Annotated in this window: 54 protein-coding genes, 1 other RNA gene, 4 pseudogenes and 1 riboswitch (1 of these 60 only partly in view); of the genes and pseudogenes, 31 read left to right on the forward strand and 28 right to left on the reverse strand. The window is 72.6% G+C overall.

What is annotated here, in order from left to right; translation table 11 throughout:
* Positions 1-161: 161 nt before the first annotated feature.
* The 5 genes from AB0F56_RS32970 to AB0F56_RS32990 are packed head-to-tail and all read right to left on the reverse strand — an operon-like array spanning position 162 to position 6,079.
* Positions 162-1,007, reverse strand: coding sequence for an ECF transporter S component (locus tag AB0F56_RS32970; protein WP_362016497.1), 846 nt, complete (start codon positions 1,005-1,007; stop codon positions 162-164).
* The gene (locus AB0F56_RS32975; RefSeq protein ID WP_362016499.1) at positions 1,004-3,046 is read right to left on the reverse strand and encodes an ABC transporter ATP-binding protein; all 2,043 of its coding nucleotides are present in this window, start codon (positions 3,044-3,046) and stop codon (positions 1,004-1,006) included. Before AB0F56_RS32975 ends, AB0F56_RS32970 begins: the two co-directional genes overlap by 4 nt.
* Positions 3,046-4,164 carry an energy-coupling factor transporter transmembrane protein EcfT gene (locus AB0F56_RS32980; RefSeq protein WP_362016501.1) on the reverse strand — a complete coding sequence of 373 codons (1,119 nt, stop codon included), beginning with the start codon at positions 4,162-4,164 and terminating at the stop codon, positions 3,046-3,048. The genes AB0F56_RS32975 and AB0F56_RS32980 overlap by 1 nt, the downstream gene beginning before the upstream one ends.
* Positions 4,161-4,826 (reverse strand): SCO2322 family protein, encoded by a 666-nt coding sequence (locus AB0F56_RS32985; protein WP_362016503.1) that lies wholly within the window; start codon positions 4,824-4,826, stop codon positions 4,161-4,163. The genes AB0F56_RS32980 and AB0F56_RS32985 overlap by 4 nt, the downstream gene beginning before the upstream one ends.
* On the reverse strand, positions 4,823-6,079 hold the full coding sequence (locus AB0F56_RS32990) for a prenyltransferase/squalene oxidase repeat-containing protein (protein WP_362016505.1): 1,257 nt from the start codon (positions 6,077-6,079) through the stop codon (positions 4,823-4,825). The genes AB0F56_RS32985 and AB0F56_RS32990 overlap by 4 nt, the downstream gene beginning before the upstream one ends.
* 97 nt (positions 6,080-6,176) lie before the next feature.
* Positions 6,177-6,268, reverse strand: a riboswitch (cobalamin riboswitch).
* Between the two features lie 256 nt (positions 6,269-6,524).
* Between AB0F56_RS32990 and AB0F56_RS32995 the strand changes: the two genes are divergently transcribed.
* A complete protein-coding gene (locus AB0F56_RS32995) occupies positions 6,525-8,105 on the forward strand; it encodes a serine/threonine-protein kinase (protein WP_362016507.1) in 1,581 nt (526 codons plus the stop codon).
* 21 nt (positions 8,106-8,126) lie between these two features.
* Here AB0F56_RS32995 and AB0F56_RS33000 read toward each other — a convergent pair whose 3' ends face one another.
* Positions 8,127-9,167 carry an MBL fold metallo-hydrolase gene (locus AB0F56_RS33000; protein ID WP_362016509.1) on the reverse strand — a complete coding sequence of 347 codons (1,041 nt, stop codon included), beginning with the start codon at positions 9,165-9,167 and terminating at the stop codon, positions 8,127-8,129.
* 183 nt (positions 9,168-9,350) lie between these two features.
* Positions 9,351-10,367: a teichoic acid biosynthesis protein C gene (locus AB0F56_RS33005; protein WP_362016511.1), complete on the reverse strand. Its 1,017-nt coding sequence runs from the start codon at positions 10,365-10,367 to the stop codon at positions 9,351-9,353.
* A 179-nt stretch (positions 10,368-10,546) separates the two neighbouring features.
* Here AB0F56_RS33005 and AB0F56_RS33010 point away from each other — a divergent pair, with 179 nt between their 5' ends.
* The 4 genes from AB0F56_RS33010 to AB0F56_RS33025 all read left to right on the forward strand — a co-directional run bounded on the left by AB0F56_RS33010 (position 10,547) and on the right by AB0F56_RS33025 (position 13,530).
* Positions 10,547-12,016, forward strand: coding sequence for an aldehyde dehydrogenase (locus AB0F56_RS33010; RefSeq protein ID WP_362016513.1), 1,470 nt, complete (start codon positions 10,547-10,549; stop codon positions 12,014-12,016).
* Positions 12,016-12,249, forward strand: coding sequence for a ferredoxin (locus AB0F56_RS33015; protein ID WP_362016515.1), 234 nt, complete (start codon positions 12,016-12,018; stop codon positions 12,247-12,249). The genes AB0F56_RS33010 and AB0F56_RS33015 overlap by 1 nt, the downstream gene beginning before the upstream one ends.
* 69 nt (positions 12,250-12,318) lie before the next feature.
* Entirely contained in the window at positions 12,319-12,882 is a 564-nt protein-coding gene (locus tag AB0F56_RS33020; RefSeq protein WP_362016517.1) for a hypothetical protein, read from the forward strand.
* Between the two features lie 108 nt (positions 12,883-12,990).
* Positions 12,991-13,530, forward strand: coding sequence for a hypothetical protein (locus AB0F56_RS33025; RefSeq protein WP_362016519.1), 540 nt, complete (start codon positions 12,991-12,993; stop codon positions 13,528-13,530).
* Positions 13,531-13,562: 32 nt separating this feature from the next.
* On the opposite strand, the gene AB0F56_RS33030 is transcribed toward AB0F56_RS33025, so the two are convergent.
* Complete coding sequence (locus AB0F56_RS33030) at positions 13,563-14,228, reverse strand: TetR family transcriptional regulator (protein WP_362016521.1); 666 nt, start codon at positions 14,226-14,228, stop codon at positions 13,563-13,565.
* A gap of 227 nt (positions 14,229-14,455) precedes the next feature.
* On the opposite strand from AB0F56_RS33030, the gene AB0F56_RS33035 reads away from it, so the two are divergent.
* From AB0F56_RS33035 to AB0F56_RS33045, 3 genes are all read left to right on the forward strand, one after another.
* Positions 14,456-15,787 (forward strand): glycosyltransferase family 4 protein, encoded by a 1,332-nt coding sequence (locus AB0F56_RS33035; RefSeq protein WP_362016523.1) that lies wholly within the window; start codon positions 14,456-14,458, stop codon positions 15,785-15,787.
* Positions 15,788-15,860: 73 nt separating this feature from the next.
* A complete protein-coding gene (locus AB0F56_RS33040) occupies positions 15,861-16,616 on the forward strand; it encodes a class I SAM-dependent methyltransferase (RefSeq protein ID WP_362016525.1) in 756 nt (251 codons plus the stop codon).
* Positions 16,613-17,692 carry a prenyltransferase gene (locus AB0F56_RS33045; RefSeq protein WP_362016527.1) on the forward strand — a complete coding sequence of 360 codons (1,080 nt, stop codon included), beginning with the start codon at positions 16,613-16,615 and terminating at the stop codon, positions 17,690-17,692. The genes AB0F56_RS33040 and AB0F56_RS33045 overlap by 4 nt, the downstream gene beginning before the upstream one ends.
* Before the next feature lie 28 nt (positions 17,693-17,720).
* On the opposite strand, the gene AB0F56_RS33050 is transcribed toward AB0F56_RS33045, so the two are convergent.
* Complete coding sequence (locus AB0F56_RS33050; protein WP_362016529.1) at positions 17,721-18,008, reverse strand: hypothetical protein; 288 nt, start codon at positions 18,006-18,008, stop codon at positions 17,721-17,723.
* A 166-nt stretch (positions 18,009-18,174) separates the two neighbouring features.
* Between AB0F56_RS33050 and AB0F56_RS33055 the strand changes: the two genes are divergently transcribed.
* Positions 18,175-18,690 carry a hypothetical protein gene (locus AB0F56_RS33055; protein ID WP_362016531.1) on the forward strand — a complete coding sequence of 172 codons (516 nt, stop codon included), beginning with the start codon at positions 18,175-18,177 and terminating at the stop codon, positions 18,688-18,690.
* 2 nt (positions 18,691-18,692) lie between these two features.
* Here the strand turns inward: AB0F56_RS33055 and AB0F56_RS33060 are convergent, their stop codons facing one another.
* The 3 genes from AB0F56_RS33060 to AB0F56_RS33070 form a co-directional block, all read right to left on the reverse strand.
* Positions 18,693-19,703: an LLM class F420-dependent oxidoreductase gene (locus tag AB0F56_RS33060; RefSeq protein ID WP_362016532.1), complete on the reverse strand. Its 1,011-nt coding sequence runs from the start codon at positions 19,701-19,703 to the stop codon at positions 18,693-18,695.
* Positions 19,704-19,814: 111 nt separating this feature from the next.
* Positions 19,815-20,657 (reverse strand): DUF5336 domain-containing protein, encoded by an 843-nt coding sequence (locus AB0F56_RS33065; protein ID WP_362016534.1) that lies wholly within the window; start codon positions 20,655-20,657, stop codon positions 19,815-19,817.
* Positions 20,658-20,749: 92 nt separating this feature from the next.
* Positions 20,750-21,592, reverse strand: coding sequence for an N-acetylmuramoyl-L-alanine amidase (locus AB0F56_RS33070; RefSeq protein ID WP_362016536.1), 843 nt, complete (start codon positions 21,590-21,592; stop codon positions 20,750-20,752).
* Between the two features lie 226 nt (positions 21,593-21,818).
* On the opposite strand from AB0F56_RS33070, the gene AB0F56_RS33075 reads away from it, so the two are divergent.
* Positions 21,819-23,408, forward strand: coding sequence for a hypothetical protein (locus tag AB0F56_RS33075; RefSeq protein ID WP_362016538.1), 1,590 nt, complete (start codon positions 21,819-21,821; stop codon positions 23,406-23,408).
* An 18-nt stretch (positions 23,409-23,426) separates the two neighbouring features.
* Here AB0F56_RS33075 and AB0F56_RS33080 read toward each other — a convergent pair whose 3' ends face one another.
* Positions 23,427-24,050 carry a class I SAM-dependent methyltransferase gene (locus AB0F56_RS33080; RefSeq protein ID WP_362016540.1) on the reverse strand — a complete coding sequence of 208 codons (624 nt, stop codon included), beginning with the start codon at positions 24,048-24,050 and terminating at the stop codon, positions 23,427-23,429.
* 113 nt (positions 24,051-24,163) lie between these two features.
* Positions 24,164-24,502: a hypothetical protein gene (locus tag AB0F56_RS33085; RefSeq protein ID WP_362016542.1), complete on the reverse strand. Its 339-nt coding sequence runs from the start codon at positions 24,500-24,502 to the stop codon at positions 24,164-24,166.
* Positions 24,503-24,586: 84 nt separating this feature from the next.
* On the opposite strand from AB0F56_RS33085, the gene AB0F56_RS33090 reads away from it, so the two are divergent.
* The 5 genes and pseudogenes from AB0F56_RS33090 to AB0F56_RS33110 form a co-directional block, all read left to right on the forward strand.
* Entirely contained in the window at positions 24,587-25,435 is an 849-nt protein-coding gene (locus AB0F56_RS33090) for a helix-turn-helix transcriptional regulator (protein ID WP_362016544.1), read from the forward strand.
* A complete protein-coding gene (locus AB0F56_RS33095) occupies positions 25,395-25,673 on the forward strand; it encodes a DUF397 domain-containing protein (protein ID WP_362016546.1) in 279 nt (92 codons plus the stop codon). The genes AB0F56_RS33090 and AB0F56_RS33095 overlap by 41 nt, the downstream gene beginning before the upstream one ends.
* A 6-nt stretch (positions 25,674-25,679) precedes the next feature.
* The gene (locus AB0F56_RS33100) at positions 25,680-26,672 is read left to right on the forward strand and encodes an alpha/beta hydrolase (protein ID WP_362016548.1); all 993 of its coding nucleotides are present in this window, start codon (positions 25,680-25,682) and stop codon (positions 26,670-26,672) included.
* 67 nt (positions 26,673-26,739) lie between these two features.
* Positions 26,740-26,838, forward strand: a pseudogene (locus AB0F56_RS33105) (MerR family transcriptional regulator); the annotation flags it as partial.
* A gap of 5 nt (positions 26,839-26,843) precedes the next feature.
* A pseudogene (locus AB0F56_RS33110) lies at positions 26,844-27,212 on the forward strand (hypothetical protein); the annotation flags it as partial.
* On the opposite strand, the gene AB0F56_RS33115 reads toward AB0F56_RS33110, so the two are convergent.
* Positions 27,151-27,945 (reverse strand): hypothetical protein, encoded by a 795-nt coding sequence (locus AB0F56_RS33115; RefSeq protein ID WP_362016550.1) that lies wholly within the window; start codon positions 27,943-27,945, stop codon positions 27,151-27,153. The pseudogene AB0F56_RS33110 and the gene AB0F56_RS33115 overlap by 62 nt on opposite strands.
* Before the next feature lie 125 nt (positions 27,946-28,070).
* On the opposite strand from AB0F56_RS33115, the gene AB0F56_RS33120 reads away from it, so the two are divergent.
* The 3 genes from AB0F56_RS33120 to AB0F56_RS33130 all read left to right on the forward strand — a co-directional run bounded on the left by AB0F56_RS33120 (position 28,071) and on the right by AB0F56_RS33130 (position 33,024).
* Positions 28,071-30,236, forward strand: a complete 2,166-nt coding sequence (locus AB0F56_RS33120; RefSeq protein ID WP_362016552.1) for an acyl-CoA dehydrogenase — start codon at positions 28,071-28,073, stop codon at positions 30,234-30,236.
* Positions 30,237-30,282: 46 nt separating this feature from the next.
* Positions 30,283-31,476, forward strand: coding sequence for a lipid-transfer protein (locus AB0F56_RS33125; protein WP_362016554.1), 1,194 nt, complete (start codon positions 30,283-30,285; stop codon positions 31,474-31,476).
* A 108-nt stretch (positions 31,477-31,584) separates the two neighbouring features.
* Complete coding sequence (locus tag AB0F56_RS33130) at positions 31,585-33,024, forward strand: MFS transporter (RefSeq protein WP_362016556.1); 1,440 nt, start codon at positions 31,585-31,587, stop codon at positions 33,022-33,024.
* 20 nt (positions 33,025-33,044) lie between these two features.
* Here AB0F56_RS33130 and AB0F56_RS33135 read toward each other — a convergent pair whose 3' ends face one another.
* Positions 33,045-33,686 (reverse strand): response regulator transcription factor, encoded by a 642-nt coding sequence (locus tag AB0F56_RS33135; protein ID WP_362016558.1) that lies wholly within the window; start codon positions 33,684-33,686, stop codon positions 33,045-33,047.
* A gap of 282 nt (positions 33,687-33,968) precedes the next feature.
* Here AB0F56_RS33135 and AB0F56_RS33140 point away from each other — a divergent pair, with 282 nt between their 5' ends.
* Positions 33,969-34,307 carry a hypothetical protein gene (locus tag AB0F56_RS33140; RefSeq protein ID WP_362016560.1) on the forward strand — a complete coding sequence of 113 codons (339 nt, stop codon included), beginning with the start codon at positions 33,969-33,971 and terminating at the stop codon, positions 34,305-34,307.
* Here the strand turns inward: AB0F56_RS33140 and AB0F56_RS33145 are convergent.
* Together AB0F56_RS33145 and AB0F56_RS33150 are read right to left on the reverse strand one after the other, a co-directional pair.
* Positions 34,294-35,352: pseudogene (locus AB0F56_RS33145) on the reverse strand (sensor histidine kinase); the annotation flags it as partial. The gene AB0F56_RS33140 and the pseudogene AB0F56_RS33145 overlap by 14 nt on opposite strands.
* Positions 35,352-35,732 (reverse strand): annotated as a pseudogene (locus AB0F56_RS33150) (ATP-binding cassette domain-containing protein); the annotation flags it as partial. The pseudogenes AB0F56_RS33145 and AB0F56_RS33150, both read right to left, overlap by 1 nt.
* Before the next feature lie 421 nt (positions 35,733-36,153).
* Here AB0F56_RS33150 and AB0F56_RS33155 point away from each other — a divergent pair.
* The 3 genes from AB0F56_RS33155 (at position 36,154) to AB0F56_RS33165 (ending at position 39,111) form a co-directional block, all read left to right on the forward strand.
* The gene (locus AB0F56_RS33155) at positions 36,154-37,008 is read left to right on the forward strand and encodes a MaoC/PaaZ C-terminal domain-containing protein (protein ID WP_362016561.1); all 855 of its coding nucleotides are present in this window, start codon (positions 36,154-36,156) and stop codon (positions 37,006-37,008) included.
* A gap of 21 nt (positions 37,009-37,029) precedes the next feature.
* Positions 37,030-38,106 carry a Zn-dependent alcohol dehydrogenase gene (locus AB0F56_RS33160; RefSeq protein WP_362016563.1) on the forward strand — a complete coding sequence of 359 codons (1,077 nt, stop codon included), beginning with the start codon at positions 37,030-37,032 and terminating at the stop codon, positions 38,104-38,106.
* 63 nt (positions 38,107-38,169) lie between these two features.
* Positions 38,170-39,111, forward strand: a complete 942-nt coding sequence (locus AB0F56_RS33165) for a 3-oxoacyl-ACP reductase (RefSeq protein ID WP_362016565.1) — start codon at positions 38,170-38,172, stop codon at positions 39,109-39,111.
* A gap of 117 nt (positions 39,112-39,228) precedes the next feature.
* On the opposite strand, the gene AB0F56_RS33170 is transcribed toward AB0F56_RS33165, so the two are convergent.
* Positions 39,229-39,366 (reverse strand): hypothetical protein, encoded by a 138-nt coding sequence (locus tag AB0F56_RS33170; RefSeq protein ID WP_362016567.1) that lies wholly within the window; start codon positions 39,364-39,366, stop codon positions 39,229-39,231.
* Between the two features lie 35 nt (positions 39,367-39,401).
* A complete protein-coding gene (locus tag AB0F56_RS33175) occupies positions 39,402-40,511 on the reverse strand; it encodes a hypothetical protein (RefSeq protein WP_362016569.1) in 1,110 nt (369 codons plus the stop codon).
* A 258-nt stretch (positions 40,512-40,769) separates the two neighbouring features.
* Between AB0F56_RS33175 and AB0F56_RS33180 the strand changes: the two genes are divergently transcribed.
* The 5 genes from AB0F56_RS33180 to AB0F56_RS33200 all read left to right on the forward strand — a co-directional run bounded on the left by AB0F56_RS33180 (position 40,770) and on the right by AB0F56_RS33200 (position 45,836).
* Positions 40,770-41,822: an iron-siderophore ABC transporter substrate-binding protein gene (locus AB0F56_RS33180; RefSeq protein ID WP_362016571.1), complete on the forward strand. Its 1,053-nt coding sequence runs from the start codon at positions 40,770-40,772 to the stop codon at positions 41,820-41,822.
* Between the two features lie 109 nt (positions 41,823-41,931).
* A complete protein-coding gene (locus tag AB0F56_RS33185) occupies positions 41,932-42,756 on the forward strand; it encodes a Nif3-like dinuclear metal center hexameric protein (RefSeq protein WP_362016573.1) in 825 nt (274 codons plus the stop codon).
* Positions 42,753-43,496, forward strand: coding sequence for a C4-type zinc ribbon domain-containing protein (locus tag AB0F56_RS33190; RefSeq protein ID WP_362016644.1), 744 nt, complete (start codon positions 42,753-42,755; stop codon positions 43,494-43,496). Before AB0F56_RS33185 ends, AB0F56_RS33190 begins: the two co-directional genes overlap by 4 nt.
* Positions 43,496-44,938, forward strand: coding sequence for a bifunctional RNase H/acid phosphatase (locus tag AB0F56_RS33195; protein WP_362016575.1), 1,443 nt, complete (start codon positions 43,496-43,498; stop codon positions 44,936-44,938). Before AB0F56_RS33190 ends, AB0F56_RS33195 begins: the two co-directional genes overlap by 1 nt.
* Positions 44,939-45,002: 64 nt before the next feature.
* Positions 45,003-45,836, forward strand: a complete 834-nt coding sequence (locus AB0F56_RS33200; protein ID WP_362016577.1) for a GNAT family N-acetyltransferase — start codon at positions 45,003-45,005, stop codon at positions 45,834-45,836.
* A 7-nt stretch (positions 45,837-45,843) separates the two neighbouring features.
* Here the strand turns inward: AB0F56_RS33200 and AB0F56_RS33205 are convergent, their stop codons facing one another.
* Together AB0F56_RS33205 and yaaA are read right to left on the reverse strand one after the other, a co-directional pair.
* The gene (locus tag AB0F56_RS33205; RefSeq protein ID WP_362016578.1) at positions 45,844-46,482 is read right to left on the reverse strand and encodes a bifunctional 4-hydroxy-2-oxoglutarate aldolase/2-dehydro-3-deoxy-phosphogluconate aldolase; all 639 of its coding nucleotides are present in this window, start codon (positions 46,480-46,482) and stop codon (positions 45,844-45,846) included.
* An 89-nt stretch (positions 46,483-46,571) separates the two neighbouring features.
* Positions 46,572-47,336, reverse strand: a complete 765-nt coding sequence (yaaA, locus tag AB0F56_RS33210) for a peroxide stress protein YaaA (protein WP_362016580.1) — start codon at positions 47,334-47,336, stop codon at positions 46,572-46,574.
* A gap of 97 nt (positions 47,337-47,433) precedes the next feature.
* Here yaaA and AB0F56_RS33215 point away from each other — a divergent pair, with 97 nt between their 5' ends.
* On the forward strand, positions 47,434-48,882 hold the full coding sequence (locus AB0F56_RS33215; RefSeq protein ID WP_362016582.1) for an RNB domain-containing ribonuclease: 1,449 nt from the start codon (positions 47,434-47,436) through the stop codon (positions 48,880-48,882).
* A gap of 31 nt (positions 48,883-48,913) precedes the next feature.
* Here the strand turns inward: AB0F56_RS33215 and AB0F56_RS33220 are convergent, their stop codons facing one another.
* Positions 48,914-49,723, reverse strand: coding sequence for a hypothetical protein (locus AB0F56_RS33220; RefSeq protein ID WP_362016584.1), 810 nt, complete (start codon positions 49,721-49,723; stop codon positions 48,914-48,916).
* Positions 49,720-50,484, reverse strand: coding sequence for a MerR family transcriptional regulator (locus AB0F56_RS33225; protein ID WP_362016586.1), 765 nt, complete (start codon positions 50,482-50,484; stop codon positions 49,720-49,722). The genes AB0F56_RS33220 and AB0F56_RS33225 overlap by 4 nt, the downstream gene beginning before the upstream one ends.
* 107 nt (positions 50,485-50,591) lie before the next feature.
* Between AB0F56_RS33225 and rnpB the strand changes: the two genes are divergently transcribed.
* An RNA gene (rnpB, locus tag AB0F56_RS33230) (RNase P RNA component class A) lies at positions 50,592-50,992 on the forward strand.
* A 41-nt stretch (positions 50,993-51,033) separates the two neighbouring features.
* Here rnpB and AB0F56_RS33235 read toward each other — a convergent pair.
* Complete coding sequence (locus AB0F56_RS33235; RefSeq protein WP_362016588.1) at positions 51,034-51,216, reverse strand: hypothetical protein; 183 nt, start codon at positions 51,214-51,216, stop codon at positions 51,034-51,036.
* A 96-nt stretch (positions 51,217-51,312) separates the two neighbouring features.
* The gene (locus tag AB0F56_RS33240; protein ID WP_362016590.1) at positions 51,313-51,639 is read right to left on the reverse strand and encodes a MazG-like family protein; all 327 of its coding nucleotides are present in this window, start codon (positions 51,637-51,639) and stop codon (positions 51,313-51,315) included.
* A 111-nt stretch (positions 51,640-51,750) separates the two neighbouring features.
* Here AB0F56_RS33240 and AB0F56_RS33245 point away from each other — a divergent pair, with 111 nt between their 5' ends.
* Positions 51,751-52,074, forward strand: a complete 324-nt coding sequence (locus AB0F56_RS33245; protein WP_362016591.1) for a nuclear transport factor 2 family protein — start codon at positions 51,751-51,753, stop codon at positions 52,072-52,074.
* 77 nt (positions 52,075-52,151) lie between these two features.
* Here AB0F56_RS33245 and AB0F56_RS33250 read toward each other — a convergent pair whose 3' ends face one another.
* The gene (locus AB0F56_RS33250) at positions 52,152-52,907 is read right to left on the reverse strand and encodes an SDR family oxidoreductase (protein WP_362016593.1); all 756 of its coding nucleotides are present in this window, start codon (positions 52,905-52,907) and stop codon (positions 52,152-52,154) included.
* A 135-nt stretch (positions 52,908-53,042) separates the two neighbouring features.
* Here AB0F56_RS33250 and AB0F56_RS33255 point away from each other — a divergent pair, with 135 nt between their 5' ends.
* On the forward strand, positions 53,043-54,704 hold the full coding sequence (locus AB0F56_RS33255; RefSeq protein WP_362016595.1) for an alkaline phosphatase D family protein: 1,662 nt from the start codon (positions 53,043-53,045) through the stop codon (positions 54,702-54,704).
* Here AB0F56_RS33255 and AB0F56_RS33260 read toward each other — a convergent pair.
* Positions 54,691-54,837: the final stretch of a Gfo/Idh/MocA family oxidoreductase gene (locus AB0F56_RS33260; protein WP_362016597.1), read on the reverse strand. Its footprint extends 852 nt past the window's final position; only the last 147 of its 999 coding nucleotides appear in the window; its start codon lies off the right edge, out of view; the stop codon is at positions 54,691-54,693. The genes AB0F56_RS33255 and AB0F56_RS33260 overlap by 14 nt on opposite strands.

The raw sequence follows: 54,837 nt of genomic DNA on the forward strand, positions 1-54,837 counted from the left end.
AGCAGGGCCGAACGGGCGACGCAACGACCCCCGGTACGAAGCGGAGTCGGACCCGCGGCGAAGGTCCGGGGGCGGGGGATGGGACGTTTTCGCAGTTCGACGACGGGTGTGTGGGGATTTAGGAGGGTATGCCCCGTCTCCTATGCCGCCTCGTACGTGACCTAGGTCCTGTGGGGCGCCTCACCCCGGAGGGCCTCTTTCGGGCCGTCGAATGTGACCTGGGCCTCGAAGTTGGCGCGTCGCGTGGCCCGCCGGAGCGCCTTCAGGAGCGTTCCGCCGACGGTGAGGGTGAGGACGACGGTGAGGGAGGCCCGGCCGAGGTCCCAGCCGAGGGAGGTGGCGAGGACGTACGCCAGGAAGCGCACCAGGTTCTCGTTCACCGGGTCCCCGGGCTGGAAGGAGACTCCCGTGCCGAGGCCGCCGACGGTGACCCAGCCGTAGAGATTGGTGACGGTGCCGTACGCGAAGGCCGCCACGAAGCCGTACGCAGACAGCATCAGCAGCTCGCTCCGGCCCCGGATCCCGCGCTCCGCCGCGCCCGGCAGCAGGCCCGCGCCCATGGTGAACCAGCCCATGGCCAGCATCTGGACCGGCATCCAGGGGCCCACACCGCCCGTGAGCAGGGCGGACGCGAACATCGTGACGGCCCCGAGGACGAAGCCGAAGCCCGGCCCGAGGACCCGGCCGCTCAGCACCATCAGGAAGAACATCGGTTCCAGGCCGGCCGTGCCCGCCCCGAGCGGCCGCAGCGCCGCGCCGACGGCCGCGAGCACGCCGAGCATCGCGACGGCCTTCGCGTCCATGCCGGAGTCGGCGATCGTCGCGACCACGACCGCGATGAGGAGGGGGAGGAGGGCGGCGAAGAACCAGGGGGCGTCGGCGGCGTGCGTCGTGACGGCGGAGTCACTGTCGGCGAAGAGGGGCCAGCCGACGGCGATCAGCCCGACGGTGGAGACGAGGGCGAGCGCGGCGACGGAACGGACGCCGAGGCGGATGGGCCGGCTCACAGGGCCTCCCTGACCTGCTCGACCGTGAGCCAGGGCTGCGGGGCGAGGATCTTGGCGACCTGCGGGGAGAAGGCGGGGGATGAGACGACCACCTCCGCCGTCGGGCCGTCCGCGACGACCTCGCCGCCGGCCAGGATCACCACGCGGTGCGCCAGCTCGGCGGCCAGTTCGACGTCGTGGGTGGCGAGCACGATCGCGTGCCCGGCGGCGGCGAGCTCGCGCAGGTGGGTGACGAGGCGGGCCTTGGCGGCGTAGTCGAGACCGCGGGTCGGCTCGTCGAGGAGGAGGAGAGGGGGGCGTCCGGTGAGGACGACGGCGAGCGCGAGGGCGAGGCGCTGGCCTTCGGAGAGGTCGCGGGGGTGGGTGTCGTCCGCGACGCCCGGCAGCAGCTCGGACACCAGGGCCCGGCAGGTCCCGGGGGCGGTGCCCGCGTCGGTGTCGGCGGCGGCGCACTCGGCGCCGACGGTGTCCGCGTACAGCAGGTCACGGGGCTCCTGCGGCACGAGACCGACGTGGCGGATCAGCTCGCGGGGGTCGGTGCGGTGCGGGGCCCGGCCGGAGACGAGGGCGGTGCCGGAGGTGGGCTCGACGATGCCGACGAGGGCGTTGAGCAGGGTGGACTTGCCGGCGCCGTTGCGTCCCATGAGCGCGACGGTCTCGCCGGCGTCGACCCGCAACTCCACGCGCCGCAACGCCTCGACCCGCCCCCGACGCACGCCGAGCGCGCGGACGTCGACGAGGGGGGCGGTGGGGGGCGGGGCCGTGCCGGCGGCGCCTCGTGCGCGCCGCCGGAACAGGGAGATTCCCCCACCCCGCCCCTTCCCGAAACCCTGCCGGGGGCTGGGGGACGGTTGATCACCGGGGGGAGCGGCGGCTTCGCGCCGGCCCTGGGGGGTGGTGGACGGGTGGTCGGCGGGGGCTGCCGCCCCCGGCCCGGGCTGCGCGGCAGCTTCGCGCGGCTCCGCCGAGGTGTCCGGGGCCGGCGCCCCTGGCCCGTGGGGGGCGGCGGCTTCGTGCCGCAGGGTGGAGGCGTCTGCCTCCGGGCCCCGCTGGGCGGTGGTTGCAGTGTCGGTCGGTTCGGCCGTCGGTCCGGGGGTGGGGGGCGTATTCGGCCCGTCCGGCGTTTGAGGACCGGGGGGCCGGGGGCGGAGCCCCCGGTTACGGGAAGGGGCGGGGTGGGGGAAAGGCCCCGCAGGGCCGCCGCCCCCTGGTGCCCCCGCCGCCTCGGGCACCCGGCCCTCCAAGCGGGACCGGAGGTCGGAGGCCATTCGGCGGGCGTCGCGGATCGTCAGAGGGAGCGGGCGCCAGCCCGCCAGGCGGCCCAGGGAGACGACCGGAGGGTGGATCGGGGAGATCGCCATGATCTCGGGCGGCGGGCCCATGACCCCGTCCGGCAGCAGCAGGACCTGGTCCGCGTACTGGACCACCCGCTCCAGGCGGTGCTCCGCCATCAGGACCGTCGTGCCGAGGTCGTGGACAAGGCGCTGGAGTACCGCGAGGACGTCCTCCGCCGCCGCCGGGTCGAGCGCCGACGTCGGCTCGTCCAGGACGAGGACCCGCGGGTGCGGGGTCAGCACCGAGCCGATCGCCACCCGCTGCTGCTGCCCGCCGGAGAGCGTCGCGATCGGCCGGTCGCGCAGCTCCGCGAGGCCCAGGAGGTCCAGGGTCTCCTCGACCCGCCGCCGCATCACGGCGGGCGCCAGGCCCAGGGACTCCATCCCGTACGCCAGCTCGTCCTCGACCGTGTCCGTCACGAAGTGCGCGAGCGGGTCCTGGCCGACCGTGCCGACCACGTCCGCGAGCTCACGCGGCTTGTGCGTACGGGTGTCACGCCCCGCGACCGTGACCCGGCCCGTCAGCGTGCCGCCCGTGAAGTGCGGGACCAGGCCCGACACCGCGCCGAGCAGCGTCGACTTGCCGACCCCCGACGGGCCGACGAGCAGGACGAGTTCGCCCTCCGGGATCGTCAGGTCGAGGCCCTGGAGCGTGGGCGCGGCCCCGTCCCCGTACCGCACCGAGACGTTCTCGAACCGGATCACTACGACTCCCTCGATACGGATGCGGATGCGGATGCGGAGACAGGCACCGGGGCCACCCACGCCGGAACCAACCCCACCAGCAGCGACACCGCCGGCCACACCGGCAGCTCCGGCGCCTCCAGCGGTACGACCCCCGGATGCAGCGCGTCGTACGCGTACACGTTCGCCCAGATCATCAGCGCCGCCACCGCCACGCCCGAACCGGCCACCAGCCACGCTCGCGCTCCCCACCGGTCCGGCCGGTACCGGGTCCGTACCGCACGCAGGCCACCGAGCCGGAGCCCCGCCATCGCCGCGACAAGCCCGGCGACGACCAGCGGCAGCCCGTACCCCGCGCCCTCCGCCGCCAGCAGCCCGTACGAACCCGCGCACACCCCGAGCAGCCCGCCCAGCGTCAGCAGGTTCGTCGTCCGCCGTACGGCCGGCGGCACCTGCGCCGTACGCCCGTACCCCCGCGCGTCCATCGACGCCGCCACCGCGATCGAGCGCTCCAGCGCGCCCTCCAGAACCGGAAGCCCGATCTGCAGCACCGCCCGCACCCCGCCCGTCGGCCGCCCGCGCAGCCGCCGGGCGGTCCGCAACCGCACCACATCGGCCACCATGTTCGGCGCGAACGTCATCGCCACGACGACCGCGACTCCCGCCTCGTACAGCGCGCCCGGCAGCGACTTGAGCAGCCGCGCCGGGTTCGCGAGCGCGTTCGCCGCGCCCACACAGATCAGCAGGGTCGCCAGCTTGGCCCCGTCGTAGACGGCGAAGACGACCTGCTCCGCCGTCACCCGGCCGCCGATCCGCACGCCCTGCGCCCACTCCGGCATCGGCACCTCGGGCAGCGTGAACAGCTCCACCGTCCCCGGGATCGCCGAACCGAGCACCACCGAGAACACCACCCGCAGGGCCACCACGAACAGGCCCAGCTTCACGAACGCCCCGTACGAACGCGCCCACGGGGCGTCCGTACGGCGGGCCGCGACGACATAGCCCGCGACCGCGACGATCAGGCCGAGGAGCAGCGGGTTGGTGGTACGGGACGCGGCGACGGCCAGACCGAGCGCCCAGATCCACCAGGCGCCCGCGTGCAGCGCGTTGGAACGGCTCGCCTCGGGGGCACGGATCATGCGCGGCGGCGTGCCTTCCAGAGCGCGGCCCCGCCGAGGACGAGTACGGCGGCTCCGCCCACCAGGATCCCGACGGACGGCCCACCGCCGTCGCCCCCGCCAGCCTGGGGAGAGGCCGACGTCGCCGTGGCGTTGCCGCTGGGCTTCTTCTCCTCCGCCACCTGCTCGCCGCAGCCCTTCGCCGGGTACCCGGCGATCCCGCACAGCAGCGCCGCGCTGTCGTACCGCAGCGGCTTCGCCACGGCGGCCAGCGCCTCCGCGCTGGTCGCGTCGGTACGGACCTGGGCGCAGCCGGTCTTCACCGGCGGCTGCGGCGGGGTCTCGCCCTGCGGGGCGTCCTGCACGGTGCCGAAGTCGATCACGACGGCGACCCGCTTGGTGCCGGCCTTCTCGCCCGTACTGCCGCAGATCCCCGCGAAGTCGGGGCCGGTCGTGGGCTTGGCAGCGTCGTTGGCGTCCTCGCTGACCGCGAAGCGGAAGCCGATCGCGTCGCCGTCGGAGGGCCGGGCGGTCGCCGGGCCCTGGGTTGCGTACGACCACGTCGTCGCGCCGTCGCTCTCCCAGTACGACCAGTAGCGATAGCCGGCCGCCTCGGCGGGCGCGGCGGTGGCGGCCAGGGTCAGGACGACACCGGCCGCCGCTCCGAGCAGCCGTGCCCTCACTTCTTGCGCCCGCTCAGCAGGAAGCCGATCCCGATGCCGACGACCGCGCCGATGCCGATGATCCACCACAGGTTGAACGAGTCGGAGTCGCTCTCCTGGCTCGCCTCGGCCTTGGGGGACGGCGTGGCCTTCGGCGCGGGGCCGGTGGCGGTCAGCTCCTTGATCAGGTCGGTCGAACCGAACGCGGTCGGGTCGACGTGCATCGCCTTCGCGGCCAGGATCAGCTGCGCGTACGCGGCCGGGCCGTTCTCCTTCGCCCAGGGCGCGGAGTTCGCCTTGAGCCAGGTCAGCGCGCCGGTCGCCTCCTTCGTCGCACCGGCGGCGGCGAGCGCGACGACGGCGTCGGCGGTGTTGCCGTAGTCGGGCTGCTCGGTCGGGTCGGTGGCGCCGGGCATCGGCGGGGTGTTCAGGTGGCCGGTCTTCGCGAGCGCGGCGGCCAGGTAGGAGGCGCCGTTGAGCGCGGCCCGGTCGATCGTGGGCTTCGTCTCGGCCGTGCAGGCCGGCGTCTGCTGGGGCTCGACACCGAGCGCCGTGATGCCCTTGCCGAGCCCCGCGAGGGTGGCGGCGGCGGTCGCGTCGGCGTTCGCGAGCAGCTTGCCGTCCTTGTCGGGCTGGTACGCGAAGGCGCCCGCGCCGTCCTTGGTGGAGCAGGGCAGGGCGAGGGTGAGCAGCGCGTCGTACGGGGTCTTGCCGTCGGCCGACTTCACCTCGCCGGGCTTCTGGCCGAGCGCGGTGAGGGCGCTGACGACGATCGAGGTGGAGTTGGCGTCGCTGGGGCTGCCGGGGTTGTAGCCCCAGCCGCCGTCCTTGTTCTGCACGCTCTTCAGCCAGCTCGCGCCGGCCTCGGCGGACTTGCCGAGCGGCTCGGGGTCGGTGCTCTTGGCCCTGACGCCGGTGAACGCCTGGACGGCGACGGCGGTCGCGTTGGTGTCCAGCATGGTGGTCGCGTCACAGGGCTTCGCCGGGTCCGCGCGGAAGGAAGAGTAGGCGCCGTTGGCGCACTGCTGCTTCGTCAGCCAGGCCACGGCCTCGTCGGCGGGCTGGACGCCGTTGGTCGTCTGGGCGATGAACGCGAGGGACTGGCGCCACACGCCGTCGTACGTCGGATCCTTCGTGCCGTAGAGACCGGCCGGGACGGCGGGCGGCGCGGGGGTCGCGGAGGGCGACGGCGCGGCGGTGGCGACGGGGGCCAGACCGGTGCAGAGCACCGCTGCGGCTGCGAAGGCGGCGGCGCCGCGGCGAACGGTGGTCATGCGTGTGGTGGCCTCTCCTGCGGCCGGGCACCGGCACGCTGAGGCACCAGGCTCGGCTCCGTATTCCTCGACGGTGCCGGCGGTCACGTCCCGGGCGGGGCATTCCGACTTCCGTCCTCAGGGCGCCTTGGCGCGCTGCGAGGGACGGTCACGGCTGCGGGTCAGCGCCGGATTTGCACCGGCTTCCCCCCGTACGGGTGTGATGACGACTCGCACACTCTACCGGCCCGTACCCGGCCGGGCCGGGTGGGGAGGAAGGGCCTGCCCCGGCTCTCCACCGGCCCCTGCGCGGGTGGGGAGGAAGGGGCTGCCCCGGCTCTCCCGGGGCCCGTGCCGGGTGGGTACGAGGGGGGCTGCCCGGCTTCGCGGACTCGCCGCCGGGGCGGGGGCCCGCTGTGCCATGCTGGCCGCTGTTCGCGAGGACGGCGTCTCACGGGGGTGTGAAATGCGGCCGTTGACCGAGACCGATCCGCGTCGGGTGGGCGCGTACCGGTTGCTCTACCGCCTGGGGGAGGGCGGCATGGGCTGCGTCTATCTCGGCCGTTCGCCGGGTGGGCGGACGGTCGCGCTGAAGGTGGTGCACGGCACGCTGGCCGGTGACCCCGGATTCCGGCGACGGTTCGCCCGCGAGGTCAAGGCTGCCCAGTCCTTACGGGGCGCGGGCACCGTACCCGTACTGGACGCGGATCCCGAGGCGGCGGTGCCCTGGCTGGCCACGGCGTACGTTCCCGGGCCCGCGCTCTCCGAGGCCGTGATCGCCCATGGGCCGCTGCCCCAGGAGGCCCTGTGGCGGCTGCTGTCCGGGCTCGCGCACGCGCTCGACGGGGTGCACGGGGCGGGCCTGGTGCACCGGGACGTCAAGCCGTCCAACGTGCTGCTCGCGCAGTCGGGACCGCTCCTCATCGACTTCGGCATCGCGCGCTCGGCGGACGAGACGGCGCTGACCGGGACCGGTCTTGTGGTCGGTTCGCCCGGCTACATGTCGCCCGAGCAGGCGGAGGGCAAGGAGATCTCCTCGGCCGCGGACGTCTTCTCGCTCGGCGCGGTCCTGGCCTTCGCGGCCACCGGGCGCGGGCCGTTCGGCGGCGGCTCGGTGGCCGAGCTGCTCTACCGGCTCGTCCACCACGAGCCGGACCTCGACGGGGTCGGCGGCCGCTTCGGTGAGCTGGCGCGGCACTGCCTGGCCAAGCGGCCGGGGGACCGCCCGACCGTCGCCGAACTGGCCGCCGTCGCCGACGAGCGGGGCGCGACCACCGGCTCCTGGCTGCCGGGGCCGGTGATCGCCGCGATCGCGCAGAAGGCGGAGGAGCTGCTCAACGCGGAGGCGGAGGAGGACTCCTGGGAGGTGGGCGAGCCCGCTGCCACGGCGTCGTCGGAGCGCGTCACCACCGCCCTGGATTCGCACGCCCCGAAGCCCACGGCGGTCCTCCCGAACCAGGACCCGAACCTGACCCCGACCCCCTACCCAGCCCGGGTGTCGCCCGGACCCCGGCCCAAGGCGGCCGTGCCGCGTGCCCGGGCCGAGTCCAGGGCCCCGTCCGCCCGCGAGAGGGCGGTGAACACCCTGAAGCTCGGGCTCGGCAGACCGCTGTACGCGCTGTTCTTCCTGCTCCCGATGGTGGTCTTCCTCATTGGCGGCGTCGACCTCATGGACCGGGCGATGCGGTACCCCTCCGAATCGGACCAGGAACAGGGCCCCTTCCAGTGGGCGGCGGACGCGTGGTGGCGCGTGCCCGGCACCCTGGCCCTGTTCGCCGCCATGGTGGGGCTCCACCTCTACCGGCGGCGCCTGCTGACGGTCCCGCCCGGCAGGGTCCGGCTGTGGACGGTGGGCGTGGGGCTGTTCTGGATCGCGCTGATCGCGATGACCGTCATGCACGTCCTGTGGGTCATGTTCGTGGAGAACGCCGCGGCTTACGGCGGCGAGCACTGGCTGCTGTGGGTGGCCCTTCCCATGATGATCCTCGGCGGCGGTACGGCTCCGCTGATCCTGGGGGCGTCGGTGATCAGGATCGCCAAAGCCTGAGCGTGAGGTCTACGCCGGGCCTCACACCGCCACGTACGTCACCGGCTCCGTACCCGCCACCGCCTCCGCGCGGCCCAGCTTCACGAGCCGGCGCACATGCGCCTCGGCCTCGCTGACCGCGATGTGCCGGGAGCCGTACGGGATCTGGTCCCAGGGGCGGTTCCACTCCATGCGCTCGGCGAGCTGCCAGGGGGTGAGCGGCGTCGCGAGGAGGTCCAGGAGCCGGGTGAGCCGCTCCTCGTGGTGGTCGAGCAACTCCCGTACCCGCCCTGCCGCGTCGGCGAAGGCGTACTGGTGGGCGGGGAGCACCTCCGCGACGCCGAGCCGGCCGATCCGCTCCAGGGAGTCGAGGTAGTCGCCGAGGGGGTCGGTCACCGTGGAGTCGTCCGGGTCCTCGTAGAGGCCGATGTGCGGAGAGATCCCGGGCAGCAGGTGGTCGCCGGAGAAGAGCCGGCCGTGCCCGGGGAGTCGGGAGGGGTGTTCCTCCTCCAGGTGCAGGCAGACGTGGCCGGGGGTGTGGCCGGGGGTCCAGATCGCGCGCAGCCGGCGGCCGGCGAGGTCGAGGAGTTCGCCGGGGACGATCTCGCGGTCGGGCAGGGCGGAGCGGAGCCCGGGCAGGGTGCTCGCGCGGCGGCCGGAGGCCCGGGCGGCGAGGAGCGGCGCGGTGTGCTCCTCGGGCGCGCCGACGGCGGTCAGCTTGCGGGCGAGGTAGTCGAGCCACGTACCCGGCTCGGACTCGCGGGTGCGGCGGACGACGGCGGTGTCGGCGGCGTGCATCGCGATCCACGCCCCGGACGCCTCGCGGACCTGCCCCGAGAGGCCGTGGTGGTCGGGGTGGTGGTGGGTGATGACGACCCCGTGCACGTCCCGTACGGAGGTCCCCAACGCGACCAGCCCGTCGGCCAGTTCGGTCCAGGACGCGGGATCGTCCCAGCCGGTGTCGATGAGCACGGGCCCCCGGTCGGTGTCGAGGACGTGGACGAGGGTGTGCCCGAGGGGGTTGTCCGGGATGGGAACCCGGATCGACCAGACGCCTCCGCCGTGCTCGGTCACCTGGCTCATGGGCCCTCATCTCTCCGCGACGGCAAGACGCCTGCTCGAACACGGCCCACTATAACGAGAACTGACGATCCGTCAGAGTGGCCTGCGTCGCCTTGTCCTCGCCCGTCCCCCTGAGGCCGCGATCCGTCCGTCGTGGTCGGTGTCCCCCCGGCGGCCGATGACGGGCCGCCGGGCGGACATGGCTCAGACCAGCACGTTCTTGTAGAAGATGCTGGAGCGTCGGTCGCCCTCCACCCCGGTGGCGAAGCCGATGAAGAGACGGGCCTCGCCGGCGTCCGTACGGTAGATCGCCAGGCCCTCGGGCTCGCGGTGGTGGAGGGTGGCGCCGGCCTTGGTGAGGACGGGGCCCTGCTCCACGGTGCCCGTGTTGATGTCGATGCTCGTGACATAGGAGTTGCCGTCGCCGGTCGGGGTGCCGTCGCCGGGGTAGGCGTCACCCGTCAGGAAGTACATGTACGAGCCGTAGAGGGTGTAGCCCTGCGGAGTACCGGAGATCGTCGGCTGCTTGAAGTCGACCAGCGGCGTGCCGAAACTGCGCGTCTCGAAGGCGGAGAGGGGGTACACGGCGATGCGCTTGCCGCCGCTGGTGTGGTAGCGCACGATCACGCGCCGGTAGACCGGATCGACGGAGCAGGTGTATTCGGTGGCCCCGGCGATCGGCCGGTAGGCGGCCGAGCCGGCCGGCGAGCTCAGGGTGGTGGCGGGGGTGTACCGGATGGGGGCGAGCGCGGTGCCGTACCCGTTGCCGTTCGCGGCGCACTCGATCCACAGCTCGGTGCCGGAGCCGTCCGGCAGTGCGGCGAAGGCGACACCGTGGCCGAAGCCGTTGAGGTGCATGTACGAGAGGTAGTTCCCGTCGAAGTCCATCTTGTTGATGCACAGGTCGCCGGCGGACTCGGGGCTTCCGCTCCGCTTGGTCGCCACGAACAGGAACTTGTTCACCCAGTCGAAGGCGAAGCTCTGCTGGACCCGCGCACCGTGCGTGTTCGCGGATCGGAACAGGTCGTGCGACGGCTGCGTGAGGTCGAACCGCTTGGTGACGGCCACGTCGGCCGATGCGGTCTGCGCGCCGACGCCGAGCCCGAGCGCGGCGAGCGAGGCGCCGACGCCGGTGCGTATGAGGCCGCGGCGGGAGAGGGGGGGAGCCGGGGGTTCGGTCCATGGGGGGACTCCAGGCTTGGGTAGGGGGGAAATGGACACGTGATGTCAGCCGTCGCGGAGGTGGGGTGATGTGAGGGGTTCGGGTGGGCAGTTGGCCGTCCAAAGAGGCTGGTGGGGGCCCATTCCGTCCGGAGCATTGCTCCCTATAACTAGAACTGGTATCAGTTCTGATACACAGTCAGAAGCATCGCGGGTTCCGTTCCGGGAGGCAGTCGGTCATGACCGAGCTTGTGGAGCACGGAAAGCTGTACATCGGCGGGGAGTTGACCGAGCCGGCGGGCGGGGACGTCATCGAGGTGATCTCGCCGCACAGCGAGGAGGTCATCGGTCGCGTGCCGCACGCCTCGCGGGCCGACGTGGACCGGGCCGTCGCCGTCGCCCGGGAGGCGTTCGACAACGGGCCCTGGCCGCGGACGACCCTCGAGGAGCGCATCGCGGTCGTCGGGCGGATCAAGGACGCCATCGCCGTGCGCCACGAGGAGATCGCCCGGTCGATCAGCTCCCAGAACGGCTCCCCGTACTCCTGGAGCGTCCTCGCCCAGGCCCTCGGCGCCATGATGGTCTGGGACGCGGCGATCACCATCGCCCGTGAGTTCCCGTACGAGAGCCGGCGCGCCGGCGTCCTCGGACCGATCATGGTGCGCCGGGAGCCCGTCGGCGTCGTCGCGGCCGTCGTGCCCTGGAACGTCCCGCAGTTCACCGCCGCCGCCAAGCTCGGGCCCGCCCTGCTCGCCGGCTGCACCGTGATCCTCAAGCCGTCGCCCGAGTCCCCCCTCGACTCGTACATCCTCGCCGAGATCGCGACCGAGGCCGGCCTCCCGGAGGGCGTCCTGTCCATCCTGCCCGCCGACCGCGAGGTCAGCGAGTACCTGGTCGGCCACCCGGGCGTCGACAAGGTCTCGTTCACCGGCTCGGTCGCCGCCGGCAAGCGCGTGATGGAGGTCGCCTCCCGCAACCTCACCCGCGTCACCCTCGAACTCGGCGGCAAGTCCGCCGCCGTCATCCTCCCCGACGCCGACCTCGCCGCCACCGTCGCCGGGATCGTCCCCGCCGCCTGGATGAACAACGGCCAGGCCTGCGTCGCCCAGACCCGCATCCTCGCCCCGCGCAGCCGGTACGACGAGATCGCCGAGGCCTTCGCCGCCGCCGCGGGCGCCCTGGTGGTCGGCGACCCGCTCGACCCCGCCACCCAGGTCGGCCCGCTCGTCGCCCAGCGGCAGCGGCAGCGCTCCCTCGACTACATCAAGATCGGGCAGGACGAGGGCGCCAAGGTGCTGACCGGCGGAGGGCGGCCCGCCGGGCTCGACCGCGGCTGGTACGTCGAGCCGACCCTCTTCGGCGGCGTCGACAACTCCATGCGCATCGCCCGCGAGGAGATCTTCGGGCCCGTCATCTGCCTCCTCCCGTACGGGGACGAGAGCGAGGCCCTCGCGATCGCCAACGACTCCGACTTCGGCCTCAGCGGCAGCGTCTGGACCGGAGACGTGGAGCACGGCATCGACTTCTCCCGGAAGGTCCGCACGGGCACCTTCAACATCAACACCTTCAGCCTCGACATGCTCGGCCCCTTCGGCGGCTACAAGAACTCCGGCCTGGGCCGGGAGTTCGGGCCCGAGGGCTTCGGCGAGTACCTGGAGTACAAGATGGTCCACCTGCCGGCCGGGTACGAGGGGCCCGGTGGTGCGTGATGGGCGACCGCTGGATCGTGGAGGTCGACCGGAGCGTGTGCATCGGCTCCGGCATGTGCGTCAACCACGCCCCGGACGGCTTCCGGCTCGACACGGCCCGCCAGTCCCACCCGCGCGACCCGGAGTCCGACGCGAACGAGCGCGTCCTCGCGGCGGCCGAGGGCTGCCCGGTCGAGGCCATCCTGATCACCCTGCTCGACAGCGGGGAGCCGGTCTTCCCGCCTGAGGAGTGACCGGCCCGGTCGACGGGCCCGAGCCGTGTGTGACACTCCTGCGGCATACGTACGACAGGGGTGGGGGACATGGTGAGGATGCGGTGGGCTGCCGTGGCGATGGCCGCGGCAGCACTTCTGACCGGGTGCGGCGAGTCCGAGAGGCAGGCCGATGCCGGCACGCCCTTCGGGCGGACCGCGGCCCAGGCCGACATCGACGGGGCCACGGCCGCCGTCGGGCTGCCGGCCTCCGGACGGCCCGAGGCGGTGGCGTCCGCAACGCCCTCCGCCACGCCGTCCACCGAGAAGGAGCGCGAGAAGGAGAGGCTCAAGGCGCGGGCCACGGCCTGTTCGGCGCACTGGATGAGCACGGACCCGGAGCTGCGCGAAAGTGGAGATCCCCGGGGGAAGTTCGACGCCGCCACCGCCGAACTGGTGAAGAGGGGGTGGAGGGTGACGACGGACCGCCGCGAGGAGAAGGTCGACGCGAAGGGCAGCACCGTCAGTGTCACCCTCAAGAAGAGCGGCTGGACGCTGATGGGCCGGCATCACGACCTGGGATCCGTCGACATGGTGTCCTTCCAGGCCTCCGAGGACGCCTGCATGAACGGGTTCAGCCAGAAGGACTGGGAACTCCTCGTGAACCAGGACTGACCGTGGGGTGCACGGCCGGGCGCGGCGCCCCGGACCCTTCCCACGTGCAAAAATCTTCCCTTGATCACGGGGGCAACAGGCCCGTGTGCACTCAGGATCGGGAGAGTTGTGCGCAAGGCGAAGATGGTGGCCGTGGCCGCCGGTGTGGTGCTGCTGGTCGCGGGTTGCGGCAGCGAGGGCGGCTCGGGCAAGAACAAGGGCGGCGGCTCCACTGCCTCCTCCTCGGGCTCCACGACCGGCGGCGCGGAGGCGGGCGGCGGCGACAGCCCCACCGCGGCCGCGGTCGAGAAGGAGATCGAGGCCGCGGCCACGGCGGCGGGCTTCGTCCGGGACTCCTCGGGCGAGGACATCCCGGCGGGGCTCAAGGAGTGCATGGTGTCGTGGACGCCCGACGCCCAGAAGGCGGCGGACCCGAAGAAGTCCTACGAGGCCACGGTGACCACGCTGACCGGCGGCGGCTGGACGCAGGGCCAGAAGACCGAGCAGGCCGGCTCCACCGTCCAGACGCTGAACAAGGGCGGCTGGTCGCTCAAGGCCAGCAACCACGGCGCCGCGGGCCTCGCCATGGTGATGTTCATCGGCACGGACAACTCCACCAAGTGCGAGGCGCTGTTCAAGGCCGACCTGGAGAAGAACAAGAAGCAGTAACGGTCCGCCGTCCGCCTCGTCCCGTGGCCCCTCTACGGGGCCACGGGGCCGGTCGCGGACCCGGTCGCGGACCCGGAACCGGACGCGGAACCGGACCCCTCCGGCATCGTCAGGTCGATCAAGCGGCACACCGTCTCGATGTCGATCTTGACCTGGGCGATCGACGCCCGCCCCGACAGCCAGGTGATCAGCGCCGAGTGCCAGGTGTGCTCGATCACCCGTACCGCCGACAGCTGCTGCGGCGTCGGGTGCTCGAGCCCCATCGAGTCCAGGATGATCGCCGTCGTCAACCGCGAGACGGTGTCCACCTCCGGGCTCACGCTCCGGTCCGCGAACGTCAGCGCCCGCACCATCGCGTCCGCGAGCTGCGGCTCGCGCTGGAGCGCCCGGAACGCCCGCATCAGCGTCTCCGCGACCCGCTCGGCCGAGGTCTCACCGGCCGGCGGACGCTTCCGCAGCGTGGTGTGCATGTGCTGGAGCTGGTCCTGCATCGTCGCGACCAGCAGATGGATCTTGGAGGGGAAGTAGCGGTACAGCGTGCCCAGGGCCACCCCGGCCGCCTCCGCGACCTCCCGCATCTGTACGGCGTCGAATCCGCCCCGCCCGGCGAGCTGCGCGCTCGCGTGCAGGATGCGACGGCGGCGCGCCTCCTGGCGCTCCGTCAGGGGCGGCGATGCGGGTCTGTCTTCCGCGGTCATGAAGTCCCGTTCCGTGCGGTGGGCGAGCGGCGGTACGGCCGGAGTATGGCGGGGCTTCCGCCGTGGCGCGAATCACCTGGTGCGGCTCTCGCGACGCGGCTACCTGCCGGTAGATTCTGTGCTCCTTGAACGATCAAGAATGATCACGTCTGACAAGTCTGAAACTTGTTCTAGATTAGCGCGAGCGGTTACGCTCCCGCGAAACGCAAGCTCGAAGGGGGCCGCGAGTGACCGCTGAGGCCATAGAGGCAAGCCCCCGCCAGGGCGTCCCGGACCACGGTGACTCCCCGTTGCGGATCGCTCTCCTCACGTACAAGGGCAATCCCTTCTGTGGTGGTCAGGGCGTCTATGTCCGCCACCTCTCCCGCGAACTCGCCCGCCTCGGCCACCACGTCGAGGTCATCGGCTCCCAGCCGTACCCCACCCTCGACGAGGGCGTCCCGCTCACCGAGATCGCCAGCCTCGACCTCTACCGCTCGCCGGACCCGTTCCGTACGCCGAAGCGCGACGAGTACCGCGACTGGATCGACGCCCTCGAGGTCGCCACCATGTGGACCGGCGGATTCCCCGAGCCGCTCACCTTCTCCCTGCGGGCCCGGCGCATGCTCGCCGCCCGCCGCGGCGACTTCGACGTCGTCCACGACAACCAGACGCTCGGCTACGGACTCCTCGGCGGCCCCCGGGTGCTCGGCGCCCCGCTCGTCACCACGATCCACCACCCCATCACCGTCGACCGGCAGCTCGACCTCGACGCCGCCGACGACTGGAAGCGGCGCCTCTCCGTCCGCCGCTGGTACGGCTTCACCCGGATGCAGAAGCGCGTCGCCCGGCGCCTGCCCTCGGTCCTCACCGTCTCCGGCTCCTCCGAGCAGGAGATCGTCTCCCACCTCGGCGTACGCCAGGACCGCGTCCGGGTCGTCCACATCGGCGCCGACACCGACCTCTGGTCGCCCGACCCCTCCGTCGCCGAGGTCCCCGGCCGCATCGTCACCACCTCCAGCGCCGACGTCCCGCTCAAGGGCCTCGTCCACCTCGTCGAGGCCCTCGCGAAGCTCCGCACCGAGAACCCGGCCGCGCACCTCGTCGTCGTCGGCAAGCGCGCCGAGGACGGGCCGGTCGCCCAGGCCATCGAGCGGTACGGGCTCGAAGGCGCCGTCGAGTTCGTCAAGGGGATCTCCGACCGCGAGCTCGTCGACCTCGTCCGGTCCGCCCAGGTCTCCTGCGTACCGTCCCTGTACGAGGGGTTCTCGCTGCCGGCCGCCGAGGCCATGGCCACCGGGACCCCGCTCGTCGCCACCACCGGCGGCGCGATCCCCGAGGTCACCGGAGCCGACGGCGAGACCTGCCTGGCCGTCCGCCCCGGCGACGCGGGCGCCCTCGCGACCGCCCTCGGCCGGCTCCTCGCCGACCCGGAACTCCGCGCGCGCCTCGGGGCGGCGGGGCGCGAGCGTGTCCTCGACCGCTTCACCTGGGCCAAGGCCGCCCAGGGCACGGCGGACCTCTACCGCGAGGCGATCGCCTCCCAGGGGCGTCCCGTACGCCAAGGAGCCCGCCGGTGACCGTGCCCGCCGCCACCGCCCCCGCGTACCGCTCCCACCCCCGCACCACCACCGCACCGGAAGGGCAGACCTCGTGCTGACCGTCGACTTCACCCGCTTCCCGCTCGCCCCCGGCGACCGCGTGCTCGATCTGGGCTGCGGTGCGGGCCGGCACGCCTTCGAGTGCTACCGGCGCGGCGCCCAGGTCGTGGCCCTCGACCAGAACGGCGAGGAGATCCGCGAGGTCGCCAAGTGGTTCGCGGCGATGAAGGAGGCCGGCGAGGCCCCGGCCGGCGCGACGGCCACCGCGATGGAGGGCGACGCGCTCAACCTGCCCTTCCCCGACGAGTCGTTCGACGTCGTGATCATCTCCGAGGTCATGGAGCACATCCCGGACGACAAGGGCGTCCTCGCCGAGATGGTCCGGGTCCTCAAGCCGGGCGGCCGGATCGCCGTCACCGTCCCGCGCTACGGCCCCGAGAAGGTCTGTTGGGCGCTCTCCGACGCGTACCACGAGGTCGAGGGCGGCCACATCCGCATCTACAAGGCGGACGAGCTGCTCGCCAAGATCCGCCAGGCGGGCCTCAAGCCGTACGGCACCCACCACGCGCACGCGCTGCACGCGCCGTACTGGTGGCTGAAGTGCGCGTTCGGCGTGGACAACGACAAGGCGCTGCCGGTACGGGCGTACCACAAGCTCCTGGTCTGGGACATCATGAAGAAGCCCGCCCTGACCCGGGTCGCCGAGCAGCTGCTCAACCCGGTGGTCGGCAAGAGCTTCGTGGCGTACGCGACCAAGCCCCACCTGCCGAAGGCCGACTCCGACTCCGTCGAGGCCGGCGCCAAGTGACGAGCCCTGAGCAGATCGCGGAGCACCTGCTCCTCCCCGGGGTCCTCACCGCCGAACAGGCCGCCGAGACCGTCGCCGGGATCCTCGCCGTCCAGTGCGAGGACGGCGCGATCCCGTGGTTCCGCGGCCACCACCTCGACCCCTGGGACCACACCGAGGCCGCCATGGCCCTGGACACCGCAGGCGAGCACACGGCGGCGGCCCGGGCGTACGAGTGGCTGGCCCGGCACCAGAACGCCGACGGCTCCTGGTACGCGGCCTACCGCGACGGCGACGCGGACGACGTCACCGACCGCGGCCGCGAGTCCAACTTCGTCGCGTACGTCGCCGTCGGCGTCTGGCACCACTACCTCGCGACCGGCGACGACGCGTTCCTCGACCGGATGTGGCCGGTCGTCTACGCCGCCGTCGAGTTCGTCCTCGCGCTCCAGCGGCCCGGCGGGCAGATCGGCTGGAAGCGGGAGGCGGACGGGCAGGCGGTCGAGGACGCGCTCCTCACCGGCAGTTCCTCCATCCACCAGGCGCTGCGCTGCGCGCTCGCCATCGCCGAGGCGCGCGAGGAGCCCCAGCCCGACTGGGAACTGGCGACCGGCGCGCTCGGCCACGCGATCCGCAGCCACCCCGAGCGCTTCCTCGACAAGTCCCGTTACTCGATGGACTGGTACTACCCGGTCCTCGGCGGCGCGGTGAGGGGCGCGGCGGCCACGGCCCGGATCGACGAGCGCTGGGACGACTTCGTCGTCCCCGGCCTCGGCGTGCGGTGCGTGCTGCCCAACCCGTGGGTGACCGGCGGCGAGAGCTGCGAACTCGCCCTCGCCCTCTGGGCGATGGGCGAGTCCGACCGGGCCCTGGAGATACTCCAGTCCATCCAGCACCTGCGGGCCGAGGGCGGCATGTACTGGACGGGGTACGTCTTCGAGGGCGAGGCGGCCGTCTGGCCCGAGGAGCTCACGAGCTGGACGGCCGGCTCGCTGCTGCTCGCCGTGGCGGCGCTGGGCGGCGACGAGGCGACGGTGGCGGTCTTCGGCGGGGAGCGGCTGCCGAGCGGGCTTGAACCGGAGTGCTGCGGGGCCTGAGGGGCGGCGGCGAGGCTTCCGCGGAACGTCAGCGGCTGCGGAGCCTGCCCGCCACCGTGTGCCCGATGGCGAGGTAGACGACGGCGGCGAGACCGTAGCCCGCGACGACCCGCGCCCAGGCGTCGTCGAAGGTGAAGAGGTCGTAGGACCAGGCGGCCAGCCAGCGGGCGGCGTCCTGGACGAAACTCACCAGGGCGTTGGCCCGGTTGGCCTCCAGCAGGTACATGAGGATCCACAGGCCGATCAGGCCGGCGGCTATGTCGGCGGCGACGGCGATGACCCTGGCCGCCTGCGTCGTACCTCTGTGTTCAGTCATGGGTGTCGTTTTGCCGCTTCCCAGGCCCTCGAAACCCGTTCGGAGTCGCCCGAGTGGCGGAGCGTTGGGGGCGGGGCGAGGCTGTGGCCAAAGCCCTCAGGGAGGTCGAGCCGTGCCCAGTTGCGTTGTTCCGTCCGGTGTTCCTTCCGGTCCGATACGCCGCGGAGTGGTGGCGTTTCTGCTGTCCTGCGCCCTGCTCCTGACGACGGCCGCCTGCGGCGGCGACGACGCGCAGAGTGCGAGCGGCAGCGCGACGGCGAGCACGACGGCGGAGCAGCAGAAACTCGCCAAAACCCGGTTCGTCGCCAACGCGGGCCTGGCGGCCGGAGCGACGTACCAGTGGATCGTCAAGCCGTACCGTGCGGGCAAGTTCAAGAAGGGCGCGGACGGTCAGAAGTTCGCCCTGGTCAAGGCGGGGCTGGCGGGGGCGTTCGCGTACAACCGGCTCAAGGCGGCGGTGAACAACGCCAAGGGCGACGAGCACCTCTCGAAGGCGGTCGCGCCGCTGACGGCGGGCATCGAGAAGCTCAAGGAGCTCGGTACGAAGCTCCGCAGGGGCGAGGCGAGCGAGGCGGACGTCGGCTCGTTCGAGGACGTCATCCAGAACGTCAAGGACGCGGGCGCGAGCGCGGGCGCGGTGGTGACGGACAAGGTGCCGAGCACGTCCCAACTGGGTGGCTGAGGCTACGCGTTCAACTCGGCCAGCAGCCTCAGTGTCGCCAGGTCCGGTGCCGTGACCAGCAGGTCCGTCACCGGACCCTTCCGCCACTCCGCGAGCCGCTCGGCGATCCGCACCTTCGGCCCGACGAGCGAGATCTCGTCAGCGAAGGCGTCGGGCACGGCGAGCACGGCCTCCTCGCGGCGGCCGGCCGCGAACAGCTCCTGGATGTGCCGGGCTTCGGACTCGTACCCCATGCGGGCCATGAGATCGGCGTGGAAGTTGCGGGCGGTGTGCCCCATGCCGCCGATGTAGAACCCGAGCATGGCCTTGACGGGCAGCAGCCCCTCGGCCGGGTCGTCGCAGACCTGAGCACGGACCATGGGCGCGACGAGGAACGAATCCGGCAGCCGCTCGGGGAGCGAGTAGACCTCGGCGTACCGCGAGGGCGACCAGTAGAGCGGCAGCCAGCCGTCGGCGATCCGCAGGGTCTGCGCGATGTTCTTGGGCCCCTCGGCCCCGAGCAGCACGGGCAGATCGGCCCGCAGGGGGTGGGTGATGGGCTTGAGGGCCTTCCCGAGCCCGGTGCCGTCCGCTCCGGCGTACGGATGGGAGTGGAACCGCCCGTCGAGCGCGACGGGCCCCTCGCGGCGCAGGACTTGGCGGATCACGTCCACGTACTCGCGGGTCGCGGTGAGCGGACTGCGCGGGAAGGGCCGGCCGTACCACCCCTCGACGACCTGGGGCCCGGAGAGCCCGAGCCCGAGCATCATCCGCCCACCGGAGAGGTGGTCGAGCGTCAGCGCGTGCATGGCGGTCGCGGTGGGGGTCCGGGCGGCCATCTGCGCGACGGCGGTCCCGAGCCGGATGCGCGAGGTGTGCGCGGCGATCCACGTCAACGCGGTGAACGCGTCGGACCCCCACGCCTCCGCGGTCCACACGGACCCGTACCCGAGCCGCTCGGCCTCCCGAGCGAGCTCGAGGTGGGCGGGGGAGGGCCCGCGCCCCCAGTAGCCGAGAGCGAGTCCGAGACGCATGACGCGGCACCTTTCTGACGCTCCGTCAGTTCACGCTTTCGGGGGACTGTACGGCAACGGCCCCCCGCCCGGAAGGGATTCCGGGCGAGGGGCCGTGAGGCGGTGGGTCGTTCAGCCGCGCTGGATGCCGGTCGTGTCCTGGAGGACGCCGCGGCGGCCGTCCTGGGTCTGGGCGATCAGGCTCTGGCCGCGCTGCTCGACCGCCAGGTACCAGGTACCGGGGGCCAGTTCGGCGAGCGGGGTCGGCGAGCCGTCCTCCGCGTACAGCGGGCGGGCGACCGGGACCGCGAACCAGAACGGGGCGAAGTCACCGGCGGGCTGGCCCTGTCCGCCCTGGGCGGGCGCGGGGGTCGGCTGCGGGGCGGCGGCGTGGGCGTTCGGGTCCTGGGCGCCGTACGGCTGGGGCTGGGCGCCGTAGGGCTGCTGGGCGGCGCCCGGGTAGCCGTAGCCGCCGGGGACGCCCTGCTGGCCGGGCTGGCCCGGCTGCATGCCGTAGGGCTGCGGCGTCTGCGGCTGCGGGGCGCTCAGGAGCGGGGCCTTGAGGGCGGGGACCAGCGGGGCGGCGACGGCGGCACCGGCCAGGATCAGGGAGGCGATCAGGCCGAGGATGAGGCCGGCACCGGCGTTCACCGACTCGAACATCCACATCAGCATGTTCCAGGCCGAGGCCACGGTGAACGCGGCACCGACCTGGCCCAGCTCGAGACCCGCGACCTTGCGGTTCTGGAGCTGCGGCAGACCGCGCGACAGGACGACGAGCGCGGCACCCGCGATGCCGAGGATGATGGCGCCCCACCCGAGGGGGGAGACCTCCCAGGAGTTCGTGCTCGGGACCTGGTCGCAGACGGCGGGGGCGGCGTCGCAGCCGCTGATGTCAAGGAACGAAGCGATGAACAGCACCACCGCTGCACCGATCAGAACGCCATCGCCTCGAGTGAGGGAGCGGATATTCACGTAAGAAGTCCTTCGTCGGGTCGTCTCGTCGGGGTGGCGCGAAGCACGGGGGCGGCCCCCATCGTACGGAGGAAATCTATCGCCCGTCGGTACTACCCCTTGAGGTAGGTCCCGATGCCGTCCGCCAGTCCCTGCGCCGCTTTCTGGCGCCATGCCGCATTCGTGAGGAGTGCGGCGTCCTTCGGGTCACGCATATTGCCGCACTCGACGAAGACCTTGGGCACGGTCGAGAGGTTGAGCCCCCCGAGATCGTCCCGTACGTCCAACCCCGTTCCGCCACCGAGGTAGTTGGCGGGCGCGGTGCCGGTCGCGCGCGCGAAGTGGGCGGCGATGGCCTCGCCGAGTTCACGTGAGGGGCCGACGATCTTCGAGGTGTCGGCGGCGCCGGAGCCGACCTTGGCGGGCAGGATCACGTGGAAACCGCGGTTGCCGGTGGCGGAACCGTCCGCGTGGACGGAGACGACGGCGTCGGCGCGGGCGGCGTTGCCGGTCCGCGCGCGCTCGTCGATGCAGGGGCCGAAGGGGCGGTCGGCGTCATGGGTGAGCAGGACCTTCGCGCCCCGGGCCGTGAGGAGATCACGCAGACGGTGTGAAACATCGAGGGTGAATGCGGCTTCGGTGTAATCGGCGTCGGTGGAGGTGCCGGTGGTGTCGCATTCCTTGCGACCTGTGCCGATATCAACCTTCTGGTTGATTTCCCGGGAATGCTGGAAATTGCCGGGATTGTGGCCCGGGTCGATCACGATCGTCCGGCCCGCGAGCGGGAGCCCGCCGGAGGAGGGCGTGGCCGGCGTGGTGGTGGGGGCGCTCGTGGTCGTCTTGGCGTCCGGGGTCGCCGAGGGCGAGCCGCCGCCACCGCAGCCCGTCGCGAGCGCGGTGAGGGCCGCGCAGGCGGCGAGGGCGCGGGCGCGGGTCTTGCGCTGGTCGTACGGCACCTTGCGACTCTAGTGGGAGCTTCCGGTGTGTGTTCGGCCGACGCGGCGGGACTGTGAAGGCCGCGTGGCGGGTATGCAGAGAGGACGTACACGGACACCGGGGGGAACTGTGACGGGGGAAGAGCCGAACGACGTACGTCCAGGGGGAGAGCAGGGGCCGCAAGGGGTGTCGGAGACACCTTGGGCGTATGGGGCGCCAGGGACAGTGGGCTTTCCGCCGCCGCCCGTGCAGCCGCCCACGCAGCCTCCCGGGGTTCCGGTGCCGCCGCCCGCACCGGTCGAGTCGAACCCGGCGCAGGCGGTCCTCGTCGGGTTGCTGAATCTGTCCTGCCTGGGACTCGGATACGTCCTGCTGAAGAAGTGGGTCCAGGCCGCCGTCTGCGTCCTCGCGACCGCCGTGCTGCTGCTCGTCGCGCTGCCCGCCGACGTGGACGGCGTCCCCACCGGCGTCCTGGTGGGGTACGGAGCGTTCCTGCTGGCCGCGGCCGTCGACGGCGCACGGCGCGGCCTGCGCGCCCCGCTCGCCCTGTCCGCGGGCGCCGCCGCCACGGCCGGCACCGGGGCGCGGCGGCTCGCGCTCCCGCTGGCCCTCGGGCTCGTGCTGCTCGCGGTGCCGGTCGGCGGCTCCGTCGCCTACGGCGCGGCGCGCGACGAGGCCGTGGAGCAGTCGCTGCTCGCGCGGCTCGCGGAGGCGGACAAGCAGGTGAAGTCGGTGGAGGGTCAGAGCTTCGGCGGCGCGGAGAACGCGTACGGCAAGGCGCTCGCCGTCTACCAGGAGCTCGGCACGAAGCACGCGGGCTCGCGGGCGGGCCGCCAGGTCCCCGACCGGCTGAAGGACTACTACGCGTCCGTCTCGACCCCGTACCAGCAGAAGAAGTACTGCGAGGCCGTCCCGGGGCTCCAGCATCTGCGTGCGCTGCCGGAGAAGGTGGACCGCGCGCTCCTCGACGGGCTGACGGGCAAGGCGGACGACCCGCTCGCCCACTCCTGGTACGAGTGCGGGATCACCGGTCTCGCGCGGGCGGGCACGGAGGCGGCGGCGGGGGACAACCTGAACGCGCTGCTGTCGACGTTCCCCGAGTCCTCGTACGCGAAGAAGGTCGAGCCGACGGTCCGCGAGGGGCTGAGGACCCGGGCCGCGGCGATAGCCGCGGGCAGCACGGACCCCTGCGACGCCGTCCTCGAACTCCAGCGCTTCCGCACCACCGTCGACCTGCTGCCGAAGGACACGTTCTCCGCCGTCTCGACCGACACGGGCAAGGAGATCCAGAAGGGCGACTTCGCCTGTGGGGTCGAGCAGTTCGAGGAGAAGGAGTTCAGCGAGGCCGTCGAGACGATGAACGAGTACGTCAAGGACTACCCCGGCAGCCCGCAGGTCGCCCACGCGCGCTCCATCGCGATCGCCGCCGAGATAGCCGACGAGACGCCGGCCGCGGGCAACCGGCTGCCGCCCGCCACGGCTCCCGGCGGCTCCCGGATGGTCATGGTGGTGTCCAACGACGGGCCCGGTGAGGTCGAGCTGCTCTACACCGGCCCCGTGACCGGACGCGTCACGCTGAAGGCGTGCGGGACCTGCACGGCGTACGGGGACATCCTCGCGCGGGGCGCCGCCAAGCCGAAGGTGTGCTCGGGACCGTCGTCCAAGTACCCGAAGGCCACGCTGCTGCTGCCCGCCGGCGACTACCACCTCCTCCAGAAGCGGCCGGGTGCGGGGTCGCTGTCGGCGGGGGACAAGTCGAGCACGGCGAAGATCGAGCCGGGGTACTCGTACACGAACTGCCTGTACGTGACGAGGGGCTTCGGCGTCGGCCTCTAGCCGGGCAGCCGGTCGCTGTCAGCGGCGGCGCAGGACCCGCAGCGAGTCGGTCACCGAGACCTCCTCGAAGTCGCCCGACTCCAGAGCCCGGAGGTAGATGCGGTACGGGGCCTGGCCGCCGTCCTCCGGGTTCGGGAAGACGTCGTGGATGACGAGCAGCCCGCCGGCGGCGACCTTGGGCGCCCAGCCCTCGTAGTCGTTGCCGGCGTGCTCGTCGGTGTGCCCGCCGTCGATGAAGACGAGGCCCAGCTCGCCCGCCCAGACCTTGGCCACCTGCGGGGAGCGCCCGACGACCGCGATCACGTGCTCCTCGAGGCCCGCCTTGCGCAGCGTCCGCCGGAAGGTCGGCAGGGTGTCCATGAGGCCGACCTCGGGGTCCACGACGGTCGGGTCGTGGTACTCCCACCCCGGCTGCTGCTCCTCGCTGCCCCGGTGGTGGTCCACGGTCACCGCGACCGTCCCGGCCTCCCGGGCCACGTCGGCCAGCAGGATCGTGGACCGCCCGCAGTAAGTCCCGACCTCAAGGAGCGGCAGCCCGAGCTTCACGGCCTCCGTGGCGGCGGCGTACAGGGCAAGCCCCTCGTCGAGCGGCATGAAGCCCTTGGCGGCCTCGAAGGCGGCGACGATCTCGGGCGCGGGCATGGGGGCCTCCTACTGGCGGGTACGGCAGCTGCGAGCGCCCATGGTGCCCTACGCGTCGCACTCGAACCACACCGTCTTCCCGCCGGCCGCCTCCGACACCCCCCACCGGTCCGTCACCCCCTCCACCAGCACGAGCCCCCGCCCGCCCTCCGCGAGCGGCGCGGCGGCCTTCGCGTGCAGCGCCCCGGCACGGCATCGGCGACCTCCACCCGCAGCCCGTGCGGCTCCCGCAGGATCAACACCGTGCACCGCCGCCCGGGCACATGCCGCACGACGTTGGCGACCAACTCGGTGAGCGCGAGCCCGCCCGCGTCGGCGAGGTGGTCGAGCCCCCGGCCGAGGGACATGCGCAGGATCCGGCGCATGTGACCTGCGGAGTGCTCACCGACGGTGAAGCCCATGCGGTAGCTGGTCTGAAGTTCCGCAGGGTAGAGGTCAGTTACGTGATTCATGCCACCAGGGTGGAGCGGTCTGGTTACGCTCGGCTACGGACCGAAACGAACGCAGTGATGCGTGAGCTTGGGGGTGACCTCGTCGTGGTCAACATCCGCAGCCTCGATCCCAGCGCCTCGCCGCTGGACTACTACGGCTGGGAACTTCGCCGATTGAGGGAGGAGGCGGGCCTCAACCAGCAGCAGTTGGGTGACGTCGTCTTCTGCTCGGCATCACTGATCGGCCAGATAGAGACGGCGAAGAAGGTCCCCACGCGGAAGTTCTCGGAGCAGCTGGACGCGGCGCTGATGACGGGCGGGGTATTCACACGGGTGGTGGGGTTGGTTCTGAAGAGCCAGCTGCCGACGTGGTTCCAGCCGTATGCGGAGATGGAGGCGAAGGCAGCCTGCATCTACTCCTTCCAGGCGCAGTTGGTCGACGGCCTGCTGCAGACGCCCGACTATGCGCGGGCCGTTCTCGGGGCCCGGACCGAGGACGACCTCGACACCAAGGTCGCCGCTCGTATGGAGCGCCAGCGCATCCTGGAACGGGAGACTCCGCCGTTGGTCTGGGTGGTGATGAGCGAGGCCGTGCTGCATCAGGAGATCGGCGGACGGGCGGTCATGCGAGACCAGCTCGCTCACCTGCTGGCGATGCAGAAGAGGGAATGGCTGAAGATCCAGATCCTTCCCTTCACGGCCGGGGGGCACGCGGGGTTGATGGGATCGTTCAACCTGCTGCGCTTCGAGGAAGACCCCGACATCGTGTATACGGAGGACTTCGTCCAAGGGCATATGACCGCCGATCCGGCAGCTATCAGGGAAGGTTCGCTCCGTTACGATCACCTGCAGGCTGCCGCGCTCTCCGTAGAGGACTCGGCGGCGCTGATCGCCCGCGTAATGGAGGAACGCTATGGGGACCGACCAGAACCTGACGGGCGCGCGCTGGCGTAAGTCTTCGTACAGCGGTGACACCGGCGGCCAGTGCATCGAATGCGCCCCCCTCGGCACCGCCACCTGGCGAAAGTCCTCCTCCAGTGGAGACACCGGCGGTGACTGCATCGAGGTCGCCGACCTCGCCACCCACGTAGCCGTACGGGACTCCAAGAACCCCGATGGGCGCACCTTCCTGGCAACTCCGGCGGCGTTCACCGCGTTTGTGGTGGCCGCTGCCGAGGGTCGGATCGGCTGAGCGGTGGTGCCGGTACCGCCGTTCGACCCTGAGCTGGCCGTCGTACTCGCGGCGTTGGACCCCGAGGCGCTGGCGCCCGTGACCCCGGAGAACCTGCGGGCCGTGCAGGAGCGGGACGTCAATGCCCGCCCCCGGCCGACGGTCGAGGAGCTGGGCGACGGGGGCCGGTTCGAGGTGGCGGAGCTGAGCGTGCCGGGGCCTCCGGGCGGGCCGGAGGTGACGCTCGTGAGCGGGCGGCCCGCCGGGCTCGCGGGGCGGCCGTTGCCGTTGCTTCTCTACATGCACGGCGGGGGCATGGTCATGGGGAACGCGTGGTCCGTGCTGCCGCGCGTTCTGAACGACTGGGCCGAGCCGCTGGGCATGGCCGTGCTCTCGGTCGAGTACCGGCTCGCGCCGCAGACGCCGTACCCGGGTCCGCTGGAGGACTGCTACGCCGCGCTCGTGTGGGCCGTCGAGCACGCGGCCGAACTGGGCGTCGACCCCGACCGGATCCTCATCGGCGGCAAGAGCGCGGGTGGCGGGCTGGCCGCCGGCCTTGCCCTGCTGACCCGGGACCGGGGCGGTCCGGCGGTGCTCGGGCAGGTGCTCCTCTGCCCGATGCTCGACGACCGCATGAGCGGCTTCTCCAGCCGCCAGATGTCGGGCATCGACATCGGCGACCTCACTTCCCACGCGACCTTCTGGCAGGCGTACCTCGGCGACGACCTCTACGGTTCCGCCGACGTCCCGCCCTATGCGGCACCCACCCGCGCGACGGACCTCTCGGGGCTTCCTCCGGCCTACATCGACGTCGGCTCGGCGGAGATGTTCCGGGACGAGAACATCGCCTACGCCGACGCGATCTGGCGGGCAGGCGGCCAGGCCGAACTCCACGTCTGGCCCGGCGCCTTCCACAGCTTCGACGGCATCGCCCCCAACGCCACCATCAGCCAGGACGCCCGCGCCACCCGCACCCGCTGGCTCCGCCGGCTGCTAGCGGGAGGCGACGGCCGGTCGTAGGGGGCAGTCGGTGTCGGCGCGGGTGGTGAGGTCGGCGCGCAGGGCGGCGAGTTCGGCCATCCGCCTGCCCGAGACAGTGCCGTGGCTGCACTACGTCCGCACCGCGCAGACGCTCGGTTTCACGCTCGCGGAGATCGCCCGGACCGGCGAGGAACTGCGGGAGGCGCGGCCGGGCGGGCGCTCGGGCTCGGCGGACTGCCCGAACTCGACCCGATCCAGGTCCTGTACGCGAATCTGATGGGCTCGGTGGTCGTCGTCCGGGCCGTTCTGCGGTTCGTCCGGCCACTGGCGGTCCACGGACTGTTCGACGGGTGCGCCCGCATGCTGTTCGCGGCGTGGCAGGCGTACGCGCTGGCTCACGGCGCCACGGGCGTCCTGTGGCTCTTCCTCGCCGTTGAGGCGGTCGCAGGCGTCGCCCAGCTCGCTCCGTGGTGGCGGTGCAGCCCAGGGGTCCTGAGGCGCGATCCGTGCGGCCGGCTCAGTAGCGATGCCTCGGCCAGTGCGGGTCCTCCCAGCGGGCGGGGCCCGTCAGGCCGATGAGCCGTATCCGGTGGAGCAGTTCCTCGGGCACGTCCGGGGCGGCGCGAAGCCGCGCCGGGGCGTATCGGACCAGCCAGGCGACGAGTTCGATGCGCAGGGCCTCCTCGTCTCCCCAGGCGTACCAGGGGAGTTGGTCGGCCAGCAGGTCGTACTCCCAGGCGTCGACGGCTTCGGCCAGGTGCCGGTCGGCGTGGCGGTCGTCGTGCGCCTCCCAGGCCGTCAGCCACGGCGTGAGCGTGTCGGACGCCTCGGTGCACAGCTCCAGCACCTCGTGGACCGGGACCGCGGGATCCGGAACGGTCAGGCTGTACGCCCACCAGGCGTGCAGGAATTCCCACACCGCCTCGCTCTGAGGCTCGGGCCACTCCTGCCAGTGGCCGAGGGCGAAGGCGCGTCCGGCGTCGTCCATGTCGGACAGGGGGCTCTCCAGCCCCTGGACGAGTGATCGGGCGAACTGCGGCAGGACGCGGCGAAGCGCCGCGCCTTGGTCCCGCCAGTCGATGGCGCGCCATGTGCGTCGCAGAAGGTCCGGATCGAGCTCGACGTCCGGCATCTTCAACAGCGCGAGTTCTTCCGCGCTGCCCCAGTGGCACTCGCAGTTGTCCTCGTCGGCGCGGGCGGTCATCCCGCGGAAGGTGACGGCCAGGAGGTCCAGAGCCCGGTCGAGCCGGAGTCGCGCGGACGTCGCGTCGGGATCGGCGGGGGCGTCGAGGGCGTCGGGGTCCATGGTCATGGGGCACAGCCTCACAGGACTCCGGCCAGGTCTCGCCGGCCGAAGGTTCCGACGATACCGGTCCGGGCGAACCCGTGGGGTTTCTGACCTTCCGTCAGATTGGAACGTGTTCTAGTCTGCGCCCCATGGGCATCGGAATCACGCAAGAGCAGCGGGAGTTGGCTCGGTCCGTGCGCGGGTGGTTTGCTCGGGCTGTGCCGGGCGAGGACGTGCGGAAGCTTCTTGACGCGCCTGCGGAGAGTGGGGTCGGGCGGCCCGGGTACTGGGACGGGCTTGTCGAGCAGGGGCTGCTCGGGGTGCATCTGCCCGAGTCGTACGGGGGTGGGGGCGGCGATCTTGTCGATCTGGCCGTCGTGCTCGAAGAGGCCGCGCGGGCTCTCGTGCCGGGGCCGTATCTGCCCTGTGTGCTCGCCGGGGAGGTCCTGAGCAGGGTTCCGGGAGCGGGTGAGCTCGTCGGCGACCTCGTGCGCGGCGTCAGGGTGGGGGCCGTCGCGCTCGGGGCCGGGGGGATGACCGGGGTCGAGGTCGAGGGCGGGGTCGTGTTCGACGGGGTCGCGCCGCCCGTCCTCGGGGGCGCCCAGGCCGACCTGCTGATCCTGGCCGCCAGTACCGCGCGGGGCGTCGTCTGGGCCGCCGTGGACGCCGAGACCCTCGCCGTCCGCCCGCACGAGAGCGCCGACCCGACGCGGCCGACCGCCGAGGTCACCGCCGACGGCACCCACGTGCCCGCCGACCGGATCCTGGACCTCGACCCCACTCTCGTACCGGACCTGGCCGCCGTGCTGTACGCCGCCGACGCCTGCGGGACCGCCGCCCGGGCCCTGGAGACGGCCGCCGAGTACGCCAGGACGCGCGAGCAGTTCGGGCGGCCCATCGGGCAGTTCCAGGGGGTCAAGCACCTCTGCGCCGACATGCTCGTACGGGTCGAGCAGGCCCGCGCGCTCGCCTGGGACGCCGCCAGGGCCACCGACTCGACCGCGCGCTCGCTCGTCGCGGCCCTCGCCGCCGCCACCGCCCTCGACGCCGCGTACAGCTGCGCCAAGGACTGCATCCAGATCCTCGGCGGGATCGGCTTCACCTGGGAGCACGACGCCCATCTCACGTTGCGCCGCGCCCTCGTCGCCCGCCAGCTCCTCGGCTCGGGCGACGCCCACCGGGCGCAGGCCGTCCGGCTCGGCGCCGAGGGCGTACGGCGTGAGCTGCGGCTCGAACTGCCGCCGGAGGCCGACGCGTTCCGCGCCGCCGCGCGCGAGGCGCTCGCGCCCGCCGTCGGCCTCGACCCGGGCGCCGCGCGCCGTGCCCTCGCCGCCACCGGGTACGCCGCCCCGCACCTGCCGGAGCCGTACGGCCTCGGCGCCGGGCCGCTCCAGCAGCTCGCCGTGCAGCGGGAGCTGGACGCGGCCGGGGTGCGGATCGCCGGCCTCGGGATCGCCACCTGGGTGGTCCCGTCGCTCCTCGCGTACGGGACGGGCGCGCAGCAGGAGCGGTACCTCGGGCCCACTCTGCGCGGCGAGCTGCTCTGGTGCCAGCTCTTCTCCGAGCCCGGCGCGGGGTCCGACCTCGCCTCGCTCCGTACGAAGGCGGAACGGACCGAGGACGGCGGCTGGCGCATCACCGGGCAGAAGGTGTGGACGAGCGCGGCCCAGTGGGCCGACCACGGCATCCTGCTCGCCCGCACGGACCCCGACGCGCCCAAGCACAAGGGGCTCACGTACTTCCTCGTCGACATGAAGAACACCCCCGGGATCGACATCCGGCCGCTGAAGGAGATCACCGGCGAATCGCTCTTCAACGAGGTCTTCTTCGACGGTGCGGTGCTCCCGGCCGACGCCGTCGTCGGCGCGGTCGACGACGGCTGGCGCGTCGCCCGCAACACCCTCGGCAACGAACGCGTCCACATGGCCGACCAGGTCGCCTTCGACTCCGGGCTCGAAGCGCTGATCGAGCGGGCGACCGGGGTCGACACCTCCGTACGCGTACGGATCGGAGCCCTGGTCGCCGAGGCGCACGCGCTCGCCTGCATCGGGCTGCGGACCACCACGCTCCAGGTCTCCGGCCTCGAACCGGGCGCGGGTGCCTCCGTACGCAAGCTCGTCCAGACCGTCCACCAGCAGAAGGTCGCCGAGCTCACGCTCGAACTGCTCGGCCCCGAGGGCGCCGTGCGGGAGGGCGCGGGGGAGCGGGCGGTCCACGGGCTGCTGATGTCCCGCTGCCTGACCATCGCGGGCGGCACCACGCAGGTCCAGCTCAACGTCGTGGCCGAGCGCCTGCTCGGACTGCCGAGGGACTAGAGACCCGAGACCAGAGACCGACTGAACTGACTGAGGGGAAGCGGAGATGGGGAAGGCGTACATCGTCGGCGTCGGGATGACGAAGTTCGAGAAGCCCGAGACGCGCGACTGGAACTACTGGGACATGGCGCGCGAGGCGGGCACGGCGGCGCTCGCCGACGCCGGCGTCTCGTACGAGCAGGTCCAGCAGGTCCCGGTCGGCTACTGCTTCCAGGCCTCCACGGCCGGGCAGCGTGCCGCGTACGAACTCGGTCTGACCGGTGTGCCGGTCTACAACGTCAACAACAACTGCGCGACGGCGTCGACCGCGCTGATGATGGCCCGGCAGTTCGTGGAGGGCGGGATCAGCGACTGCGTCCTCGCGCTGGGCTTCGAGAAGATGGCGCGCGGGGCGCTGGGCGGCGGATCCGACGGCGGCGACTTCAAGACCTCCCCGGTCGCCCGGCACTACGGGATCATGGCCGCCGCCCACGGCTTCGAGATGTCCCCGCCGACCGCGCAGATCTTCGGCAACGCGGCCCGTGAGCACATGGAGCGGTACGGGACGACGGAGGTGCAGCTCGCGGCCGTCGGCGCCAAGAACCACCAGCACTCGGCGAACAACCCCAACGCCCAGTTCCAGGACGTGTACTCGGTCGACGAGATACTCGCCGCCAAGACCATCCACCGGCCGCTGACGAAGCTCCAGTGCTCGCCCACCTCCGACGGGTCGGCGGCGGCTGTGGTGGTGTCCGAGCGGTTCGTGGTCGAACACGGGCTGCACGACAAGGCCGTCGAGATCGCGGCGCAGGCCATGACCACGGACACCGAGGACTCCTTCGCGTCCGGGTCCTGCATCGACGCGGTCGGCCGGCCGATGTCGCGTGCCGCGGCGCGGCAGGTCTACGAGAAGTCCGGGCTCGGGATCGAGGACGTGGACGTCGTGGAACTCCACGACTGCTTCTCCATCAACGAGCTGCTGACCTACGAGGCCCTCGGCATGTGCGAGGACGGTGCTTCGGGGAAGCTCGTCGAGTCGGGGGCGACGACGTACGGCGGGCGGTGGGTGGTGAACCCGTCGGGCGGGCTGATCTCCAAGGGGCATCCGCTGGGGGCCACCGGGCTCGCCCAGGCCGCCGAGCTGGTCTGGCAGCTGCGGGGCGAGGCGGGGCCGAGGCAGGTGGCGGGGGCGCGGGTGGGGCTCGCGCACAACATCGGGCTCGGCGGGGCGGCGGTGGTGACGATGCTGCGGAGGGGGTAGGAGCGGGCCTGGGCCGGGGGTCCGGAGGTCGTAGGACCAATTCCTGGGGCCCTTCCTAGGACCGATTCCCGATGTACGGGGCACGGACCGTCTGCGACCATCACACGCATGGCCCGAACCGAGTCCTCCGCCGCCGAGTCGGCCGCACCGTCGTCCACCTCCGTACGCCCCACCCCGCGCACCTGGCTCGTCGTGCTGGCCGCGTGCGCGGGGCAGTTCCTCGTGGTCCTCGACGTCTCGGTGGTGAACGTCGCGCTGCCGTCGATGCGGGCCGACCTCGGTCTCTCGGCGATCGGGCTGCAGTGGGTCCTCAACGCCTACTCGATCGCCTTCGCCGGGTTCATGCTGCTCGGCGGACGGGCGGCGGACCTCTTCGGCCGGAAGCGGATGTTCCTGCTCGGGCTCGGGCTCTTCACCGCGGCCTCCGTCGCGGGCGGGCTCGCGCAGGAGGGCTGGCAGCTGGTCGCCGCACGGGCCGTGCAGGGCCTCGGCGCCGCGGTCCTCGCGCCCGCGACGCTCACGATCGTGACCGCTGCCGTACCGGCGGGGCCGGCGCGGACCCGGGCCATCGGGACCTGGACGGCGGTCGGGGCGGCCGGTGGCGCGGCGGGCGGCTTCGTGGGCGGGGTCCTCGTCGACCTGCTCTCCTGGCGCTGGGTGCTCCTGATCAACGTGCCGGTGGGCGTTCTGGTCCTGGCCGGGGCGGCGCTGTGGCTGAGCGAGAGCCGTACCGTCGGCGGGCGACGGCTCGACCTGCCGGGCGCGGTCCTCGTCACCGGCGGCCTCGCCTCCGTCGCGTACGGCATCGTGCAGACGGAGGAGGGCGGTTGGGGCGCACCGGCCACCCTGGTCCCGCTGCTCGGCGGCCTGGCCCTGCTCGGGGTCTTCGTCGCCGTCGAGGCCCGGACGGCGGCCCCGCTGATGCCACTGAAGCTCTTCCGCTCGCGGGCGGTCTCGGCCGCCAACGTGTCGATCCTGCTCGCCGGTTCGACGTCGTTCGGCATGTGGTTCTTCATGACGGTGTACGCCCAGAACGTCCTCGGCTACACCCCGATCCAGGCGGGTCTGGCCCTGGTCCCCAGCTCGGTCAGCGTCATCGTGGGCTCCAAGCTGGCGCCCCGCCTGATGCCGACGACGGGCGCGCGCAACCTCGCGGTCATCGGGGCCCTGGTCGCCGCGGCCGGCTTCGCCTGGCAGTCGACGATGACGGCGAACGGCACGTTCCTGACCATCATCCTGGGCCCCGGCATCCTGATGATGGCCGGCATCGGCCTCCTCACCACCCCCCTGGCCACTCTGGCCACCTCCAGCGCCGCGCCCGGTGACGCGGGGCTGGTCTCCGGCCTCGTCAACACCTCCCGCACGATGGGCGGCGCGCTCGGCCTCGCCGTCCTGTCCACCGTGGCCGCCGCCCGCACGGCCGGCGGCACGAGCCCCGAGGCCCTGACGGAGGGTTACGCCCTGGCCTTCCGCACGGCGACGGGCGTCCTCCTCGCGGCGGCGCTCCTGATGCTGCTGTGGCTGCCGAGGCCGAGTCGCCAGGACTGAGCCGGACCGGGGGACAGACTCTAGAGCCAGCCCTGCTGACGGGCCTCCCGGACCGCCTCCATGCGGTTGCGGGTGCCGGTCTTGCCGATGGCGGAGGAGAGGTAGTTCCGTACGGTCGACTCGGACAGGTGCAGCCGCGTCGCGATGTCGGCGATCGTCGCGCCGTCCACCGCCGCGCCCAGGGCCTCCCGCTCGCGGGCGGACAGCGGGTTCGGCCCCGCGCTGAGGGCCGCCGCGGCGAGGGCCGGGTCGATGACCGTCTCTCCCCGCAGGACCTGCCGGATCGCCGAGGCGAGTTCCTCCACCGGCCCGTCCTTCACCAGGAATCCGGCCGCCCCCGCCTCCATCGCCCGCCGGAGGTACCCGGGCCGGCCGAAGGTGGTCAGGATCAGGACCCGGCAGTCGGGCACCTCGTCGCGCAGATCGGCGGCGGCGTCGAGCCCGGACCGTCCCGGCAGCTCGATGTCGAGGAGTGCCACCTCGGGCCGACTGACGAGCGCCGTGTCCACGATCTCGTCCCCCCGCCCCACCTGAGCGACGACCTCGATGTCCGGCTCCATCCCGAGCAGCAGCGCGAGCGCGCCCCGCATCATGCCCTGGTCCTCGGCGAGGAGAACTCGCGTACGCGACAGCGGGCGGTGGTCCTGCGGCATCTCGCTCATGGGGAAAAGGGTAGGCCGGGGGGCTGTTGGGGCGCGTCATGCCGCCTTGGATCCTGACAGGGCCCGACTCCGCCGGCATGGGTCGCCCGGCGGGTCACAAGTAGCCATGCGAAGGACACCGGCACACACTGGAAGTGATGAGGGCGACCGGATCTACGGGCCCTCGTCCAGGACCGCCCGGGCAGCCATGCGAAGTTGATGGATCAATGACTTCGATGACGATCGACGGCTATCGCCTACGCAGCGGAATGAGCTCAGTGCCAGGCCCCTCAGGGAGTGTTCATGAGCGCCACAGAAGAGACCCCACTTCAATGCACGCTGAAAGAGGAGAACTTCACGGCTGTAGCGAGCCTGCACAGTGGCGGTAGGCGGCGAGTCACCGTCACCGGTCGGCTTACCTGCCCGACCACGGGCTTCGGCTTGCGCCTCGAGCTCGACAATCCGGGAGTCAACCCGCAGCCGAACGAGCTCGTACTGAAGGTGGTCGAGGACGAGCCGAGTGGCGTGGTGCAACCGGTTCTGACCGAGACCGACGTTTCTGACTACTTCCCGGTCAAGCCGGAGGTGGACACCGTCATCATCCGAAATCTCGGCATCAAGGTTCCCGTCACGGGCCTATAGGCCTCCCTGATACGTGAGCCGTCACCGGGAGGTCCGCAGTGACGCGGAAGCCGCCCTGTGGGGCCGGGCCCGTGGTGAGGGTGCCGCCTGCGGTTGCTATGCGTTCGTGGAGCCCCTTGAGGCCGGTGCCGGGTGGGGCGGCCGTGCCCTTGCCGTTGTCCGTGATCGTCAGGCGGACGTGGGTCAGGGTGCCGCCCAGGTCGATGGTGCAGCGGGTCGCCTCGCTGTGGCGGACCGCGTTCGTCACCGACTCCCGTACGACCCAGCACAGCAGCGCCTCCGTGGCGGGCGGAAGGGGTGGGCCGGACTGGCGGACCACCGGGTCTATGCCCGCCGAGGAGAGGGCGTCGCGGGCGCCGTCCAGTTCGGTGGCGAGGTTGCCCTCGCGATAGCCGGTCACCGCCTCGCGGATCTCCGCGAGCGCCTGGCGACCGACGGACTCGATGTCGGCGACCTGGGCGAGCGCGGCCTCGACATCGCGCGGGGCGAGCCGCCGCGCCGCCTCCGACTTGACGACGATGACGGACAGGGTGTGCCCGAGCAGGTCGTGGAGGTCCCGGGAGAAGCGGAGCCGCTCCTTCTCCACCGCCGCCCGGGCCAGTTCCTGCCGGGTGGCGCGCAGCTCGCGGACGGTTTCGGAGAGGGCGAAGATGGCCGCCGTCACCATCGCCGAGATGAACGTCCCGTAGGCCACGTTGATCGCGCCCCAGCCGTCCCGTACCCCCGCGACCACGGCAGCCGTGACACAGAGCGGGAACACCACCCGGGGCAGCCGCCGGCCGCGGGTGACCGACCCCGCGGCGAGGCCGAGCAGCGGGAAGTACAGCAGGTACGGTCCGCCGTAGGCGATGCTCAGGCCCAGGGTGACGGCCGCCATCCCCGCCAGCAGCCACCAGGTGGTGGGCGCGTCGCGCTTGGGGCCGCTGAAGGCACGGAAGACGACCGCTATGTAGAGAGAGTTGAAGACGAGCAGGCCAAGACCGGTGAGCCAGGGGTTGGCCGACTTGCCCTGGAAGAGGTGGGAGACCGCCCCCATGCCCATGAGCGGCCCGCCAGCTCCGTGAGGCCCGCGAGCTCCAGGGCCTCGGCCACCGGCAGCGGGGACGGGTACGTGCGGGCGACGAACGTGACCAGCTCGCGGACGGTGACCCGGGGGACCGGCCGGCCCTCCTGGAGCATCGCACCGACCCGGCCCGCCGCGACCGCGCGGCCGGGCGCCGCGCCGAAGAGCGAGACCCGGCCCTCGTCTGGCTCGGTGAGGCCGAGGAGCAGGGCGATCGTGGTGGACTTGCCGGCGCCGTTGCGGCCCAGCAGGGCCACCGTCTCGCCACGGTGGACGGTCAGGTCGATGCCGTCCACGGCGCGGACTGCGCCGAATCTCTTCGTCGTGGCCTCGAAGACCACGGACGCGGGCTCGTTCGTCATGCCGTCGAAACTACGGATCCGGCCGGGGAGCGCGGCAGGCGTGGATGTACGGAGTCGGCAGTGACAAATGTCCTGCCACCGGCCCGGCCACTCGGTTAGCTGACGTGTCGTCAGGTGTCACTGCCCGAGGGCTTCTCAACTCATCCCCGCTCGGCTATACATGAGGATCACCGACCTAGAACGCGTTCTAGAACGGAGAGCGAGCGCGTACGGGACGGTCCCCGCACGGCCTCGGTGCGGCCGACGGTGCGGACGGTCGCACCGAGGTCTTCCACACGGCACGATCCCCACGTCCCCACGTCCCCACGATCCTCACGTCTCCACGATCCTCACGTCCCACGCCCCACGATTCCCACGTCCCCACGCCTCACGACCTCTACGTCCTCCCGACCCTCACGGATCTCCAAGGAGCAGCATCCCCATGCCCATTGATGCCGCCAAGGCCGTCGCCGCCGAGCCCCGCAGCGCCGAGATCGGCTGGGACCACAAGGACGTCCAGCTCTACCACCTGGGCCTCGGCGCCGGAACCCCGGCGACCGGCCCCGGCGAGCTCCGCTACACCCTCGAATCCAGGCTCCACGTCCTGCCCAGCTTCGCCACCGTCGCCGGCGCCGGCATGGGGGTCGTCGGCGGGCTCTCCGCGCCCGGCCTCGACATCGACCTCGCCGCCGTCCTGCACGGCGGCCAGACGATCACGCTCCACCGGCCGGTCCCCGTGAAGGGCCGGGCCGTCACGACCTCCCGCGTCGCCGCGGTGTACGACAAGGGCAAGGCGGCCGTCCTCGTGCTGCGTTCCGAGGTCGCCGACGACGACGGCCCGCTGTGGACCAGCGACGCGCAGATCTTCGTCCGCGGAGAGGGCGGCTGGGGCGGAGACCGCGGCCCCTCCGAGCGGCTCGAACTCCCGGACCGCGAGCCCGAGAAGACCGTCGAGCGTCCCGTACGCGAGGACCAGGCGCTCCTCTACCGGCTCTCCGGCGACTGGAACCCGCTCCACGCCGACCCCGAGTTCGCCGCGCTCGCCGGCTTCGACCGGCCGATCCTGCACGGACTCTGCACCTACGGAATGACCCTCAAGGCGGTGGTGGACACGGTGCTCGGCGGGGACGTCGCCCGGGTCCGCTCGTACCGCACCCGCTTCGCCGGGATCGTCTTCCCCGGCGAGACCCTGCGTATCCGGATGTGGACCGGGGACGGCCGCGTCCAGGTGTCGGTCACGGCCGTGGAGCGCGACGACGCTCCCGTGCTCGCCGACACCCTCGTCGAGTATTCCTGATCGGGCGATTGGAGCCGCACCATGCGCGCAGCCGTACTGCACGAGATCGGCCAGGACAAACTGGAGGTCCTCGACGACGTCGAGGCCGTGGGATTCGGCCCCGGCAAGGTCAAGATCCGGGTCAGGGCGACCGGACTGTGCCACTCCGACGTCTCCGCGATGAGCGGCGTGCTCCCGCAGCCCGCCCCGTTCATCCCCGGCCACGAGGGTGCGGGCGAGATCCTCGACATCGGCGACGGGGTCACCGGGCTCAGCGAGGGGCAGCGGGTGCTGCTGTGCTGGCTGCCCGCGTGCGGCGCGTGTCCCGCCTGCAAGCGCGGCCAGACCCAGCTCTGTCTGGCCGGCTTCATGAACGCCGGTACCCCCAACTTCCGTAGGCCCGGAGGGGAGGTCTTCGGCTTCGCGGGGACCGGCACCTTCACCGAAGAGGTCGTCGTCGACGCCGGCTGCGCCGTCCCGATCCCCGACGACGTGCCCTTCGACATCGCCGCGCTCATAGGCTGCGGCGTGACCACCGGGCTCGGTGCGGCCATCAACACCGCGAAGGTGGAGGCAGGTTCCTCGGTCGCCGTGATCGGCTGCGGCGGCGTCGGCATCTCCGCGATCCAGGGCGCCAAGCTCCAGGGAGCCGCCCAGATCGTCGCCGTCGACCCGGTCGAGTCCCGGCGCGAGGCCGCCCTCCGCTTCGGCGCGACCGAGGCCGTCGCCCCCGACGGGCTCGCGGACGCCAAGCAGCGGATCACCGCGGGCGAGGGCTTCGACTACGTCTTCGAGGTCGTCGGCAAGTCCGCCACCGCCCGTACCGCGTACGAGACGACCCGGCGCGGCGGCACCCTCTGCGTCGTCGGCGCGGGCGCGCTCGACGACCACCTCCAGCTCAACATGTTCGAGCTGTTCTTCGACGAGAAGCGGATCCTGCCGTCGATGTACGGCGGCGGTGACGTCATGCGCTCGTACGAGCGGGCCATCGCGCTCTGGCGGGCCGGCCGGATCGACCTGGAGTCCCTGATCACCCACCGGGTGCCGCTGGCCGGGATCAACGAGGCGCTGGAGCAGATGCGTACGGGTGTCGCGCTGCGCACCTGCATCGAGATCTGAGACCCGAGACCCGAGACCCGAGATCTGAGACCCGAGATCTGAGACCAGAGAGGACGCGAATCGATGTCACTCCCTCTTGAGGGGCTGTCCGCGATCGTCACCGGCGCCGGCCGGGGCCTCGGCCGGGCCGAGGCGCTGGAACTCGCCCGCCTGGGTGCGGCCGTGGTCGTCAACGACTACGGCCAGCCGGGGCGCGACGGCTCCGGCGAGGCGTCGGCGGCCCCCGCCGAGGAGGTCGCCGAGGAGATCCGGGCGGCGGGCGGCCGGGCGGTCGCGCACCTGGGCGACGTCGCCGACTTCGAGACCGCGCGGGGCCTGGTGGACCTGGCGGTGGGCGAGTTCGGGAAGCTGGACATCCTGGTCAACAACGCGGGCATCCTGCGGGACCGGATGGTCTTCTCGATGAGCGAGGAGGAGTGGGACTCGGTGATCCGGGTCCATCTGAAGGGCCACTTCAACACCACGCACTTCGCGGCGGTGCACTGGCGGGGACGGGCGAAGGCGGGGGAGACCGGCGTGTACGGCCGGATCGTCAACACCTCGTCCGAGGCGTTCCTGGCGGGCTCGGCGGGCCAGCCCAACTACGCGGCGGCCAAGGGCGGGATCGTGGGCCTCACGACCTCGACGGCGCTCGCCCTCGCGAAGTACGGCGTCACCGCGAACGCGATCTGCCCGCGGGCGCGGACCCGGATGACGGAGGACGTCTTCGCGGGCTTCGCGGAGCCGGGGGACGGCGAGCTGGACGCGCTGGCGCCGGAGCACGTGGCGCCGCTCGTGGGCTACCTGGCGTCCCCGGCGGCCGCGGCCGTCAACGGCCAACTCCTCGTCGTCCACGGCGGGATGGTCGCGATCGTGGACCGGCCGAAGGTGTCGGCGAAGTTCGACACGGCGAAGGACGCGTTCACGTACGAGGAGCTGGACGGGCTGCTGTCCCCGCACTACGCGGGCCGCCCGGCGGGCGAGACGTTCGCGGCGACGGAGGTGCTGGGGCTGAAGCGGGGGTAGGGCCGGGGGCGGGCCGCGGTAGCGCCGCGCCAGGGCCTGGGAATCGACGGGAACGGCCCCGGGGAATCCCCCGGGGCCGTTCCGTAGGTACTGGCGGCTTTTGTTACTGGTACTGCTCTACTGCTCCTCGTCGCGGCGGTGGCGGCCGTGGGGGGAGGACGTGGAGTCCTCCGACGGCGCCGCCTCGCCGCGATGCCTTCCGGAGCCCTGCGGCTCCGAGCCGTCCGTACGCGCTTCCGACATGGTGGAACTCACCCCGTAATGATCGCTGTTGTCGTGCGGCCGAGAGTCTAGCCAGCGGCCTTGCGGTCGGTGAGGGGAGCCTGCTGGAGCGGTACGGGGCGGCAGACGCGTGGTTCGACCGTGACCGCGACGGGCTCCGGGTCCGGCGGGACCGTGAGCCCCGCGAGGCCGCAGGTCGTGTCCTCCGTAGCGTACGGCAGTCGCAGCACGCCCTCCGGCGTCCAGAGGCCCGAACCGGGCATCCACCCCGCCGGCGCGGCCAGTTGGTGCATCCGGCGGCCGGTCGGCTGCCACATGCCGACCCAGCTCCCGGCCGCCGCGTCGATACGCAGCGCCACCGGGCAGCTCTCCGGAAGGAGCACCTGCCCCGGCTGTACGGCGAAGGGGGTCACCGCCGCGTCGTCGAGCCGCAGGCACTCCGGGAAGCGGACCGGCAGCAGGCTGCCGAGGACGCCCCAGCCGAGCCGCTCGTGGCCAGGGGAAGGGGCGTCGGAGCGGATCAGGAGCAGCCCGCTGTCCGGGTCGGCGAGCAGCAGTCGGTCGTGGCTTTCCTCGGTGATCTGGAGCAGCGGCGTCACCTCGCCCCCGCGCTCCAGGTCGACCGCGACCGCCTTCACCGGGCCGCCGTCCAGGCACCGGTCGAGGGCCAGCATCCGTCCCGTACGGTCCAGCCAGACGCCGCCCGTGCAGCGGCCCTTGACCTCCGCGACCTGCTCGGGGCCGAACGCGCCGCCCGCCACCAGCCAGATCGTGGTGGTGTCCGCGCCGACGCACATCGCGTAGCCGCAGATGCCGTCCGGGGAGGGCGGCAGGAGGACGAGCTCCTCGGCCTCGACGGCGCCCAGGGGGAGTTGGCCCGTCCCCGGGCCCGTCGGGTAGAGCAGGGAGAACGTGTGCCGCAGGCCGTCCACGCGGCGGCCGATCAGCACCCGCCCGTCCGCGAGCGGCAGCAGCTGGGCGTGGGCCTCCTCGGGCTGGTCGAGCGGGAGCGGTACGGCGTACGGCTCCGGTCCGTCCAGGGTCCACCGCTCCGCGTACAGGGCCTCCCCGGTGCCGGCGAGCCGCGCCGCGTACGCGCCGTTCGCCGTGATCGTGAAGCGCGCCGGCCGCACCGCGCCGCCGTCGTCCGTCGTTGTCTCGATGGCACAGGCTGTCATCGACTCGTCACCTCCGGCCACCGAAGCTAGTTTTCGCACTTCCTGCCGAACAACACGAGCCCGGTCACTTCACACATAAGGGTGGCCGTGAATCGATTCTGCTGAGGCGAGGGGGCCGGGTGTGCTGGCGAGATGAGGGGTGCATAAGGTAAGGCGATCCTAAGTGGAGCCTGTGACTCCGGGTGTGGGCCCGCCCCGCGCCGGCCGCGCACGGCTTCCGAGCCGCACCGCCCTCGTATCCGTACAGGAGTCGCCCCTATGTCCCTCCGCCGCCGCGGCACCGCCGCAGCCGTCGCCCTCGCCGCCGCGCTGTCCCTCGCGGCCTGCGGAAGCGGCGCCGACGCACCGGCCACCACCTCGGAAAAGAAGGACGGCGCCGCCAAGAAGGACGTCGCCACGGGCGGCAAGGACTTCGGCGACGCGGCGGCCAAGACCGCGGCCATGGGGACCGACGCCGAGCCCGGCCAGTTCCCGCGCACGCTCACCCACGCGCTCGGCAGGACGGAGATCACCGCCGCCCCGAAGCGGGTCGTCGTCCTCGACGTCGGCGAGCTCGACAACGTCGTCTCGCTCGGGATCAAGCCCGTCGGGTACGCCCCCGCCGAGGGTGACGATGGCATCCCCACGTATCTGCAGAAGGACGCGGGCGCCCCCAAGTCCGTCGGAACGATCAACAATCTCAACCTCGAGGCGATCGCCAATCTGGAGCCCGACCTGATCCTCGGCAGCCAGCTGCGCGCCGCCGACAAGTACGACGAGCTCTCGAAGATCGCCCCCACCGTCTTCTCCATCCGCCCCGGCTTCACCTGGAAGGAGAACTACCTCCTCAACGCGGCGGCCCTGGACAGGACCGCCGACGCGAAGGCGAAGCTCGCGACGTACGAGACCAAGGCCAAGCAGCTCGGCGCAGACATCGGCGCGGCCAGCGGCCCGAACAAGCCCTCCATCTCGATGGTCCGCTACCTCCCGGGCAAGATCCGGCTCTACGCCAAGGCCTCCTTCATCGGCACGATCCTCGAGGACACCGGCCTGCCCCGGCCCAAGAACCAGCAGGTGAACGAGCTCGCCGCCGAGATCAGCCCCGAGAAGATCGACCAGGCCGACGCCGACTGGATCTTCACCGGCGTCTACGGCGACCCGAAGGCCACCAAGCGCGACACCGCCCAGGCCAACCCGCTGTGGAAGAACCTGAAGGCGGTCAAGGCCGGCCGGGCCAAGGACGTCCCGGACGAGACCTGGTACCTGGGCCTCGGCGTGACCGCGGCGAACAGCGTCCTGGACGACCTGCGCGCGGACCTCGTGAAGAAGTAGAAGAAGAAGCAGAAGAAGGAGACCGAGGGGCGACCGGCGGAGAGCGGCGCTCTCCGCGGTTGTCCACAGGCAGGACGGCGGGGCGCGGGGGCCAGGTAGCCTTTCCCTCGTGTCTCGTCCCCGTCTGTCCGAAGTCATCGCCGCGCTCGACGCCCTCTGGCCGCCCGAGCGGGCCGAGCAGTGGGACGCCGTCGGCACGGTCTGCGGAGATCCCGACGCCGAGATCGGCCGCGTCCTCTTCGCGGTCGACCCCGTCCAGGAGATCGCGGACGAGGCGATCGCGCTCGGCGCCGACCTGATCGTCACGCACCACCCGCTCTATCTGCGCGGTACGACGACGGTCGCGGCCTCCCACTTCAAGGGCCGCGTCGTGCACACCCTGATCAAGCACGACATCGCCCTGCACGTGGCGCACACCAACGCCGACACCGCGGAGCCCGGCGTCTCCGACGCCCTCGCCGGCGCCCTCGACCTGCGGATCACCGGCCCCCTGGTCCCCGAGAACAACCTCGGCAGGATCTGCGAGCTGGACCACCCCGAGACGCTGGCCGAGTTCGCGGCCCGCGCCGCGAAGCGGCTGCCCGCCACCGCGCAGGGCATCCGGGTCGCCGGCGACCCGGGGATGACCGTGCGCCGGGTCGCCGTCAGCGGCGGCTCCGGCGACAGCCTCTTCGACGCCGTACGGGCCGCGGGCGTGGACGCGTTCCTCACCGCCGACCTGCGCCACCACCCGGTCTCCGAGGCCACCCAACACGCGCCGATCGGCCTGGTCGACGCCGCCCACTGGGCCACCGAATGGCCCTGGTGCGAGCAGGCGGCCGCCCAGCTCGACGAGATTTCCGACCGCCACGGCTGGGACCTGCGCGTCCACGTCTCGAAGACGGTCACCGACCCTTGGTCCTCCCATCACACCTCCCCTGGAGCCCCCAACTGAACGCCGCGCCCGCCGACCAGATCCGACTCCTCGACGTCCAGGCCCTGGACGTCCGTCTCCAGCAGCTCGCCCACAAGCGCAAGTCCCTTCCCGAGCACGCCGAGATCGAGTCGCTGACCAAGGACCTCACGCAGGTGCGCGACCTGCTCGTCGCCGCGCAGACCGAGGAGAGCGACTGCGCCCGCGAGCAGACCAAGGCCGAGCAGGACGTCGACCAGGTGCGCCAGCGCGCCGTCCGGGACCAGCAGCGCCTCGACTCGGGCGCCGTCTCCTCCCCGAAGGACCTGGAGAACCTCCAGCGCGAGATCACCTCGCTCGCCAAGCGCCAGGGCGACCTGGAGGACATCGTCCTGGAGGTCATGGAGCGCCGTGAGTCCGCCGCCGAGCGGGTCGCGGAGCTGACCCAGCGGTCCTCCGCCGTCCAGGCCAAGACCGACGACGCGACCGCCCGCCGCGACGCGGCGCAGGGCGAGCTCGACAGCGAGGCCGCCTCGGTCGGCAAGGAGCGCGAGCTCGTGGCCGGCTCCGTCCCGGCCGACCTGATGAAGCTCTACGAGAAGCTGCGCGAGCAGCAGGGCGGCGTCGGCGCGGCCCGGCTGTACCAGCGCAAGTGCGAGGGCTGCCACATCGAGCTGAACATCACCGAGCTGAACGAGGTCCGCGCGGCCGCGGCGGACACGGTGGTGCGCTGCGAGAACTGCCGTCGGATCCTGGTCCGCACGTCGGAGTCCGGCCTGTAATGACGGCCAGGAGCGGAGGGGCCGGGGTCGGCGAGGTCGTCGTCGAGGCCGACGGAGGCTCCCGGGGCAACCCGGGCCCCGCCGGCTACGGCGCCGTGGTCCTCGACCCGGTCAGCGGCGAGACGCTCGCCGAGCGGGCCGAGTACATCGGCGTCGCGACGAACAACGTGGCCGAGTACAAGGGCCTGGTGGCCGGCCTCAAGGCGGCGCGCGAGCTGTTCCCGGACGCCAAGGTGCACGTCCGGATGGACTCCAAGCTGGTCGTCGAGCAGATGTCGGGCCGCTGGAAGATCAAGCACCCGGACATGAAGCCGCTGGCGGCCGAGGCGGCCCGGGTCTTCCCGGCGAGCCAGGTCCGGTACGAGTGGATCCCGCGCGAGAAGAACAAGCACGCGGACCGGCTCGCCAACGAGGCGATGGACGCGGGCAAGCGCGGCAAGCAGTGGGAGCCGTCGGCGTCCACGGCCGCGCTCGACACCTCGGCGGCCCGCAACGCGGCGTCCGCCGCCCCCGCGGGCCCGCCGGGCGACGCGACGGCCGGCGCGGCCCGAGCGAGGGCGGCGCTGGCGGGATCGGGTAGTGGTGGTGTTACGCGTACGGGCTCAGCTGCCGGTACGGGCTCCGCCGCCGCTGCCGTCCGCTCGGACGAGGGCCTCTTCCCCGCCGACGAGACCGTCGCGGCGCAGGCCCGTGCCGCCCTGGCGGCGGCGGGGGCGGCGGAGCGCGCGTCCGCGTCGAGCGGCGACTTCGAGGCGGAGGCCTCGGCGCAGGCCTCCGCGCCTGCCGCCGCCGCTCCCGGTTGGGGGTCCGCCGACATGGGGGCGCCCGCGACCTTCGTGCTGCTGCGGCACGGGGAGACGGCGCTCACGCCCGAGAAGCGGTTCTCGGGGAGCGGGGGCACCGACCCCGAGCTGTCCGCCGCCGGGCTGCGGCAGGCCGACGCCGTCGCCACCGCTCTCGCCGCGCGCGGCACGATCCAGGAGATCGTCAGCTCGCCGCTGAAGCGGTGCCGCCAGACCGCCGAGGCGGTCGCCGCCCGCCTGGGACTCGACGTACGCGTCGAGGACGGGCTGCGCGAGACCGACTTCGGCGCCTGGGAGGGCCTGACCTTCGGCGAGGTGCGCGAGCGGTACGCCGAGGACCTCGACGCCTGGCTCGCCTCGCCCAAGGCTGCCCCGACCGGCGGAGGCGAGAGCTTCGCGACGGTCGCCCGCCGCGTCTCGGCGACCCGGGACCGGCTGACCGCCGCGTACGCGGGCCGTACGGTCCTGCTCGTCACGCACGTCACGCCCATCAAGACCCTGGTCCGGCTGGCCCTCGGCGCCCCGCCGGAGTCGCTGTTCCGGATGGAGCTGTCGGCGGCCTCGCTGTCGGCGGTGGCGTACTACGCGGACGGCAACGCGTCGGTACGGCTCCTGAACGACACCAGCCACCTGCGGTGATCAGGAGGGGGCGGGTCACGGAAATCGATGGCCCGCCCCCTCCTCCCGTAGCACCATCGTCGCCATGACGTGGCACATCACCGAGGACGCCGAAGCCTTCCGGGCCGCGGCCGTGGACCACTTCGCGGCCGACCCCGCCCGCAACACCGTCCTGCTGACCGTCAGCGAGGGCGCCCGCAGACGCCACCTCGCATCCGGCCGGTACGGCTGGTGGACCGAGCCGGACGGCCGGGTCACCGGCGCCTTCCTGTTCACCCTGCCCCACGAGCCGGCGCTCGGGCCGATGCCCGCCGTGGCCGCCCGCGCCCTCGCCCATGTCCTGCCGGACGCGGCCGAGTTGACGGGTGTACGGGGCGAGGAGGAGACGGCGGAGGCGTTCGCGCGGGAGCTGTGCCGGGTGTCGGGCCGGACGTGGACGACCGCGCGCCGCATGCGGCTGCACCGCCTCGGCGACCTCACCCCACCGGATCCGGCGCCGCCGGGCCGGGCGAGGCCGGCGGGTGCGGAGGACATCCCCCTCGCGGTGGAGTGGATGCGGCACTTCGCCCGCGACATCGGGGAGGACGCCGACGTCGACTTCACCCCGAACATCGAGCCCCGCGTCGCCGACGGCCGCCTCCACCTCTGGGAGACGGACGAAGCAGGACCGGTCTCGATGGCGAGCGTCTCGCGCATCGTCGCAGGCCAGGCCCGCGTCTCACCGGTCTTCACCCCGGCCGCCCAGCGCGGCCGCGGCTACGCGGCCGCCGTCACCACGGCGATCACCCGAGCCGCCCTGGACGCGGGCGCGGCCCAGGTCCTCCTCTTCACGGACGTGGCCAACCCCACGAGCAACGCCCTTTACCGGCGGCTGGGGTACCGGCCGGTGACGGACCACGTAGGCCTGACGATCACCTGACGGCCGGTCAGCGGGCGCGCAGCTCCGCCGCCTCGCGGGCCAGGGTCTCGACCCGCGCCCAGTCGCGGGCCGCGAGGGCGTCGGCGGGGAGCATCCACGTGCCGCCGACGCAGCCGACGTTGGGCAGGGAGAGGTAGGACGGGGCCGAGGTCAGGGAGATGCCGCCGGTCGGGCAGAAGCGGGCCTGGGGGAGGGGGCCCGAGAGGGACTTCAGGTACGGGACGCCACCCGCGGCCTCGGCCGGGAAGAACTTCATCTCGCTCACCCCGCGTTCGAGGAGGGCCACGACCTCCGAGGTGGTCGAGACGCCCGGCAGGAACGGCACGTCGGAGGCCTTCATGGCGTCCAGCAGGCCGTCCGTCCAGCCGGGGCTGACCAGGAAGCGGGCCCCCGCGTCGACCGCGTCCGCGACGCCCGCCGGGGAGATGACGGTGCCCGCGCCGACGACGGCGTCCGGTACCTCGGCGGCGATGGCCCGGAGCGCGTCGAGCGCGGCGGGCGTCCGCAGGGTCACCTCGATCGCGGGCAGACCACCCGCGACCAGCGCCCGGGCCAGTGGTACGGCGTCGGCGGCGTCCTCGATCACCACGACCGGGACGACGGGGGCGAGGTCGAGAACGGAGGCGGAGGGCAGCGCGGAGGTCATGGCGCCCATCCTGCCGGGCGATGACATCCTGCGCAACGCGCGTTGCGTGGAGTGCAACACCCGTCCCCACGCCCCTGCCCTTCCGTCCCCTAGTGGATCTCGTCCACCAGCACGTCCAGCGCCCCCGCCTTGCCCTCCTCCACCACGTACTTCAGGTCCCGCAGCGCCTCCACCAGCTCCGCCGGGTTCTTCGGGGCCGCGCCCGCCTCCAGGAGGCTGCGCACGATCCGGCCCTTCGTCGCCTTGTTGAAGTGGCTGACCACCTTCCGCGTCGGCGCGTGCAGGACCCGTACCGTCGCCGTCCGCGCCGCCACCTCGCCCTTCGGCTTCCACGCCGACACGTACGCCGAGGACCGCAGGTCCAGGACGAGCCCGTCCCCGGCGGCCTCCGGCATGACCGTCGCCATCGCGTGCCGCCAGTGCGCGACCAGCGCGCCGAGCCCCGGCAGCTTCACGCCCATCGAGCAGCGGTACGACGGGATCCGGTCGTCCACCCGGACCGCGCCCCACAGCCCCGAGAACACCAGGAGCGAGTTCCGGGCCCGCTTCCGGGCCGCCGGGTCGAGCGTGGCCAGGCCGAGCGCGTCGTACAGCACGCCCGTGTAGATCTCACCCGCCGGCCGGGCGCCGGCCGTCCGCAGCTCCGTGTTCTTGCCGATCTCGCCGCGCAGCCCCTCGCTCAGCCCGAGCACCTCGCGGGCCTTCTCCTCGTCGGCGACGCACAGCTCGACCAGCTCGTCGAGGACCGCCGCCCGTGCCCCGGCAAGGCCCGGCAGCGACAGGGACTCCGGCTTGAGCGGCGCCCCGCGTCCCGACGCGGCCTTACCCTCCGACGGCGGCAACAGCACGAGCACGGTGGTTCTCCTTCGTACGACCAGGGGCTGGGGGTGCGGCCCCAGGACGTTCAGCCTACAAAGTGCCGGGCCCCGCCCTCCGCCATACGCTCGGTCCATGCCACGCCGCCACATCCACGTGACCGGCGCAGCCGAGGACCTGCGGGCCGCGCTGCGCGAACTGAGGACCCGGATGCAGGTCCCGGTGAGCTTCCCTCCGGCCGTCCTCGCCGAGGCGGAGGCGGCCGCGGCCGCCCCGCGGCTGCCGGAGTACGACGCCACCGACATCCCCTTCTTCACCATCGACCCGCCGGGCTCCCGCGACCTCGACCAGGCCATGCACCTCGCCCGTCGGCCGGGCGGCGGCTACCGCGTCCACTACGCCATCGCCGACGTCGCCGCGTTCGTCACCGCCGGCGGCGCGCTCGACAAGGAGGCCCACCGGCGCGTCGAGACCCTCTACTTCCCCGACGAGAAGATCCCGCTGCACCCCCCGGTCCTCTCCGAGGGCGCCGCCAGCCTGCTGCCCGACCAGACCGCGCCCGCCCTGCTCTGGCGCTTCGACCTGGACGCCGACGGCTACCAGGTCGACGTCGACGTGCGCCGCGCGCGCGTCCGCAGCATCCTCAGGCTCGACTACGCAGGCGCCCAGCAGCAGATCGAGGCGGGTACGGCCGAGGAACCGCTCGCCCTGCTCAAGACGGTGGGCACGCTCCGCGAGGCCCTGGAGGTCGAACGCGGCGGGGTCTCCCTCGAACTCCCGGAACAGGAGGTCGTCGAGGCGGGCAACTCGTACACCCTCGTCTACCGCGCCCCGCGCCCGGTCGACGGCTGGAACGAGCAGATCTCCCTGCTCACCGGCATGGCCGCGGCCGATCTGATGATCGGCGCGGGCACCGGGGTCCTGCGCACCCTCGGGGCCGCGCCGGACGGGGTCGAGAGACTGCGCCGCTCCGCACAGGCGCTGGAGATCGACTGGCCGCACCACCTCTCGTACGCGGAGCTCATCCGCTCGCTCGATCCGGCGGACAACCCCCGGCACGCCGCCTTCCTCATGGACGCCGCCACCGGCCTGTTCGAGAAGTCCGCCTACCTCCACTTCGAGGGCGGCCATCTGCCGGACTCCATGGTCCATTCCGCCATCGCGGACGAGTACACCCACTGCACCGCGCCCCTGCGCCGCCTGGTCGACCGCTATGTGGGCGAGCTCTGTCTGGCGGCCGTCGCGGGCCAGGCGCCACCCGCGTGGGTCACGGACGCGCTGGCGGCGCTGCCGGCCGACATGGAGCGGGGGCGCGGCAAGGATGCCGACCGGCAGAGCATGGACGTCGTCGAGGCGGCGCTGCTGAAGGACCGGATCGGCCAGGTCTTCGACGGGTTCGTGATCGACGTGAGAGACAGCGCGGGCCGGAAGGGTGTCGTGCATCTGAAGGACCCGGCCGTGGTGGGCACGGTGAAGAGTCAGCAGAGGCTGAAAGAGGGGACGCCGGTGAAGGCGAAGCTGACGAAGGCCGACCCGGCGGACCCGGACAGGGACAAGGTCCTCTTCGAGCACGTGCCGGAGTGAGCCCGGGAGCGCGGAGTGCGCCCGGAGTGAGTCAGACGGCGGCAGCCGCGACCGAGTGCGTCAGCGCCCGGTAGAGCGCCCGCGCGTCGTCGGCGTGGCAGCGCACGATGCGTACCGGCCGGGTCCCGCCGAAGAACTTGGGCGCGTCGTAGGGCTCGGTCAGCTCGATGGTGAGGGAGGTCTGGGAGGCGACGGCGAGGTTCAGCTCGCCCTCCTTCTTCTTCTCGTGCGTGAAGACCAGCTCGTGCCGTACGGAGGCGATCCGGTCGAGCGGGATGCGGAGGTCGACGTGCGCGGCCTGCCGCAGGTGGAGCGTGTCGGCGGTGAGGACGTGCGGGCGGACGGCGGAGGCGCCGTGCAGGCCGAGGACGAACAGGACCGTGTACACGTCCAGGACGAGCACGATCGCGTGGACGACGGGCCAGTCGGCCAGCAGGTACGACATGCCGACGGTCTCGACGAGGCAGACGAACGCGAAGCCGTACATGAGGGCCGCCTGGTCGCGGGCGTGCCCGAACGCCTGGTCGCCGGCGCGTACGCCGACGCGCCGCCGGCCCACCCACAGCGCGAGGCTCGCCATCAGGCGCAGTTCGTGCCCGATGATCCGGAGCACGGGCTCGGGCACCAGCTCCCCGAGGGCCCGGCGGGCGGAGCCCTCGCGTCGCCAGAGCCGTACGAAGACGGCGGCACCGACCACGAACAGGACCAGGCCGGTGAGCTCGGCGGCGGCGAGGGCGGCCGGAGGTGTCCGTACCCCCGACACGAGCAGGACGAGGAGGACGACCTCGGCGGGGAGGAAGACGTAGGCGACGGCGCGCATGAGGCGGATGAGGGCGGTCATCGGTTGCGCTCCCTGAGGACGTGGAAGGCGTGGTGGACGGCGGCGGCCTGGGCGGCGGAGAAGTCGCCGAAGAAGGCCTCGGCGAGCCGCCCCCCGGGCAGGTCGTGCTCGCCGATGTCCGCGATCAGCGAGTCCGGCAGACAGGCCGCGAGGGCCTCCCCGGCCTCCGCGACGCGCGGGTCGTCGGCGGCGGCGTCGGCGAGGGCGTCGAGCCGCACGTACACGTCGTGGGCGCGGGCGACGGCCTCCGGGTCCTCGGTCATGGAGCGCATCGCGCCGATGAGCCGCGAGCGCTCCTCGTCCGGCGCGACGGAGTCGAGCAGGGCGAGGATCTCCCGGTCCTTGGCGGCCATCGGGGACTCCGGGACCTCGCCCAGGCCCGAGAACAGCCCGGCCAGCTCCGGGGAGACGGGCCCCTCGGCGGTCAGCCGCCCGGCCCGCGCCTCCCCGAGCAGCTCGGTGAGCCGCTCCCGGCGGGCCCGGATCAGGGCCTCCTGCCGCCCGAGGTCGGCGTCGAGCTCCTCGAGCACCTCCACGAGCTCGCGCCCCTCGTCGTCGGCGAGCACGTCCCGCACCTCGTCGAGCCCGAGCCCGAGCTCGGCGAGGCGCCGGATCCGGGCGAGCAGAACGGCGTCCCGGATGCCGTACTCGCGGTAGCCGTTGGCCCGCCGTACGGGCTCGGGCAGCAGTCCGAGGTGGTGGTAGTGCCGCACGGCCCGCGGGGTGATCCCGACGAGGGCGGCGATCTCGCCGATTCGCATGGGCCCAGTACAAACCCTGACGCTGCGACAAGGTCAAGCGGACGCGGCGCGGGTCCCCGCGGGTCAAGCGGGCGGGACGCGGCGGGTAGCATGGTCGGCACGGCAGACGAGCCGGGCGGGCGGCCGCGTGGGGATCCTCGGATCCTCCCGAGGAACGTCCGGGCTCCACAGGGCAGGGTGGTGGCTAACGGCCACCCGGGGTGACCCGCGGGACAGTGCCACAGAAAGCAGACCGCCGGGGACCTCGGTCCTCGGTAAGGGTGAAACGGTGGTGTAAGAGACCACCAGCGCCTGAGGTGACTCAGGCGGCTAGGTAAACCCCACCCGGAGCAAGGTCAAGAGGGGTCGTCCTCGGACGACTCTGCGCGAACGACCGAGGGCTGCTCGCCCGAGTTCGCGGGTAGACCGCACGAGGCCGGCGGCAACGTCGGCCCTAGATGGATGGCCGTCACCCCGACGACCGCGAGGTCCCGGGGAACAGAACCCGGCGTACAGCCCGACTCGTCTGCCTCTTCCCACCACGGGCGGTGGCGCTTCCCGACGCCGGCCTCAGAAGAGCGGCATGGTCTCGTCCGGCGTGGAGCCCGCCGTGTCCCCCGCCCCCAGCTCCAGCTGCCAGGCCGTCGCGTGGGCGAGGGGAAGGTGGGTGGCCGAACCGGTGCACAGGAGCAGGGACTTGCGTTCCCGCTTGTGGTCGACGACCGCGCCGTGGCCCAGCCTCTTCGTGGGCATCAGGGCGACGGTACGACCGCAGACGGGGCAGGCGGCTCGGGGCATCGGCATGGGCATGCGCCCAAGGATGGCGTACGGGACTGACAACGCCGGCCGTCACTCCTCCAACGAGCGGGCCGCCACCCTGCGGACATGGCCCGCGAAGACCTCCGGTGCGTCCGGGTTCAGCGTGCGCAGGGCCACCATCGCCGTGATGATCACGTCGCACAGCTCCGACTCGACGTCCTGCCAGGTGTGGCTCGTGCCCTTGCGCGGATTCTGCCCCGTAGCCCCGATCACCGCCTCCGCCACCTCCCCGACCTCCTCCGAGAGCTTCAGAACGCGCATCAGGACGTCCTGCTCCGGCGGGAGGGTGTGGTGGTCCGAGATCCAGGAGGCGAGGCGGGCGATCGTGCGCCAGGGGTCGTCCATGAGGTCGGTCATGGGACCGAAGCCTGCCAGCTCCGCCAGGTGGCCGAGTCCGCGCACTGACGCGCGTCACACCTCCGGCCCGGGTCCGTGGTGGGCGGGGGTGGGCGGTGTACCGGTAGGCGCATGACGATTCCTGTCGACAAGATCAGCGACCCCGCCGTGCGTGCCTTCGTCGCTGCCCTCAACGCCAATGACCAGCAGGCCTTCCAGGCCGCCCTCACGCCTGGCGCCACCATGTCCGACGACGGGTCCGACCGGGACCTCGCCGAGTGGACCGAGAAGGAGATCTTCTCCTCGCGCGGTCACATGGAGATCGAGTCCGAGAAGGACGGTGGGCGTTCCCTCGTCGCCCGGTTCCGCAATGACACCTGGGGTGAGATGCGGACAAAGTGGCACTTCTCCGTCGAGGGCGGGAAGGTCGCCCGGTTCGAGACCGGGCAGGCCTGAGTCACCGCTGGGGTGGGGGCGTGCGCGCCATGCCCGGGCAGGCCTAAGCCGCCGTCGAGGTGGGGGGCGGGAGCCCCCTACCCACGGCCGATGTACGGCATCGTCGTCGCCATCACCGTCGCGAACTGGACGTTCGCCTCCAGCGGCAGGGCCGCCATGTGGACGACCGTCGCCGCCACGTCCGCCGCGTCCATCACCGGTTCCGGGGCCAGTTGGCCGTTCGCCTGCAGGATGCCCGTCTGCATCCGGGCCGTCATGTCCGTCGCCGCGTTCCCGATGTCGATCTGGCCGCAGGCGATCCGGTACGGGCGGCCGTCCAGTGACAGGGACTTCGTCAGGCCCGTCATCGCGTGCTTCGTCGCCGTGTACGCGATCGAGTGCGGGCGCGGTACGTGCGCCGAGATCGAGCCGTTGTTGATGATCCGGCCGCCCTGCGGCGACTGCTCCTTCATCGTCCGGAAGGCCGCCTGCGCGCACAGGAACGCGCCCGTCAGGTTGACGTCGACGACCGAGCGCCAGGTCTCGTAGGCCAGCTCCTCCACCGGGGTCCCGCCGCCCGCGAAGGTGCCCGCGTTGTTGAACAGCAGGTCGACCCGGCCCCACCGCTCCCGTACCGAGTCGAAGAGCGCCCCCACCGCCTCCGGGGACGTCACGTCCGTCGGGACGCACACGACGTCCGGGGACGGGGACAGCGCCGCCGTCTCCTCCAGGGGCTCCCGCCTGCGGCCCGCAAGCGCCACCTGCCAGCCCGCCCCGGCCAGGGCAAGGGCCACACCCCGGCCGATGCCCGAACCCGCTCCCGTCACCACCGCGACCCGCGACTCAGTGCTCATGGGCGCGCAGCGTACGGGAGATCGGTGCACAGGGAACTCATCCGTCCGACACGCGGATGTTCTGTACCCGACAACCCAGGGACGTCCCGCGCCACTCCAATGCCTCACGGACAACATCCGTCAGGGGAGGGGCACATGACGTACCCGCAGGAATCCGCAGCCGACCGGTCCGCCCACACCGACGAACTCCGCGCCGCCGCCCGCCACTTCGAGGGCGCCACCCGCCGCCGTCTCCTCACCGCCGCCGGCGCCGCCGCCGCGCTCGCCTTCGCCGTCCAGCTGCCGGCCGCGGGCGCCGCGAGCGCCGCCGAGCTGAACCCGCGCCGGATCACCGAGAACCCGTTCACCCTGGGGGTGGCGTCCGGCGACCCGCTCCCCGGCTCCGTGCTCCTGTGGACCCGGCTCGCGCCCCGCCCCTTCGAGCCCGGCGCCGGACTGCCCCGCACCCGGGTCGCCGTCCGCTGGGAGCTCGCCCACGACGAGCGCTTCACCCGGGTCGTACGGCGCGGCAGCGTCACCGCGCACCCCGAGTTCCAGCACAGCGTCCACGTCGCCGTCGACCGCCTCGGCGCGGACCGCGTGTACTACTACCGGTTCCTCGTCGGCGACTGGACCAGCCCCGTCGGCCGCACCCGTACCGCACCCGCGCCCAGCACCCGAATAACCGAGCTCAAGATCGCCGCCGTCTCCTGCCAGGCGTACCACGACGGCTACTTCACCGCCTACCGGCACCTCGCCCAGGAGGACGTCGACGTCGTCCTCCACCTCGGCGACTACCTCTACGAGTACGCCGTCAACGCCACCGGCGGCGCCCGCGCCTACACCGACCGCCGGCTCCCCGCCGTCTTCAACCGGGAGACGATCACCCTGGAGGACTACCGGCTGCGGTACGCCCTCTACAAGTCGGACCCCGACCTCATGGCCGCCCACGCCGCGCACCCCTTCGCCGTCACCTGGGACGACCACGAGACCGAGAACAACTACGCGGGCGGCACCCCCGAGAACGACGTGCCGCCGGAGGAGTTCCTGATCCGCCGCGCCGCCGCCTATCGCGCCTACTGGGAGAACCAGCCGCTCCGCAGGCCCCAGCATCCCCAGGGGGCCGACATGCGGCTCTACCGGCGGCTCCGCTTCGGGCGGCTCGCCCAGTTCGACATCCTCGACACCCGCCAGTACCGCTCAGACCAGGCGTACGGCGACGGCTGGCGGGTTCCAGGCCCCGAGTCCGAGGACCCGAGCCGCACCATGACCGGCGCCACGCAGGAACGCTGGCTGCTCGACGGCTGGCGCGCCTCGCGCGCGCTCTGGAACGTCGTCCCGCAGCAGGTCGTCTTCGCCGAGCGGCGCGACGTGCCGACCGACGCCTTCAAGCTCTCCATGGACTCCTGGGACGGCTACCCGGCCTCCCGGCAGCGGATCCTGGACGGCGCGACGGCGGCCGGCGTGGAGAACCTGATGGTCCTCACCGGCGACGTCCACGTCGGCTACGGCCTCGACATCAAGGCCGACCACCGCGACCCCGCCTCCCGCACCCTCGGCACCGAGATCGTCGCCACCTCGATCGCCAGCGGCAAGGACGGCGCCGACCGGCCCGCCAACTACGACAACCTCACGGCCGCCAACCCGCACCTGAAGTTCTACAACGGGCGGCGCGGCTATGTGACGGTCGCGCTCGGGCAGGACAGCGCCCGCGCCGACTTCCGTACGGTCTCGGCCGTGACGACCCCGGGCGCCCCGGTCACCACGGCCGGGTCCTTCGTCACGGAGGCGGGGAATCCCGGGCTCAAGCCCGCATAGCGAGCTCCTGGGGGTAGCGGACGCCGACGCGGGCCCGTACCGCGTCGAGCGTCCGCATCACCGCCAGCGAACCGTCCAGCGGTACGAGCGGGGACTCCGTCAGGCCCCCGCGCAGGCAGCGCACGACCTCCTC

Source organism: Streptomyces sp. NPDC026092 (genome assembly GCF_040638605.1).
Lineage (GTDB): Bacteria > Actinomycetota > Actinomycetes > Streptomycetales > Streptomycetaceae > Streptomyces.

Bases quoted from the DNA above. Each gene is read 5' to 3' on its own strand.
- AB0F56_RS32980 (WP_362016501.1), bottom strand. From the start codon at position 4,164: ATGATCCGTGCCCCCGAGGCGAGCCGTTCCAACGCGCTGCACGCGGGC.
- AB0F56_RS32990 (WP_362016505.1), bottom strand. From the start codon at position 6,079: ATGACCACCGTTCGCCGCGGCGCCGCCGCCTTCGCAGCCGCAGCGGTG.
- AB0F56_RS32995 (WP_362016507.1), top strand. From the start codon at position 6,525: ATGCGGCCGTTGACCGAGACCGATCCGCGTCGGGTGGGCGCGTACCGG.
- AB0F56_RS33000 (WP_362016509.1), bottom strand. From the start codon at position 9,167: ATGAGCCAGGTGACCGAGCACGGCGGAGGCGTCTGGTCGATCCGGGTT.
- AB0F56_RS33010 (WP_362016513.1), top strand. From the start codon at position 10,547: ATGACCGAGCTTGTGGAGCACGGAAAGCTGTACATCGGCGGGGAGTTG.
- AB0F56_RS33015 (WP_362016515.1), top strand. From the start codon at position 12,016: ATGGGCGACCGCTGGATCGTGGAGGTCGACCGGAGCGTGTGCATCGGC.
- AB0F56_RS33020 (WP_362016517.1), top strand. From the start codon at position 12,319: ATGGTGAGGATGCGGTGGGCTGCCGTGGCGATGGCCGCGGCAGCACTT.
- AB0F56_RS33030 (WP_362016521.1), bottom strand. From the start codon at position 14,228: ATGACCGCGGAAGACAGACCCGCATCGCCGCCCCTGACGGAGCGCCAG.
- AB0F56_RS33050 (WP_362016529.1), bottom strand. From the start codon at position 18,008: ATGACTGAACACAGAGGTACGACGCAGGCGGCCAGGGTCATCGCCGTC.
- AB0F56_RS33060 (WP_362016532.1), bottom strand. From the start codon at position 19,703: ATGCGTCTCGGACTCGCTCTCGGCTACTGGGGGCGCGGGCCCTCCCCC.
- AB0F56_RS33080 (WP_362016540.1), bottom strand. From the start codon at position 24,050: ATGCCCGCGCCCGAGATCGTCGCCGCCTTCGAGGCCGCCAAGGGCTTC.
- AB0F56_RS33085 (WP_362016542.1), bottom strand. From the start codon at position 24,502: ATGAATCACGTAACTGACCTCTACCCTGCGGAACTTCAGACCAGCTAC.
- AB0F56_RS33095 (WP_362016546.1), top strand. From the start codon at position 25,395: ATGGGGACCGACCAGAACCTGACGGGCGCGCGCTGGCGTAAGTCTTCG.
- AB0F56_RS33115 (WP_362016550.1), bottom strand. From the start codon at position 27,945: ATGACCATGGACCCCGACGCCCTCGACGCCCCCGCCGATCCCGACGCG.
- AB0F56_RS33120 (WP_362016552.1), top strand. From the start codon at position 28,071: ATGGGCATCGGAATCACGCAAGAGCAGCGGGAGTTGGCTCGGTCCGTG.
- AB0F56_RS33125 (WP_362016554.1), top strand. From the start codon at position 30,283: ATGGGGAAGGCGTACATCGTCGGCGTCGGGATGACGAAGTTCGAGAAG.
- AB0F56_RS33130 (WP_362016556.1), top strand. From the start codon at position 31,585: ATGGCCCGAACCGAGTCCTCCGCCGCCGAGTCGGCCGCACCGTCGTCC.
- AB0F56_RS33135 (WP_362016558.1), bottom strand. From the start codon at position 33,686: ATGAGCGAGATGCCGCAGGACCACCGCCCGCTGTCGCGTACGCGAGTT.
- AB0F56_RS33140 (WP_362016560.1), top strand. From the start codon at position 33,969: ATGAGCGCCACAGAAGAGACCCCACTTCAATGCACGCTGAAAGAGGAG.
- AB0F56_RS33155 (WP_362016561.1), top strand. From the start codon at position 36,154: ATGCCCATTGATGCCGCCAAGGCCGTCGCCGCCGAGCCCCGCAGCGCC.
- AB0F56_RS33160 (WP_362016563.1), top strand. From the start codon at position 37,030: ATGCGCGCAGCCGTACTGCACGAGATCGGCCAGGACAAACTGGAGGTC.
- AB0F56_RS33165 (WP_362016565.1), top strand. From the start codon at position 38,170: ATGTCACTCCCTCTTGAGGGGCTGTCCGCGATCGTCACCGGCGCCGGC.
- AB0F56_RS33175 (WP_362016569.1), bottom strand. From the start codon at position 40,511: ATGACAGCCTGTGCCATCGAGACAACGACGGACGACGGCGGCGCGGTG.
- AB0F56_RS33180 (WP_362016571.1), top strand. From the start codon at position 40,770: ATGTCCCTCCGCCGCCGCGGCACCGCCGCAGCCGTCGCCCTCGCCGCC.
- AB0F56_RS33195 (WP_362016575.1), top strand. From the start codon at position 43,496: ATGACGGCCAGGAGCGGAGGGGCCGGGGTCGGCGAGGTCGTCGTCGAG.
- AB0F56_RS33200 (WP_362016577.1), top strand. From the start codon at position 45,003: ATGACGTGGCACATCACCGAGGACGCCGAAGCCTTCCGGGCCGCGGCC.
- AB0F56_RS33205 (WP_362016578.1), bottom strand. From the start codon at position 46,482: ATGACCTCCGCGCTGCCCTCCGCCTCCGTTCTCGACCTCGCCCCCGTC.
- AB0F56_RS33215 (WP_362016582.1), top strand. From the start codon at position 47,434: ATGCCACGCCGCCACATCCACGTGACCGGCGCAGCCGAGGACCTGCGG.
- AB0F56_RS33220 (WP_362016584.1), bottom strand. From the start codon at position 49,723: ATGACCGCCCTCATCCGCCTCATGCGCGCCGTCGCCTACGTCTTCCTC.
- AB0F56_RS33225 (WP_362016586.1), bottom strand. From the start codon at position 50,484: ATGCGAATCGGCGAGATCGCCGCCCTCGTCGGGATCACCCCGCGGGCC.
- AB0F56_RS33235 (WP_362016588.1), bottom strand. From the start codon at position 51,216: ATGCCCACGAAGAGGCTGGGCCACGGCGCGGTCGTCGACCACAAGCGG.
- AB0F56_RS33240 (WP_362016590.1), bottom strand. From the start codon at position 51,639: ATGACCGACCTCATGGACGACCCCTGGCGCACGATCGCCCGCCTCGCC.
- AB0F56_RS33245 (WP_362016591.1), top strand. From the start codon at position 51,751: ATGACGATTCCTGTCGACAAGATCAGCGACCCCGCCGTGCGTGCCTTC.
- AB0F56_RS33250 (WP_362016593.1), bottom strand. From the start codon at position 52,907: ATGAGCACTGAGTCGCGGGTCGCGGTGGTGACGGGAGCGGGTTCGGGC.
- AB0F56_RS33255 (WP_362016595.1), top strand. From the start codon at position 53,043: ATGACGTACCCGCAGGAATCCGCAGCCGACCGGTCCGCCCACACCGAC.